The organism is Pseudomonas sp. MWU12-2029 (genome assembly GCF_023242425.1).
GTDB lineage: Bacteria > Pseudomonadota > Gammaproteobacteria > Pseudomonadales > Pseudomonadaceae > Aquipseudomonas > Aquipseudomonas kribbensis.
The window spans coordinates 850771-908441 of sequence record NZ_JALJDY010000001.1; the positions used below are offsets into that span (position 1 = coordinate 850771).

Consider the following 57671-nt stretch of genomic DNA (forward strand, 5'->3'; position numbering starts at 1 on the left):
GGCGACATGGGCATGATCACCCGTGACGACGTGATCCTGGCCTTGTCGAACTCCGGTTCCACCAACGAAATCGTCACCCTGCTGCCGCTGATCAAGCGCCTGGGCATCCAGTTGATCAGTGTGACCGGCAACCCGCAATCGCCGCTGGCAAAAGCGGCCGAGGTCAATCTCAACGTTCACGTCGAGCACGAAGCCTGCCCGCTGAACCTGGCGCCGACCTCCTCGACCACCGCCGCACTGGTCATGGGCGATGCCCTGGCCGTGGCGCTGCTGGAAGCCCGCGGTTTCACCGCCGAAGATTTCGCCTTTTCCCACCCGGGTGGCGCACTCGGCCGACGCCTGCTGCTGAAAGTAGAAAACGTCATGCACGCCGGACAGGAGCTGCCGCAGGTACAACGCGGCACCCTGCTCAAGGACGCACTGATGGAAATGACCCGCAAGGGTCTGGGTATGACCGTCATTCTCGAGGCCGACGGCAAGCTTGCCGGGATCTTCACCGACGGCGACCTGCGCCGCACACTGGATCGCAGCATTGATATCCACAGCGCGACCATCGATCAGGTGATGACCGTGCACGGCAAGACCGCCCGCGCCGAAATGCTGGCCGCCGAGGCCCTGAAAATCATGGAAGACCATCGAATCAACGCGCTTGTCGTCGTGGATGAGGACGATCGCCCGATCGGCGCCTTCAACCTCTCCGACCTGCTGCGCGCAGGAGTGATGTAAATGAGCACCGATCTGCTGCAACGCGGCAAAGCCATCAAACTGGCGGTTTTCGACGTCGACGGTGTCCTCACCGACGGACGCCTGTACTTCCTTGAAGACGGCAGCGAGTTCAAGACCTTCAATACACTCGACGGCCAGGGCATCAAGATGCTGATGAACGCGGGCGTACAGACCGCCATCATCAGCGGTCGCAAGACCCCGGTGGTCGAGCGTCGGGCAAAAAATCTCGGTATTCCGCACCTGTTTCAGGGCCGTGAAGACAAACTCGTCGTCCTCGACGACCTTCTCGAGCAACTGGGCCTAAGCTATGAACAGGTCGCCTACCTCGGTGACGACCTGCCCGACCTGCCGGTGATCCGCCGGGTGGGGCTTGGCATGGCGGTGGCCAACGCGGCCCCCTTTGTGCGCGAGCATGCCCATGGCGTTACTCAGGCCCGTGGTGGCGAGGGCGCCGCCCGTGAATTCTGCGAACTGATCCTGCGCGCCCAGGGCAGCCTCGATGCCGCCAACAATGCGTACCTGTGAGTCAAACCATGTTTAGCAAAAAGTTTCGCAACATCCTGCTGTTCGGTTGCATCGCCGCCATTTTCGGCGCGGTCGGCTACTGGAACATCAGCCCGGAACGGTTCCTCGACAAGCCTCCTGTCTCGGCAGAAGAGAGCCCGATCGACTGGTACGCGACCAACACCCACACCTTGCAATACCTGGAAGACGGCAAGGTGCAGTACGAAATGACCTCCGACAAGGCCGAGCACGTCAAGGCGACCGACATTACACTGGTCACCAAGCCCGACCTGAACATGTTTCGCGGCACCGAATTCCCGTGGCACGTGACCAGCGAGCGCGGTGAAGTGAATTCCGGCGGCACCGAGGTCGAACTGATCGACTCGGTTCGCGTCAAGCGCACCGATGAAAAGAACCGCGACACCCTGATCACCAGCACCCGAATGACGGTGTTCCCTCAGCAGCAATATGCGCAGACCCAGCAACCCGTTAGAATCGACGGCGCTGGCGGTGTATCGACCGGCGTGGGAATGAAAGCGTATTTGAAGGAAAGCAGGATACACCTGCTATCGAACGTAAGAGGACAGTATGAGGCTCGTTAAAACCCTCCCTATTTTGCTCAGTCTGGGCGCAGCACTGGGAAGCGTGAGCGCCTGGGCTCTGCCGAACGATCAGGAGCAGCCAATCCGCATTCAGGCCGACGATGCCCAGCTGGACGACAAGAATGGCGTTGCCACTTACAAGGGCGCCGTGATCATCACCCAGGGTTCAATGATCGTCAAAGGCGACACCGTAACGCTGACGCGCAACCCGGCCGGCGAGATCGACGTGGTGACTTCGGTAGGCAACCTGGCCTATTTCGAACAACTGCAAACCGCTGGCGACACCAAACCCGTCCAGGGTTGGGGCGTGACCATTCAGTACCACGCGCAGCAAAACCGCGTCGTACTGATCGACAAGGCCAAGGTCGTCGACAAGGACAACAACACCACTCAGGGCGAGAAGATCGTCTATGACACGGTGAAAAAACTCGCCAGCGCCGGTCGCGCTACCGGCAACAAGGTCACCGAAACGCGTCCGCGCATTGACATGGTGATCCAGCCGAAGAAGAAAACCGACGAGAAAACCCAGTAATGGCAACCCTGAAAGCTCAGCACCTGGCCAAGGCCTATAAAAGCCGCCAGGTCGTGCGTGACGTCAGCCTGTCGATCGACAGCGGTCAGATCGTCGGTCTGCTCGGCCCCAACGGCGCCGGCAAGACCACCTGCTTCTACATGATTGTCGGCCTGGTGCAGGCCGATCAGGGTCGCGTGCTGATCGACGACCTGGACGTCAGCCACCAGCCGATGCACGGTCGCGCCAAGGCCGGTATCGGCTATCTGCCGCAGGAAGCCTCGATCTTCCGCAAGCTGTCGGTGGCCGACAACATCATGGCCATCCTCGAGACCCGTCAGGAGCTCGACAAGGCCGGCCGTCGCAAGGAGCTGGAAAGCCTGCTGCAGGAATTCCACATCAGCCATATTCGCGACAACCTCGGCATGAGCCTGTCCGGTGGCGAGCGTCGCCGGGTGGAGATCGCCCGCGCACTGGCCACCGCACCGAAATTCATCCTGCTCGACGAACCGTTCGCCGGTGTCGACCCGATCTCCGTGGGCGACATCAAGCAGATCATTCATCACCTCAAGGCCAAGGGCATCGGTGTACTGATCACCGACCACAACGTCCGCGAGACGCTGGATATCTGCGAAACGGCGTACATCGTCAATGACGGCCAACTGATCGCCGAAGGCGACTCCGCGACCATCCTCGCCAACGATCTGGTGAAGGAAGTGTATCTGGGTCACGAGTTCCGCCTGTAAGCGCGACAGCATTCGACCAGCCGTCCGGGTGCTGTAACGTTGAAGCGCATTTTTATACGCTTTTATTGTTACAGCGCTCTAGGCAAACACGACAGTTTCAGGCATATAATTTGCTTAAGTTTGGCGCCTCGGCGCCCTGTAGTGGATGGCGCATAGCGCCGGCGAATAAGGTGTTAAGCCCCTGCCATGAAACCATCGCTAGTCTTGAGAATGGGCCAGCAGCTGACGATGACACCGCAGCTGCAACAGGCCATCCGCCTGCTCCAATTGTCGACCCTGGATCTGCAACAGGAAATCCAGGAGGCTCTGGAATCCAACCCGATGCTCGAACGCCAGGAAGACGGCGACGACTTCGACAATTCCGACCCGCTGGCCGACAACGCCGAACAGAAGCCCAATACCGAGATCCAGGAACCTTCCTACCAGGAAACCGCGCCGACGGTCGACAATCTCGAGGACGGCGAATGGAACGAGCGAATCCCCAACGAGCTGCCTGTCGACACCGCCTGGGAAGACGTCTACCAGACCAGCGCCAGCAGCCTGCCGAGCAGCGATGACGACGAGTGGGATTTCACCACCCGCACTTCCGCCGGCGAAAGCCTGCAAAGCCACCTGCTGTGGCAGTTGAACCTGGCGCCGATGTCCGACACCGATCGCCTGATCGCCGTGACCCTGATCGATTGCATCAACAATCAGGGCTACCTCGACGAAACCCTCGAAGAAATCCTCGACGCCTTTGATCCGGAGCTCGACATCGAGCTGGACGAGATCGAAGCCGTCCTGCACCGCATTCAGCAATTCGAACCCGCCGGCATTGGCGCACGCAATCTGGGCGAATGCCTGCTGCTGCAATTGCGCCAGCTCTCGGCCAAGACTCCTTGGCTGGCCGAAGCCAAGCGTCTGGTTACCGATTACATCGACCTGCTCGGCAGCCGCGACTACAGCCAGCTGATGCGCCGCATGAAGCTCAAGGAAGATGAACTGCGCCAGGTCATCGAACTGGTCCAGAGCCTCAACCCGCGCCCCGGCTCGCAGATCGAATCCACCGAAGCCGAATACGTGGTGCCTGACGTGATCGTGCGCAAGGACAACGAGCGCTGGCTGGTCGAGCTGAACCAGGAGTCGGTGCCGCGACTGCGGGTCAACGCCCAGTACGCCGGGTTCGTCCGCCGCGCCGACACCAGCGCCGACAATACCTTCATGCGCAATCAGTTGCAGGAAGCCCGCTGGTTCATCAAGAGCCTGCAGAGCCGCAACGAAACCCTGATGAAAGTGGCCACCCAGATCGTCGAGCATCAGCGCGGCTTTCTTGAATACGGCGACGAAGCCATGAAACCACTCGTGCTGCATGACATCGCCGAAGCGGTAGGCATGCACGAGTCGACGATTTCCCGGGTGACCACGCAGAAATTCATGCATACCCCCCGGGGCATATATGAACTGAAATACTTTTTCTCCAGCCACGTCAGCACCTCGGAAGGCGGCGAATGCTCGTCCACGGCGATCCGCGCGATCATCAAGAAACTGGTCGCCGCGGAAAATCAGAAAAAGCCGTTGAGTGACAGCAAGATCGCTGGTTTACTGGAGGCACAAGGCATTCAGGTGGCTCGCCGCACCGTCGCCAAGTACCGCGAATCCCTCGGGATCGCGCCTTCGAGCGAACGCAAGCGGTTGATGTAAGCCACGTTACAGCGTTCCAGTGGCAGGCTCTTCGGCCTGCCGCTTTATGCACTGGCAACGAAGGAGAAGCTGTATGCAAGTCAACATCAGTGGACACCAACTGGAAGTTACCCAACCTCTCCGTGAATACGTTGAGCAGAAGCTCAAGAGGCTTGAGGGACATTTCGACAAGATCACCAACGTGCAAGTCACGATGTGCGTCGAAAAGCTGAAGCAGAAAATCGAAGCCACGCTGCATATTCCCGGCAACGAGGTCGTCGCAAACGCGGAACATACCGACATGTACGCAGCGATCGACGCGCTGACCGACAAGCTTGATAAACAACTCAAAAAGCATAAGGAAAAGACCCAGAGCCTGCTTCAGGGCGCTACCGGTCGATAACCCCCACCCCCATGATCCGACTTGAAAGCATCCTGACCCCCGGCCGTTCCCTGGTGAACGTGCCGGGCGGCAGTAAAAAGAAAGCCCTCGAACAAATTGCCAACCTGATCGCCCGGGAAAAACCGGATCTGGAGATGCAAGATGTCTTCGAGGCGCTGATTGCCCGTGAAAAACTCGGTTCGACCGGTTTTGGCAACGGCATCGCCATTCCCCATTGCCGCCTCAAGGGTTGTGAATCCCCCATCAGTGCCTTGATGCACCTTGAAGCACCTATCGATTTCGATGCCATCGATGGCGCACCGGTGGACCTGCTGTTCGTGCTGTTGGTCCCGGAAGCTGCCACCGATGCACACCTGGAACTGCTGCGCCAGATCGCCAGCATGCTCGATCGCAAGGAAGTACGCGAAAAACTGCGTCGCGCCACCACCAACGAAGCCTTGTATCAGGTTGTCCTGGACGAGCAAAACGGGCACTAAACATGCGCTTGATCATCGTCAGTGGCCGCTCCGGCTCGGGCAAAAGCACAGCCCTGGATGTCCTTGAGGACAACGGCTACTACTGCATCGACAATCTGCCGGCGGGCCTGCTGCCGGAACTGGCAGAACGCGCCCTGATTCATACGGAACTGTCTCAGCCACTGGTCGCGGTATCGATCGACGCGCGCAACCTGCCAAGCCACCTTTCGCGTTTTCCGGAGTTGCTCGAGGAAGTCCGCAGCCGGCACATCCAGTGCGACGTTCTGTATCTGGATGCCGATGAAGAAACCCTGCTCAAGCGCTTCTCGGAAACCCGTCGCCGTCACCCGCTGAGCAGTGCCAACCGCTCGCTGGCTGAAGCCATCAACGATGAAACGGCCCTGCTGGGCCCGATTGCCGATCTGGCCGACCTGAAGGTCAACACCACCAATCTGAACCTGTACCAGTTGCGCGACACCATCAAGCTGCGGCTGCTGAACCAGCCGGAGCCGGGCACCGCGTTTTTGGTGGAGTCGTTCGGTTTCAAACGCGGCATGCCGGTGGATGCGGACCTGGTGTTCGATGTACGCTGCCTGCCCAATCCGTACTGGAAACCGGAATTACGTGCGCAATCCGGGCTCGATGAGCCGGTAGCCGAGTACCTGGCGGCACAGCCGGAAGTGGAAGAGATGTTTCAGGACATCTATGCGTATCTATTCAAATGGTTGCCGCGCTTCGCTGCGAGTAACCGTGCCTACGTGACCATTGCCATTGGCTGCACCGGCGGACATCACCGTTCCGTCTACCTGACCGAACGCCTGGGTCAGGCCCTGCAGAAAACCCTGAAGAACGTCCAGGTTCGCCACCGCGACCTCAGCTAAAGGATTCACACCGCGATGCCTGCTCTGGAAATCGAAATCATCAACAAGCTGGGCCTGCATGCCCGGGCGTCGGCAAAGTTCGTGGGCGTGGCGGGTCAGTATCCCGACTGCACGATCAGAGTGGGTCGCACCCCGGAAACCACGGTAGATGGCAAAAGCATCATGGCGATGATGATGCTCGCTGCCGGCAAGGGCACCAAAATCCACCTGAGCACCGAAGGCCATCAGGAACAGGAAGCCATGGATGCTCTGGTGGCACTGATCAACAACTACTTCGACGAAGGCGGTTGAAAATCCTTTGTGGCGAGAGATACGTCTCTCGCCACGCTTATCCCAGCGCCGTGTCCATCACCATCATCAGGCAGAAGCCGATCAACAATCCCAGGCTCGCCAGTTTTTCGTGACCATTGCGTCGCGACTCCGGGATCACTTCGTGGGTCACCACCAGCAACATTGCCCCGGCCGCCAGCGCCAATCCGAGGGGCAACAACAGTTCCGCCAGGCTGACCAGCCACGCACACAGCAGCGCGAACACCGGTTCGACCAGACCTGACGCCGCCCCGATCAGAAACGCCCTGACCCGCGACATCCCCGCCCCGGCCAGCACCAGCGCAATCACCAACCCTTCCGGCACGTCCTGCAAGGCGATGCCCATCGCCAGGCTGTCAGCGTCCGGCATGCCGCCACCCGCAGAGACGCCGACGGCCATGCCTTCCGGAATGTTATGGGCAATGATGGCAAACACGAACAGCCAGATCCGCGGGGGAATCACCGGATGCTCGACGGTGCCGATGAGCATTTCCGGTGAAGCGCCGGACAACCTGCGGTCGACAAGATACAGAGCGAAAGCACCGAGCATGATGCCGAAACAGATCAGGCCACTGGAGCCCCAAGGGCTCAGCCCAAGGCTTTCGGCAGCGGCAATCCCCGGCACGATCAGCGAAAATGCGGTCGCCGCCAGCATCACACCAGCACCAAACCCCAACAATGTGTCGCCCAGCGCCTGCGGCATGTTGCGGATCACCAGCACCGGAACGGCTCCAAGCGCGGTGCCGAGCGCGCAGATCGCACCGCCCTGCAATGCCCGAGACAGTTTCGGTTCCAGGTTCAGCCATTCCAGCCCGTGAGCCACCAGCAAGGTCATGCCCGCCAACAGCAGCAGCGACCCGAATGCGTAACGAAACATTCGTCCACTTCCGGTCACCAGTGTTTCAGTGCCCATAATCAGCCCTGGATTGTTTTTATAGGAGACTTAAACCAGTGCAGCCTGATAACGCGCAGCGACTTCAGGCCAGTTGATCACGTTGTAGAACGCGCTGATGTATTCCGGGCGGCGGTTCTGATAACGCAGGTAGTAGGCGTGTTCCCACACGTCGAGTCCAAGAATCGGCGTATTGCCGCCCATCAGCGGGCTGTCCTGGTTACCGCTGCTTTCCACCACCAGTTTCTTGTCCGGGGTGACACTGAGCCACGCCCAGCCGCTGCCGAAGCGGGTCAGCGCAGCCTTGGTGAAGGCCTCCTTGAAGCTGTCGAGGCCACCCAGTTGCTCATCGATCGCCCTGGCCAACGCACCCTCCGGTTTGCCGCCACCGTTGGGCACCATCACTTCCCAGAACAGCGAATGGTTGGCATGACCGCCGCCCTGATTGATCACCGCCGCACGCAGCTTTTCAGGCAGTAGCTGAACGCTGGCCACCAGTTTTTCCACCGGCCACTCGGCGTATTCCGTGCCCTCGACCGCGGCGTTCAGGTTGTTGATGTAGGTCTGGTGATGCTTGGTGTAGTGAATCTCCATGGTCTGCGCATCGATGTGCGGTTCCAGCGCATCGTAGGCGTAAGGCAGGGCTGGCAGGGTAAAAGCCATTTCAGTGGACTCCATGGTGATGTTGGGCTGGGGCGCGGCGCGCATTGCCGGTATCCGGGTGCAGCAAGCGCTGGGTGCGCGGGTATTCGCCGTGTTCGCTGATGAAATTGAGCAGTTCGACATAGGTCTTGCTGCTCTGGCGCAACGCCGCTTCACGCAGGGCCGGGCGCAGGCGCTCGTCCTGCATGGTCTGCAACAGGCGTTGATGGATCGCGCACAGGTATTCGGCGCTCTCCTCAGGCTGGTTCAGACGCAGATGCAGATCGGCCAGGTTGTGATGGGAGATGACGCAGGCCGCCACCGCTTCGTCGGCATCGGCCCAGCGCTCGAACAGCACTTGCGCCAAAGCGAGGGCTTGCAGATAAGCCTCGCGGGCGTCGATCAACTCGCCCAGCATGAAGCAGCGATTGGCCCGTTCGATCGTACGTTTCCAGTGCTCCATGATGAGCCTCCAAAGCGGTTGCGGTATTTACACGCCGCCGGCGGTAAGTTTCTCGGGATTGAGCAACGCTTCCAGCTGGCTGCGCGACAGGTCGGTGTGTTCCAGCGCGACGTCGATCACCGGACGGCCCTGTTTGTAGGCCTGCTTGGCGATTTCAGCGGCTTTCTGATAACCGATGATCGGGTTGAGTGCGGTGACCAGAATCGGGTTGCGCGACAGCGCCTCCTTGAGCCGCGACTCGTTGACCTTGAAGCTGGCGATGGCCTTGTCACCCAGCAGACGGCTGGAACTGGCCAGCAACTCGATGCTGCTCAACAGGTTCTGGGCGATGATCGGCAGCATCACGTTCAGTTCGAAATTGCCTGACTGACCGGCGATAGTGATCACCGAATCGTTGCCGATGACTTGCGCCGCCACCATCGCAGTGGCTTCCGGAATCACCGGATTGACCTTGCCCGGCATGATCGACGAACCCGGTTGCAGGCCTTCCAGTTCGATTTCACCGAGTCCGGCGAGCGGGCCGGAGTTCATCCAGCGCAGGTCGTTGGCGATTTTCATCAACGACACGGCGGTGGCCTTGAGCTGGCCGGAAACAGCCACAGCGGTATCCTGCGAACCGATCAGGGCGAACAGATTCTTGCCCGGCGTGAACTGAACGTTGGTCAACTGACTGAGCTGGCGGCTGAAACGCGCGGCGAATTCCGGATGCGCATTGATCCCGGTGCCGACCGCCGTACCGCCCTGGGCGAGAGATTGCAGGCTTGGCAACAAGTCCTGCAGATGACCGATATTGGCCTTGAGCTGCTGCGCCCAACCGTTGAGCACCTGGCTCATACGCACCGGCATGGCGTCCATCAAATGGGTGCGACCGGTCTTGACGTGATGATGCACCTGCTCGGACTTGCGCTCGATCACCTGCACTAGGTGCAGCAGCGCTGGCAGCAGTTGTTCGTGCAGGGCCAGCGCCGCGCTGACGTGGATGGTGGTCGGGATGATGTCGTTGCTGCTCTGCCCGCAGTTGACGTGATCGTTGGCATTCACCGGCTCGTCGAGCAGGCGGCTGGCCAGGGTGGCAATCACTTCGTTGGCGTTCATGTTGGAGCTGGTGCCGGAACCGGTCTGGAAGATATCCACCGGGAAATGCTGCATGAAATCGCCTTCAAGCAGCCCCTGGGCCGCGTCGCTGATGGCCTTGCCTTGCGCGGCGCTGAGCTGATTGAGTTCGACGTTGGCCCGGGCGGCAGCGGCTTTTGCCAGGATCAGCGCGCGGATGAACTGGGTCGGCATCGGTTTGCCGCTGATCGGGAAGTTATCCACTGCGCGCTGGGTTTGCGCGCCGTAGAGAGCGTCCACCGGCACCTGCAGTTCGCCCATGCTGTCGCGCTCAATACGTGTCTTGGTCATCGGTAAATCCTTGGACTAATTCAATGAGAGGAATGGAGGGTTGCAACTCGCAGGTGGCGAGCTGCCAGGTGTAGCTTTGCCAGCGTTTGAGCCGGCATTTGCACAGCGACAGGCGTTCCATCTCGCGCAGCGGGCGCCAGGCCTGATCGAGACAGAGACTGCGCCAGTGCCACGGCAACGCGATGTCGGTGGCCGTGTCGAGCAGCAGACGGAAAGAGGTTTCAGCGACAGTCCAGGGCGAGGTCGCCGTGCAGCAGGCCAGATACCGGCCTTCAGCCAGGTAGTGTTCGATCAGACGCGGTTCGTCGGGATCCATGGCGCAACGGATCTGGCGACTCATCCAGCGCCAGCTTTCGAGGTACGGCTGCTCGTGCAAGGCAGAACTCATGATCCTGGGCTCATCCGATAATGAGATTTATTATTAGATGATAATGAGAACCAAAACAAGAGTGGCTTTTTTAGCTGCCCCGACCAGCTCTAATAAACTCCGGAGACAAAAAAGGCGCGCCACCCAATCGGGTGGCGCGCCTTTTTTGTATTGGCCCGGGCTTAGCTGCCCGCGACAGTCATCCGCTCGATCAATACCGAACCGGTGCGAATGTTGCTGCGCAACTCCAGATCGTTACCCACTGCGACGATCTGCTTGAACATGTCACGCATGTTGCCGGCGATGGTCACTTCCTGCACCGCGAACTGAATTTCACCGTTCTCGACCCAGAAACCCGCCGCACCGCGCGAGTAATCACCGGTCACCATGTTCAGGCCATGGCCCATCAACTCGGTGACCAGCAGGCCACGGCCCATGCGCCGCAGCAGTGCGGCCTGATCTTCATCACCATGGGTGACGAACAGGTTGTGCACGCCGCCAGCATTGGCGGTACTCGGCATGCCGAGTTTGCGCCCGGAATAAGTGCCGAGGATGTACGACACCAACTCGCCCTTCTCGACGAACGGTTTGGCATAGGTCGCCAAACCGTCACCGTCGTACGACGCACTGCCCATGGCACGCATCAGGTGCGGACGCTCGTCGATGGTCAACCACTCCGGGAACAGCTTCTGCCCCAGCGTGCCCTCAAGGAACGACGACTTGCGATACAGGCTGCCGCCGGAAATCGCCGACAGGAAGCTGCCGAACAATCCGCCCGCCAGCTCCGCCGAAAACAGCACCGGCACTTCGCAGGTTGGCACCGGACGCGCGCCCAGACGGCTCGCGGCACGCTGTGCAGCACGCTGACCGATGCTCACCGGGTCGGCCAGCAAGCTGCCCTGGCGATTCACGTCATACCAATAATCGCGCTGCATCTGCCCATCGGCCTCGGCGATCATCACACAGCTCAGGCTATGCCGGGTCGACGCGTAACCACCGATGAAACCGTGGCTGTTGCCGTACACGCGGCAGCCCTGATGAGTGCTCAACGTGGTGCCATCGGCGTTCTTGATGCGGGCATCGGCGTCGAACGCCGCGGCCTCACAGAGCAACGCCTTCTCGATGGCCTGTTCCGGGGTGATGTCCCATTGGTGGAACAGGTCGAAATCCTGAATATCCCTGGCCATCAGCGCGGCATCGGCCAGTCCCGAGGCTTCGTCTTCGGAAGTGTGTTTGGCAATCGCCAGTGCGGCAGCGACGGTTTCGCGAATCGCATCCGGCCCGGTGGCGGAAGTGCTGGCAGAGCCCTTGCGCTGACCGACATACAAGGTGATGCCAAAGCCCTGATCGCGGTTGAACTCGACCGTTTCGACTTCACGCTGACGCACGGAGGTCGACAGGCCCTGCTCCAGCGACACCGCCACTTCGCACGCGCTGGCACCCTGGCGCCTGGCTTCGGCGATGATCTGCTCGACCTGTTCCTGCAGTGCCGGCAATGCCTGTGGGCCGACGCTTTCAACTGCACTCATGCTCATCTCCACTCAAATTCTGCTTTCGGCTGGGGCCTTCGAGCGACCGGGCCGGACAAGCGGCCCCCGACTGGTTATCATGGCGGCGTTTCTTTGCGGACTGCCACCATGGTTGATTCTTACGACGACTCCCTCGATACGGGAGAAAAAAGCAAATCCCAGGTCAAACGCGAGCTGCATGCTCTGGTTGACCTTGGCGAGCGCCTTACAACGCTCAAGCCTGACTTGCAGGCGAAACTGCCATTGACCGACGCTTTGCGCCGGGCCCTGGCCGATGCGCCCAAGCACACCGCGAACATCGCGCGTAAACGGCACTTGCAGTTCATCGGCAAACTGATGCGCGATCAGGACACTGACGCGATTCTCACCTTGCTCGATCAACTCGATGCCTCTACCCGTCAGTACAACGAGCGTTTCCACAACCTCGAACGCTGGCGCGACCGCTTGATCAGCGGTGACGATGCCGTGCTGGAGAAATTCGTCGTCGAGTACCCGGACGCCGACCGCCAGCAACTGCGTTCCCTGATCCGTCAGGCCCAGCACGAGGTTGCGCATAACAAGCCTCCTGCCTCGAGCCGTAAAATCTTCAAGTACATCCGTGAGCTGGACGAGACTCAACGCGGTCTGCGTTGATATTCGCCACCGGGTGGCCGCACCGCGCGCCACCCGAAGCTCCATCCTTTCTTACGCGCCCGTGCCACCCACGGTGATCGCATCGATTTTCAGCGTCGGCTGACCCACGCCCACCGGCACCGATTGCCCGTCCTTGCCACAAGTGCCCACACCGCTGTCCAGCGCCAGATCGTTACCGACCATCGACACCCGGCTCATCGCTTCCGGGCCGTTGCCGATCAACGTCGCGCCTTTGACCGGCGCGGTGATCTTGCCGTCTTCGATCAGGTAAGCCTCGCTGGTGGAGAACACAAACTTGCCGCTGGTGATGTCGACCTGACCGCCACCGAGGTTGGCGCAGTAGATGCCCTTCTTCACCGACGCGATGATTTCCGCCGGATCGCTCTGGCCACCCAGCATGTAGGTGTTGGTCATCCGTGGCATCGGCAGGTGTGCGTAGGATTCACGGCGACCGTTGCCGGTGCGGGCGACGCCCATCAGACGCGCATTGAGTTTGTCCTGCATGTAGCCCTTGAGCACACCGTTTTCGATCAGCGTGGTGCACTCGGTCGGCGTGCCTTCGTCGTCGACGCTCAGGGAACCGCGACGACCGGCCAGCGTGCCGTCATCGACGATGGTGCAGAGCTTGGATGCAACCATCTCACCCATGCGCCCGCTATAGGCCGAGCTGCCCTTGCGGTTGAAGTCACCCTCCAGACCGTGGCCGACCGCTTCGTGCAGCAGCACGCCGGACCAGCCCGAGCCCAGGACGACCGGCAAGGTGCCAGCCGGTGCCGGAATCGCTTCCAGGTTCACCAGCGCCTGACGCAACGCTTCACGGGCGTAGCCCATGGCACGGTCGTCGGCGAGGAAATAACGGTAGTCGGTACGCCCGCCGCCGCCATGGCCGCCACGTTCGCGACGACCGTTCTGCTCGACGATCACGCTGACATTGAAACGCACCAGCGGACGCACGTCGGCCGCCAGGCCGCCGTCGGTCGAGGCCACCAGAATCCGTTCCCAGACCCCGGCCATGCTCACGCTGACCTGCTGGATACGCGGGTCGAGGGCGCGGGTCGCGACGTCGATCCGTTTGAGCAGTTCGACTTTTTCGGCGCGGCTCAGCACTTCCAGCGGGTTGTCCGGCGCATACAACTGAGCAACGTCCTGGGTGCTGAACGCCTGCACGGTGCCGTTCTGCCCGGCGCGGGAAATCGAACGGGCCGCACGGGCCGCCGCGCCGAGGGCTTCGAGGGTGATCGCGTTGCTGTAGGCAAAACCGGTTTTCTCGCCGGATTGCGCACGCACGCCGACACCCTGGTCGAGGTTGAAACTGCCTTCTTTGACGATGCCGTCTTCCAGCGACCAGGACTCGGAAATCTGCCCCTGGAAATACAGGTCGGCCGCATCGATGCCTGGGCCCGCCAGATCACCGAGCACGCCTTGCAGGCTCTCGATCGTCACGCCACCGGGCGCCAACAGGTGATCACTGACTGAGGACAACAACTCGCTCATAGGTTTTACGCCTTAAATTCGTGTTCTGAAGCAGGTCGCTGTGCGCCCTGCGAAAAAAACCGCCGATGACCGGTCACCGGCATTCGCGCCCGGATGGACGCCTGTTCGTTGCTGTCGCGCTCGGCCAGCAACACGGCTTCGCCTTGCTCCTGCTGCGCCAGCACACGGCCCCACGGATCGATAATCGCCCCGTGGCCAAAGGTTTCCCGTGGACCCGGATGCGTCCCGCCCTGGGCCGCCGCCAGCACGTAGCACTGGGTTTCAATTGCCCGAGCCCGAATCAACACGTCCCAGTGCGCCGCTCCCGTCACCGCAGTGAAGGCCGACGGAGCGGTAATCAGTTCAGCACCGGCAGCACGCAATTCGCTGTACAGCTCCGGGAAACGCAGGTCGTAACACACCGTCAGCCCCAGTCGGCCGACCGGCGTGTCCGCCACCACCACATGACTGCCATAAGCATAGTCATCGGATTCGCGGTAACGCCCACGATTGTCCGCCACGTCCACATCGAACAGATGCAACTTGTCATAGCGGGCAACGATTTCGCCCTGATCGTCCACCAGCAACGAGCAGGCATTTGACTTCGCTTCAGGTTGCCCCGCCGGTGGCAACGGCAAGGTGCCGGCCACTATCCATAACTTGAGGTCGCGGGCGGTCTGTTTCAACCACGGAAGGATCGGGCCTTCACCAAGCGCTTCGGCACGGCCGATATCGGCGATGTCGCGACGCCCCATGGCGGCGAAGTTTTCCGGCAGCACCGCCAGCTTCGCGCCAGCGCTGGCCGCTTGTTCGAGCAAACGCCGGGCATCGCGCAGATTGGCCAGCACGTCGCTCTGGCTGACCATTTGAATCACCGCAAAAGACATGGCGAACTCCGCAAGAGGTAGGCAGCCATGCTACTCCATCGGTTTGTGGCCTGGCTGATCAAAAAGGCTTGTCGAAGGTGATTTTCGGCTCTTTCCACGGGCCTTTGACCGTGTATTTGACGCTGGCGAACCGCGCAACACGGTCACCGATCAGTTTGTCGATCAGGAACAGCGCGCCGCCGACCGCCGGTGCACCGACGATCAACGCGGCGATTGGCAGGTTGTTGGTCACCGGCAGGGTCACCAGCAATTTGGCGTCAACCTGATCGCCCACCAGATCCAGCGTGCCGTTCAGTTCAATGTTGCTCGACGGCCCGGTCAGTTTGATCGGCTCCTGCGTCACATACACGCCGTTGTTCGCCACCAACAAACCCTTGACCCGGTCATAGCTCAAGCCTTTACCGAACAGGTCGGAAAAGTCGAGGCGCAGGCGGCGGCCGATGGAGTTGAAGTTGAGCAGACCGAACACCCGCAGCGCCTGGGCGCCGCCCTCGACCTCGACGAACTGGCCCTTGTTCAGCGACGCATCGAGCGTGCCGGAGAAGCGCTTGGTCGCCAGCCACGCCGGCGAGCCCGGCCAGCGGCCATCGACATCCATGTGGAATTCTTCACTGGTCACGCTCGGCGCAAAGCCCCAGCCCTTGAGCACATCGGCGAGATTTTTGCCGCCAATCCGGCCCTTGTACCAACTGCTGGTGGCACCGGGCGTCCCCTCCCAGCCACCGCTGCCCTGCAACAGAATGCCTTTGAGGCCCATGTCCAGATTGTTCAGGGCGATACCTTTGGCAGTAGGCCGGACTTTCAGCGACCAGCCACCGACCAGGTCCTGGCCCTGGAACAGCTGATTGATGGTGATATCGAGCGCCGGGATCTTGGTCGGATCCACCGAGGCCAGAGGGTCAGGTGCGTTCTCGTCGGCCTGCACCGTCGGGTCCGGCGCCGGCAGGCGAACGTATTGCAAATTCACCACAATCGGCGCGGCCTTGGCGTCGGGAATGGCTGCGGTGCCTTTGGCCTGCTGACTGTCGAGGGCCAGAGCCCAGGTGCCGGGCTTGCGATCCAGTTGCAGCGCTGCCTGATCCAGCGTCGTGCCGAAGGCCGTCAGTTTGCCGACCTTGAAGTCCGCGTTGCTGAGCAGTTGCTTGGCGCTGCCGCCCGGATCCTGACCGGCGTACTTGTCCACCAGATCCTGCCAGGGTTTGACATCCAGCTCCGACAACACGCCGCGTATGCGCAAGCCTTTGTTGCCAGGCAATACCGCTTCGCCGGCGCCGAGGAACAACTCGCCACGGCCATCGGCGAAATTGCTCGGTGGCGCGGCAAACGTGAAGTTGGCCAGTTGATCGTAATTGACCCAGTAACGCCGCTCCTGCCCTTGCAGGGTCATGCGGAACACCGTGTCACGTCCTACATCGGCGGTCATACCGAAGGGTGCAGGCAGATCCACCGCCACGCCCTTCATACTGGAACTGACCATCAACTGGCTGTCGGCACCGTCCAGATTCACTTGCAACTGGTAAGGAATCGTCCCGGACACCGGCAATGGCTGAGTCACGCCGAGCCAGTCAGTGAGTTTCTTGACCTCGACCTGCCCCGAGGCCGCCACCCGGGTCTTGAGCTTGCCGGGGCCGCCATCGGCGAAAATCTGTGCGGTGACCGGCTTGTCGAAGGCCCGCGCACTGATGTTCTGCCCGCTCAAACCCTTGGCGCTGTCAAAACGGAAGTCGCCCTTGAGCTGGCTCAATTCCAACTTCGGCTCGGCCAATTTCAACCGCGCATTGGCGGTCTTGAAGTCCACGAGGATCTTCGGCTGATCGCCCTTGGCCAACGGCACATCCAGTTTGAGTTTGCCTTGCAGATCGCCCTCACCTTCCCAACCGGCGAAGGTGTCAGCAGTGCCGATCGGCGCCTCCTGAAGAATTTTCAAGCCATCGCCCAGACCGCCGGCAAACGCACCGTCGAGGAACATATGACTGTGCTCGCCACTCGGCACATGGGGAATATTGACGAAGACATCACTGACCTGGGTGTCGAGCAACTGCCCCTTGCTGGCGACAATCCGTACACCGCTGTCCTCGATGAACACATCGCCGCTGACCTTGCTCACGTGCGGCCAGCCTGGCTGGAACGCCAGTTCGGCGTCGTGCACCTTGAAGAACAGGCTGATGCTGCGGTCCGCATCTGCGGCGCCTTTGTTCAGCGACCCTTGATACTGGAAGAACCCTTGATCCACCGCCCCTTTGAGAATCGCCGTGCGCAGCCATTCGTCGAGGGCCGGGCTCAGGACTTCCGGCAGGTATTTGGCGGTGTAACGACCGTCGCCGTCCACCAGACCGACCCGCAGGTCCATGTAGTCTTCCTGGTCGTGATCGAAATGCAGGCGGATCAGGAAGTCGCCGGCAATCTTGCCCTCTTCGCCGAGCACCTTCAGGTACGGCGCGATCAGGGTGAAGCCCTCCTTGTCGAGCTTCCAGGTCAACCGGGCGTTGGCCTGAATGTATTGCCATGGTTTGGCGAAGATCGGATCGAGGTGCAGGACGAAGTCCTTGCTGTCCATGCGCAACTCACCGCCGCCGAGGTTGCCGGTCAGGCTGCCGCTGACATTCCGCGCTGCGGGTGCGCCGTGATAGGCGTCGAAACCGACCTGATCGAGGTTGGCGGCGAAACTGAATTTGCTGTCGTCGGTGGCGTTCGGGCGGAAATCCAGTAGCACGTTGCGCAAGCCACCGGTCACTTTCAAATGCTCGACTACGGTGGCAAAACCTTGTGGCAGCGGGCCCAGTGCATTGAGTAACGGAGTGATCGGCGTCAGATCGAGGCGATCGGCCTGCAGGTGCCAGAGCTCGTCAACCTTGTCGGTGGCGGCGGTCTGCTTGACCTGAACACGGGACTCCCAACGGGTCTCGCCAAAATTCATCGCCAGCGAATCTAGAGTGACGGTCGCGCCCTCGGCACTGCGCTGGAAGTAACCGTTGAGGGCCAGGTTGTTGATCTGGATCGGCTTGCGCTCGCCGTAGGCACCGTTGAGTTGTGGGGCGTTGAGGCGGATGGCGGCGCTTTGCAGCGCGCCCTCGCTCCAGTTGACCCACAGCTCGCCGCCGGCCTTGATCTCGGATAAATTCCATTGCTGGGTCAGGCGCTCGGGCAACCATTTCGCCCAGTCGCTTTGCGGCAGGCTGACATAGCCCTCGACCGCGCTGTCCTGCAACTGGCTGGCACGAATCCGCGTACGCAGGCTCAGTGCTACGGGTTGCCCGTCGGGCAAGGTCAACCGCGCGTCGAGGCGCTGGCGATTGAGGCCGGTCTTGAGGTTGAGTCCGACATAGGTAAGGGTCAGCGGCGCCTGTTCCAGCGGCTGCAAGGTCACCTGACTGTCGAGCACCGACAACTGCTGGACCATTTGCATGCGGTTGAACAGTTGCTCGGGATCCATGGGCTGATCATTCCGCACCGGCAAGCCTTCGAGCGCCCACTGGCCGTCTTCACCCTCTTTGAGGCTGATCTTCAGACCATTGAGTTCAAGATGCGCGATGCGAACTTCCCGAGCCAGCAGACTGGCCCACAGATCCGGCACCGCTCGCACCCGATCCAGGCGCAAGGCATTGGCGCCGTCGCCAACCATCACGTCGTGAGCCAGCAGGATCGGCGCGAAACCGCTCCAGTTGCCTTCCAGCTCACCGATCTGCAACGGCATGCCCAGGGCCGCGCTGGCCTTGTCTTCGATGTCGGTACGGTATTCGGCCACCAGTGGCGTGAGTTCCCGGCCGAGGCTGACGTACAACGCCATCAACACCAGAACCAACGCGCACAGGCCCAGACCCCAGCGAGTCAGTGCAGCCAAAATGCGTGTCAGACGTTCCATGTCAGTTGGCTCCCATGGCAAAAATACTGCAAAAAGCTGAGGCCAGCCGTTTCAGGAAAAAGGTGACGCAGGGGATCAGAGCAGCACCACGTCATATTGTTCCTGGGAATACATGGTTTCCACCTGGAAGCGTATGGTGCGCCCGATAAACCCTTCAAGCTCGGCAACGTTACCGGACTCTTCATCGAGCAGCCGGTCGACGACTTTCTGGTTCGCCAATACGCGATAACCCTCGGCCTGATAGGCCCGGGCCTCGCGCAGGATCTCGCGGAAAATCTCGTAGCAAATGGTTTCCGGCGTCTTCAGCTTGCCGCGCCCCTGACAGCTGCTGCAAGGCTCGCACAGCACCTGCTCCAGGCTTTCGCGAGTCCGTTTGCGGGTCATCTGCACCAGACCCAGTTCGGTGATGCCGATGATGTTGGTCTTGGCGTGATCGCGCTCCAGCTGTTTTTCCAGGGTACGCAGCACCTGGCGCTGGTGCTCTTCGTCTTCCATGTCGATGAAGTCGATGATGATGATCCCGCCCAGATTGCGCAGACGCATCTGCCGGGCAATCGCCGTGGCGGCTTCGAGGTTGGTCTTGAAGATGGTTTCTTCGAGGTTGCGATGCCCGACGAACGCCCCGGTGTTGACGTCGATGGTGGTCATGGCTTCCGCCGGGTCCACCACCAGGTAACCGCCGGACTTCAGCGGCACCTTGCGCTCCAGGGCTTTCTGGATTTCGTCTTCGACGCCGTACAGATCGAAGATTGGCCGTTCACCCGGGTAGTGTTCCAGACGATCGGCGATTTCCGGCATCAGTTCGGCGACGAACTGCGTGGTTTTCTGGAAGGTTTCCCGGGAATCGATGCGGATCTTCTCGATCTTCGGGCTGACCAGATCACGCAAGGTGCGCAGGGCCAGACCGAGGTCTTCGTAGATCACGCTGGGTGCGCCGATGGTCTTGATCTGTTCGTTGATCTGATCCCACAGGCGGCGCAGATAGCGGATGTCCATCAGGATTTCATCGGCCCCGGCCCCTTCGGCGGCGGTGCGCAGAATAAAACCGCCGGCCTCCTTGATGCCTTCTTTGGCCACACAATCGCTGACCACCTGTTTCAGGCGCTCGCGCTCGGCTTCGTCTTCGATCTTCAGGGAAATGCCGACGTGAGCGGTGCGCGGCATGTACACCAGATAACGCGAAGGGATCGACAGTTGAGTGGTCAGACGCGCCCCTTTGGAGCCGATCGGGTCCTTGGTGACTTGCACCACCAGGCTCTGGCCTTCATGCACCAGCGCGCTGATGCTTTCCACTGCCGGGCCTTCGCGCAGGGAAATTTCCGAAGCGTGGATGAACGCCGCACGGTCCAGGCCGATGTCGACGAATGCCGCCTGCATGCCCGGCAGTACCCGCACGACCTTGCCTTTATAGATGTTGCCGACGATCCCGCGTTTTTGCGTGCGCTCGACGTGCACTTCTTGCAGCACACCGTTTTCGACCACCGCCACGCGCGATTCCATCGGCGTGATGTTGATCAGAATCTCTTCACTCATGGCAGGGTCTCGTTCAGGCATGTTCACGATAATGGCCGCATCTTGTTCCGTTCGACGCTTACTGCGCACTCAGGTTTTGCCAACAGGGTATGCCGAAATGGCCGAGCAGTTCTGCGCTTTCGCACACCGGCAAGCCGACCACGGCTGAATAGCTGCCGTTGAGACCGGCGACGAACACCGCGCCAAGTCCCTGAATACCGTAACCGCCGGCCTTGTCCCGAGGCTCGCCGCTGGCCCAGTAGGCGGCGGCTTCTTCGCGACTGATCGCCCGGAACCGTACCAGACTGCGCACCACTTGCGACTCGCAGCGCTCACCGTCTAGCACGGCGATCGCCGTCAGCACTTCGTGCTCCTTGCCGGACAACATCATCAGCATGGCGCATGCGTCGGCTTCGTCCACCGGTTTACCGAGAATTTTGCCGTCCAGCACCACAGCGGTATCGGCGCCCAACACGCAAAACGGCTTTTCGCTGACGACAGAGCGCCGCCCGGCCTCAGCCTTGCCGCGCGCCAGGCGCTCGACATAGGCCGACGGGGATTCATTGGCGAAAGGGGTTTCATCGATATCCGCGCTGATGGCGGTGAACGGAACGCCGATCTGCGTGAGCAATTCACGTCGACGCGGCGATCCGGAGGCGAGGTAAAGCGGCTTCATCCAAACATCTCCCTGTTGAGTGCCCTGCCTCATGGCACCGGTGGGGCCCATGCCTGACCGAATCAGTTGATTTTGTAGCGCCGGCGCAATCCACGCAAAGCGAAGCTGACCCACGGCCAGAGCAAGGCGCTGACCAGTGCCGGCAGGACCAGCGCCAGGGTCGGCTGACGGTTGCCGGTCAGGGCGCTGAGCCACAATTGCACAAGCTGCGCGAGGCCGAAAATCACCAGGATCACCAGGCACTGCTGCCACATCGGGAACATCCGCAGGCGTTGCTGCAACGACAGCACCAGGAACGTGATCAACGTCAGGATCAAGGCGTTCTGTCCCAACAGCGTGCCGTACAGCACGTCTTCAGCCAGCCCGAGGCAAAATGCAGTGACCATGCCGACCTTTTGCGGCAGGGCCAATGCCCAGAATGCCAGGAGCAAGGCCAGCCAGAGTGGGCGCAGGATTTCCATGAATTGCGGCAACGGCGAAACGCTGAGCAGCATGCCGATCAGAAACGTCAGCCAGACGATCCAGCCGTTTCGGGAGGCTTTGACACCGACCATTATTCTCGTCCCCCGGTGGTGGCCGGCGCAGTGACAGGCGGTTTGGCGGCCGGCCGTGCGTTGGCAGGCTGAGCGGCTGGCGGTTTGGTGGCTGCCGGCGTCGCTGCGGGTGGTTTCGCTGGCGGCTTGCTCGCGGCGGGTTTGGCCGGCGTAGCAGCAGCGGGTGCAGTGGCTGGCGTACCCGACGCAGCAGGAGCCTGAGCCGGTGTATTCACCGTTTTCGGCACCGTGGCCGGAATGATCGGGCCACCACCAAACGCATCAAGATTTTCCTGAGCCTGCGCCGCATCGTTGGCACGCTCTTCAGCCGTACGGTTGTCGCTGAACACCAGCAACAGGTAGCGGCTGCGGTTCAGAGCGGCAGTCGGCACGGCGCGGACAATGGCGAATGGCTGGCCGGAATCGTGGATCACTTCCTTGACCGTCGCCACCGGATAACCGGCCGGGAAGCGCTGACCCAGGCCGGAGCTGACCAGCAGATCACCTTCCTTGACGTCGGCCGTATCGGCCACATGCCGCAGTTCCAGGCGTTCAGGGTTGCCGGTGCCGCTGGCAATCGCCCGCAGACCGTTACGGTTCACCTGCACAGGAATGCTGTGGGTCGAGTCGGTCAGCAACAAGACACGGGAGGTGTACGGCATCAGCTCGACCACCTGCCCCATCAGGCCCCGTGCATCGAGCACCGGCTGACCGAGCACCACGCCATCACGCTCACCTTTATTGATGATGATGCGATGGGTGAAGGGATTGGGGTCCATGCCGATCAGCTCGGCCACTTCGACCTTTTCATTGACCAGCGCGGAGGAATTGAGCAACTCGCGCAGACGGACGTTCTGCTCGGTGAGGGCGGCAAGCTTCTGCATGCGGCCCTGCAACAGCAGGTTCTCGGTCTTGAGTTTTTCGTTTTCGGCGACCAGCTCGGTGCGGCTGCCGAACTGACTGGCGACACCTTCCCACAGCCTGCCGGGCAGGTCGGTGATCCAGTAAGCGTCCATCAGCACCAGCGACATCTGGCTGCGGGCAGGCTTGAGCAGGCTGAAACGGGCATCGACCACCATCAGCGCGACCGACAGCACGGCCAGCACCAACAAGCGCACGCCCAGTGAGGGGCCCTTGGCGAAAAGCGGTTTAATAGGCCGCTCCTCCCAGGCAAATGTTCTGTTTATTCATACGGCATCAAACCGGCCTGGATGAAGACTGACAGAAGATAAACGCCAACAGGCAGCACTGCAAAGTGCTGCCTGCGCGCTCACCCACGTATTGCACCCGGCGACTTATTCGCTGGAGAGCAGGTCCATGGTGTGCTTGTCCATCATTTCCAGTGCACGGCCACCGCCGCGAGCAACACAGGTCAGCGGATCTTCGGCAACGATCACCGGCAGACCGGTTTCCTGGGCCAGCAACTTGTCGAGGTCACGCAGCAGCGCGCCACCACCGGTCAGCACCAGGCCACGCTCGGCGATGTCGGAAGCCAGTTCCGGCGGCGATTGCTCCAGGGCGCTTTTCACGGCCTGAACGATGGTGGCCAGGGACTCTTGCAGAGCTTCCAGCACTTCGTTGGAGTTCAGGGTGAATGCGCGTGGAACGCCTTCGGCCAGGTTGCGACCGCGAACGTCGACTTCGCGAACTTCGCCGCCCGGGTAGGCCGTGCCGATTTCCTGCTTGATGCGCTCTGCAGTCGACTCGCCGATCAGGCTGCCGTAGTTGCGGCGCACGTAGGTGATGATCGCTTCGTCGAAGCGGTCGCCGCCAACGCGGACGGATTCGGCATAGACCACACCGTTCAGGGAGATCAGCGCGATTTCGGTGGTACCACCACCGATATCCACGACCATCGAGCCGCGAGCTTCTTCAACCGGCAGGCCGGCACCGATCGCAGCAGCCATCGGCTCTTCGATCAGGAACACTTCACGGGCACCGGCGCCAAGGGCCGATTCACGGATGGCGCGACGCTCAACCTGGGTGGACTTGCATGGAACGCAGATCAGCACACGAGGGCTGGGCTGCAGGAAGCTGTTTTCGTGAACCTTGTTGATAAAGTATTGCAGCATCTTTTCGCAGACGCTGAAGTCGGCGATCACGCCGTCCTTCATCGGACGAATGGCAGCAATGTTGCCCGGCGTACGGCCAAGCATGCGCTTCGCTTCGGTGCCGACAGCAACGACACTTTTCTGGTTACCGTGTGTCCGAATGGCCACAACCGATGGCTCATTCAGGACGATACCGCGCTCGCGCACGTAAATAAGGGTGTTGGCAGTGCCCAGGTCAATGGAAAGATCGCTGGAAAACATGCCACGCAGTTTCTTGAACATGGGAAAGGGACCCTAGGCAACGCGTGGGTAAAAAAGTGCGGCAAACTCTAACAACGACAGGGATTTTGGGCAAGGCGCCAATATGTTAAATTGGCCGCTTTTCTGTGCACCAAGCCCCACAATCGCGGCCTTATGACCGTAGAAGTGCGGTAGTGTTCCGACAATCTAACACACGGACGCCGTCCGTCCTGTTTTCCACTGGAGAAACCCGATGGCGCTAGAACGCTCCGACGTGGAAAAAATCGCTCATCTGGCCAGCCTTGGCCTGAATGACGCCGATCTTCCACACATCACTTCGGCCCTCAACAGCATTCTCGGGCTGGTCGACGAAATGCAGGCGGTCAATACCGACGGTATCGAGCCGCTGGCCCACCCGCTGGAAGCCAGTCAGCGCCTGCGCGCCGACGTCGTGACCGAAAGCAATAACCGCGAGGCTTATCAGTCCATCGCACCAGCGGTCGAAAACGGCCTGTATCTGGTTCCGAAAGTCATCGACTAAAGGGAAAGAGCCTGCAATGCATCAAATGACTCTGGCCGAGATCGCCCGCGGTCTCGCCGATAAAAAGTTTTCTTCCGAAGAGCTGACCAAGGTCCTGCTGGCGCGCATTTCCCAGCTCGATCCGCAGCTCAACAGTTTCATCAGCCTCACCGAAGAACTGGCCCTCGAGCAGGCGAAAGCCGCCGACGCGCGCCGGGCCAACGGTGAGAGCGGCGCCCTGCTCGGCGCGCCGATCGCCCACAAAGACCTGTTCTGCACCCAGGGCATCCGCACCAGCTGCGGCTCGAAGATGCTCGACAACTTCAAGGCCCCGTACGACGCCACCGTGGTGTCGAAGCTGGCCGCCGCCGGCACCGTGACCCTGGGCAAGACCAACATGGACGAATTCGCCATGGGTTCGGCCAACGAGTCGAGCTGGTACGGCGCGGTGAAAAACCCGTGGAACCTGGAACACGTACCGGGCGGTTCGTCCGGTGGTTCGGCGGCGGCAGTTGCCGCTCGCCTGTTGCCAGCCGCCACGGCCACCGACACCGGCGGTTCGATCCGCCAGCCGGCCGCGTTCACCAACCTCACCGGCCTGAAACCGACCTACGGTCGTGTTTCGCGTTGGGGCATGATCGCCTACGCCTCCAGCCTCGATCAGGGCGGTCCTCTGGCTCGTACTGCCGAAGACTGCGCGATTTTATTGCAAGGCATGGCCGGCTTCGATCCGAACGACTCCACCAGCATCGATGAGCCGGTGCCGGACTACGCCGCCGGTCTGAATGGCTCGCTGCAAGGCCTGCGCATCGGCGTGCCGAAGGAATACTTCGGCGCCGGTCTCGACCCGCGCATCGCCGACCTGATCCAGAACAGCATCAAAGAGCTGCAGAAGCTCGGTGCCGTGATCAAGGAAATCAGCCTGCCGAACATGCAGCACGCGATTCCTGCGTACTACGTGATCGCTCCGGCAGAGGCGTCCTCCAACCTGTCGCGTTTCGACGGCGTGCGCTTCGGCCATCGCTGCGAAGACCCGAAGAACCTGGAAGACCTGTACAAGCGTTCCCGTGGCGAAGGCTTCGGCCCTGAAGTACAACGCCGGATCATGGTCGGCGCCTACGCGCTGTCCGCCGGTTACTACGACGCCTACTACCTGAAAGCGCAGAAGATCCGTCGCCTGGTGAAGAACGACTTCATGGCCGCCTTTAATGAAGTCGACATCATCCTCGGCCCGACCACGCCAAACCCGGCCTGGAAACTCGGCGCCAAGAACAGCGACCCGGTCGCTGCCTATCTGGAAGACGTCTACACCATCACCGCCAACCTCGCGGGCCTGCCGGGCCTGTCGATGCCGGCCGGTTTCGTCGACGGCCTGCCGGTCGGCGTGCAACTGCTCGCTCCGTATTTCCAGGAAGGTCGCCTGTTGAACGTTGCCCACCAGTATCAGTTGAACACTGACTGGCACACCCGCACCCCAACCGGCTTCTGAGGAGACACACATGCAATGGGAAGTCGTGATCGGGCTGGAGATTCACACCCAGCTCACCACCCGGTCGAAAATCTTTTCCGGTAGTTCCACCCAGTTCGGTTCCGAGCCGAACACCCAGGCCAGCCTGATCGACCTGGGCATGCCCGGCGTGCTGCCGGTGCTCAACCAGGAAGCGGTGCGCATGGCGGTGATGTTCGGTCTGGCGATTGACGCCGAGATCGGTCAGCACAACGTGTTCGCCCGCAAGAACTACTTCTACCCGGACCTGCCGAAGGGCTACCAGATCAGCCAGATGGAATTGCCGATCGTCGGCAAGGGCCACCTGGACATCGCCTTGGAAGACGGCACGGTCAAACGCGTCGGCATCACCCGTGCGCACCTGGAAGAAGACGCCGGCAAGAGCCTGCACGAAGAATTCAGCGGTGCCACCGGCATCGACCTGAACCGTGCCGGCACGCCGCTGCTGGAAATCGTTTCCGAGCCGGACATGCGCAGCGCCAAGGAAGCCGTGGCCTACGTCAAGGCGATCCACGCGCTGGTGCGCTACCTGGGCATCTGCGACGGCAACATGGCCGAAGGCTCGCTGCGTTGCGACTGCAACGTGTCGATCCGTCCGAAAGGCCAGGTTGAATTCGGCACGCGCTGCGAGATCAAGAACGTCAACTCGTTCCGTTTCATCGAGAAGGCGATCAACTCCGAGATCCAGCGTCAGATCGACCTGATCGAAGACGGCGGCAAAGTGATCCAGCAGACCCGTCTGTACGATCCGAACAAGGACGAAACCCGTCCGATGCGCAGCAAAGAGGAAGCCAACGACTACCGTTACTTCCCCGATCCGGACCTGCTGCCGGTGGTCATCGAGGATTCGTTCCTCAATGACGTGCGCGCCACCCTGCCGGAACTGCCACCGCAGAAGCGCGAGCGCTTCCAGAGTGCCTTCGGTCTGTCGGCCTACGACGCCAACGTGCTGGCCACCAGCCGTGAGCAGGCGGACTACTTCGAGAAAGTCGCGAGCATTGGCGGCGACGCCAAACTGGCGGCGAACTGGGTGATGGTCGAGTTGGGCAGCCTGCTCAACAAGCAGAACCTGGACATCGAGGATTCGCCGGTATCCGCCGAGCAACTGGGCGGCATGCTGCAGCGCATCAAGGACAACACCATCTCCGGCAAGATCGCCAAGGTGGTGTTCGAAGCGATGGCCAACGGCGAAGGCAGCGCAGACGAGATCATCGAAAAGCGCGGCCTGAAGCAGGTTACCGACACCGGCGCCATCTCGGCGGTGCTGGACGAAATGCTCGCGGCCAACGCCGAGCAGGTCGAGCAATACCGTGCGGCAGACGAAGCCAAGCGCGGCAAGATGTTCGGTTTCTTCGTCGGTCAGGCCATGAAAGCCTCCAAGGGCAAGGCCAACCCGCAGCAAGTGAACGAACTGCTGAAAAGCAAGCTCGAAGGCTGACCACAATGGAGCCAGCATTCATTTACTGGCTCAGATCCCCTGTGGCGAGGGAGCTTGCTCCCGCTGGTCTGCGAAGCAGACCCGAATCGGATACCGCACTCTTTGAAAAAGAATGCACTGACCGAATTGCGACCGCTTCACGGTCGAGCGGGAGCGAGCTCCCTCGCCACAATTATTTTTGGGAGCCTTTGAAATGAAACGCTTGCTCGGCGCCTGCGCCCTGCTCTCTCTGCTGGCCGGTTGCGCCAGCACCGACATCATCGACCCGCATGGTTACGACCAGACCGGCGTCGCCTCCTATTACGGAGCCAAACACCACGGTAAACGCACCGCCAGCGGCGAAGCGTTCAACCAGAATTCCCTGACCGCCGCCCATCGCCAGCTGCCCTTCGGCACACGGGTGAAGGTCACCAACCTGAAAAACGACAAATCCTGCGTGGTGCGTATCAACGACCGCGGGCCGCACACCCGTGGACGCATCATCGATGTGTCACGGGAAGCCGCCGAACGCCTCGGCATGATTGGCAGTGGCACGGCGCGGGTTCGCGTGCAGGCCCTCGACGACTGATGGAGCACCGCCCATTTTCGGACTGACCGATTTACCGCTGATCAACGTGATCGAACTGCTCTGTGGGCTGTTCCTGCTGATCGCCGGTGCCGAACTGATGGTGCGCGCCGCCGTGCGCCTGGCCGCGCGCCTGCATGTGCGGCCGCTGATCATCGGCCTGACCATCGTCGCCCTCGGCAGCAGCGCCCCGCAGATGGCGGTCAGCCTGCAGGCAACCCTGACGCACAACCCCGACATCGCGGTCGGCAGCGTGATCGGCAGCAGCATTTTCAACATCCTCGTGACCCTCGGCCTGTCGGCGCTGATCATCCCGCTGCGCGTCTCACGGCAACTGGTGCGCCTCGACATCCCGCTGATGATCGGCGCCAGCCTGCTGGTGTTCGTGTTGGCCTGGAACGAAGAAATCGGACGTTTCGACGGCCTCCTGCTGCTGGCGGCCCTAGGGCTTTATCTCGGCTTGCTGTTGCGCCAGTCGCGCCACTCGGCCCGGCCACATTCCGATCATCCTCAGACTCAGCCCGCCCCCTGGTTCACCAGCCTGCTGATGATCGTTGCCGGGCTGGCCATGCTGGTGTTCGCCGGGCATTTGCTGCTGGGTGCAGCGGTCGCAGTGGCCACCGATCTCGGGTTCTCCGAGCGGGTGATCGGCCTGACCGTGGTCGCGGTCGGCACTTCGCTGCCGGAACTCGCCACTTCGTTGATCGCCGCATTGCGCGGTCAGCGGGACATTGCCGTGGGCAACGTGATCGGCGCCAACCTGTTCAACCTGCTCGGGGTCCTGGGCATCACCGCGCTGATCGCCCCGACGCCACTGTCGGTGTCGCCCAACGCGCTGGATTTCGACCTGCCGGTGATGCTCGGCGTCGCCACGCTGTGCCTGCCTGTGTTCTATTCCGGCTACCGCGTGACCCGGGCCGAAGGCTTGCTGCTGCTCGGTTTGTACCTGGCGTACGGGCTGCATGTGGTGTCGTTCACCACCGGCATGCCGCTGGCCGGCAAGCTTGAACGGTTGATGTTGTTTTATGTTCTGCCGACGCTGCTGACGTTTCTGTTTTTCACGTCGGTGCGCGCCTGGCGCCGCCAACACCACAAGAGGGATGTGCCATGACCGAATCGAAGAAATCCGGGGTCGAAATCCGCCGCCAGGTAATGGGTGACGCGTTTGTCGACCGCGCCCTGGGTAACGCCACTGAATTCACGCAACCGCTGCAGGACTTCGTCAACGAACACGCCTGGGGCGGTGTGTGGAATCGCGAAGGTTTGCCGCTGAAGACCCGCAGCCTGATCACCCTCGCCGCGCTGACCGCGCTGAAGTGCCCGCAAGAGTTGAAGGGACATGTGCGCGGCGCGTTGAACAATGGCTGCACCGTCGATGAGATCCGTGAAGCGCTGCTGCATTGCGCGGTGTATGCCGGCGTACCGGCGGCGATCGATGCGTTTCGGGCGGCACAGGAAGTGATCGACAGTTACCAGAAGCCTGAGTAACCGCCAGCTCTCAGATCCACCCGCCCCACTGCAACAGAAAAATCCCGACGTTGGTGGTCACCGCCGCCATCAACGTGGTCAACACAATGATCGCCGCCGCCAGTTCATGATTGCCCTGGGCCGCCCGGGCCATGACAAAACTGGCGGCCGCCGTCGGGCTGCCGAAGTACAGAAACAGAATCCCCAGCTCCGCCCCGCGAAAGCCCCACAGCCATGCACCCAGCGTGGCCAACACCGGTAGGCCGATCATCTTCACCAGGCTGGAACTGAGCGCCATGCTCCCGCTCTTGCGCAGCGCCGCCAGCGACAGGGTGCCGCCGATGCAGATCAGCGCCAGTGGCAATGTGGTTTGCGCCAGATATTGGCCCGACGTCTCCAGCCAGCCCGGCAGACCGATCTTGAACCAGGCAAACGGCGCCGCCGCAATCACGCTGATGATCAGCGGATTGCTGAACACGCTTTTGCAGATGCTCCACGGATCGGACTTGATCACCGGGCTGTACACCGCCAGCACAATGGTCGACAGGGTGTTGTAGAACAGGATCACCAGCGCCGCGAGAATCGCCCCGAGGGAAATCCCGTAGTCACCATACATGCTCGCCGCCAGCGCCAGACCGATCACCCCGTTGTTGCCGCGAAACGCGCCTTGGGTGTAGATGCCACGATCTTCACGCGGACAACGGAAAATCGCCCAGCCCCAGGCCAGGGCAAAACTGGCCAGCGTGGCGACGGCGAAGTAGATCAGCAGCGCCGGTTGCAGCGCGGCGTGCAGGTCGGCATGGAGGATGCCGAGAAACAGCAGCGCCGGCATGCTGACGTTGAACACCAGCGACGACGCCGTGTGGATGAAGTTGTCGTTGATCCAGTCGATGCGCTTGAGCAGCACCCCGAGAAACAGCATGGCAAACACCGGCGCGGTGATGTTCAGGGTTTCGAGGAAGATTGCCAGCATGCCGGGGAGCCTTGGAGGTGAGCGTCGTTAGGGGGCTAATGATAAGCCACTTTCACCCCGATCGTTCCCACGCAGCGCGTGGGAACCCTCAACCATCAAGTAATCGGCGCCGGATTGAACAACGTAATGTCGTTATGCAGCTTGTGCTTCTCGGCCCACGTCTGCTGCTTGCCGCTCGCCACATCCAGATAGTAGTGGAACAACTCCCAGCCCAACTCCTCGATGCTCGCACGACCGGTAGCAATCCGCCCGGCATCGATGTCGATCAGGTCCGGCCAGCGCTGCGCCAGCTCGGTCCGGGTCGACACCTTCACCACCGGCGCCATGGCCAGACCATACGGCGTGCCACGCCCGGTGGTAAACACATGCAGGTTCATCCCCGCCGCCAGTTGCAAGGTGCCGCAGACAAAGTCACTCGCCGGCGTCGCACAGAAAATCAAACCCTTCTGCTTGAAGCGTTCCCCCGGGCCGAGCACGCCGCTGATCGCGCTGCTGCCGGATTTAACGATCGAGCCCAGCGACTTCTCGACAATGTTCGACAACCCGCCCTTCTTGTTGCCCGGCGTGGTATTGGCGCTGCGATCCGCTTCACCCTTGGCCAGGTAACGGTCGTACCAGTCCATTTCACGCACCAGTTCCTCGGCAACGGTTTTGCTCTGGGCCCGGGAGGTCAGCAGGTAAATCGCGTCGCGCACTTCGGTGACTTCGGAAAACATCACCGTCGCCCCTGCTCGCAACAGCAAGTCCGAGGCATAACCCAGCGCCGGGTTGGCGGTGATCCCGGAAAACGCATCACTGCCGCCGCACTGCATGCCGAGGATCAGCTCGGACGCCGGCACGGTTTCCCGGCGGCGCTGGTCGAGTTTCTTCAGGCGGGTTTCGGCCAGTTCCATGATCTGCTCGATCATCTCGGTGAAACCGTGACTGGAATCCTGCAAGCGATACAGCCATGGCTCGCTCAGATCCACCGACGCGTCGTCCTCATGCATCACCTGCCCGGCCTGCAATTTCTCGCAGCCCAGACTGATCACCAGCGCCTCGCCGCCGAGGTTCGGATTGCGCGCCAGATTTCGCACAGTGCGGATCGGGATGTAGGCGTCGGTGGCCGTGATGGCCACGCCACAACCATAACTGTGGGTCAGCGCCACCACGTCATCGACATGTGGATACTTCGGCAACAGTTCATCCTTGATGCGTTTGACCGCGTGATCCAGCACCCCGGTGACGCACTGCACGGTGGTGGTGATCCCGAGGATATTGCGCGTGCCGACGGTGCCATCGGCATTGCGATAACCCTCGAACGTGAAGCCTTCCAGCGGTGCCTGGGCGGCCGGCACGTCGGTGGACAACGGCAGGCTGTCCAGCGGTGGCGCGGTCGGCATGCGCAGTTGATCTTCCTTGACCCAACTGCCACGGGGAATCGGCTGCAACGCATAGCCGATGATCTGGCCGTAACGAATCACCGTGCCGCCCTCGGGGATGTCCACGAGGCTGACCTTGTGGCTCTGCGGCACGAAATCCACCGTCACCAGGCCATCGGCGAACGCGGTGCCGGCCGGAACGCCCTGGTCATTGACCACGACCACTACGTTGTCCCGCTCGTGCAGGCGGATGTAGCGCGGCGAGTCGGAATGTTCAATCAACTGCATGGCGCCGCTCCTCAGGAATGCGCTTGAGACAATTTACCGGTGGCTTCGGAACCGCCATTGGTTGGCGGCTCTTTCAGTACCACACGCTTGATCGGGCCGACGATCACCAGGTAGCTGAACACTGCCACCAGCGCGTTGGCACCAACGAACACCAGCGCCCACTTGAACGAGCCGGTGGAGCTGATGATGTAGCCGATGACGATCGGCGTAGTGATCGAGGCAATGTTGCCGAAGGTGTTGAACAGCCCACCGCTCAGACCGGCGATCTGCTTCGGCGAGGTGTCGGAGACCACCGCCCAGCCCAGCGCACCCACGCCTTTGCCGAAGAAGGCCAGGGCCATGAAGCCGACCACCATCCATTCCACTTCAACATAGTTGCACGCGACGATGCTGCTGGAGACCAGCAAGCCGGCGATGATTGGTGCCTTGCGGGCGAAGGTCAGCGAATGGCCCTTGCGCAGCAGGTAATCGGAAATCACCCCGCCGAGGACGCCGCCGATAAAGCCGCAGATCGCCGGCAACGAGGCGATGAAACCCGCCTTGAGAATGGTCATGCCGCGCTCCTGCACCAGGTACACCGGGAACCAGGTCAGGAAGAAATAGGTGATGCCGTTGATGCAGTACTGGCCCAGGTACACGCCGAGCATCATGCGGTTGGTCAGCAACTGGCGGATGTAGTCCCATTTCGGGCCGTCAGCCTTTTTGCCTTGCTTCTGGTCCATGTCGACCATGCCGCCGTTGTCGGCGATGAACTTCACTTCCGCTTCGTTGGCCATCGGGTGCTGGCGCGGGCTGTGGATAACCTTCAGCCAGATCAGCGAGAACAGGATGCCGAACACGCCCATGACAATGAACACGTGTTCCCAGCCGAAGGCATAGACGATCCAGCCCATCAGCGGCGCGAACAGCACGGTGGCGAAGTATTGCGCCGAGTTGAAAATCGCCGAAGCAGTGCCGCGTTCGGCGGTCGGGAACCAGGCCGCGACGATGCGTGCATTGCCGGGGAATGATGGCGCTTCGGCCAGGCCCACGAGGAAGCGCAGCATGAACAGCGCAACGATAGCCGTGGACATGCCGAACTCACCGACGAAGCCTTGCAGCACGGTGAACAGCGACCAGGTGAAAATGCTCAGGGCATAGACTTTTTTCGAGCCGAAACGATCGAGCAGCCAGCCGCCGGGAATTTGCCCGGCCACGTAGGCCCAACCGAATGCAGAGAAGATGTAGCCGAGGGTGACCGCGTCGATGCCGAGGTCTTTTTGCAAACTGGAACCGGCGATCGCGATGGTGGCGCGGTCGGCGTAGTTGATCGTGGTCACCAGGAACAGCATGAGCAGAATCAAATAGCGGACGTGAGTCGGCTTGGACGATTGCATGTAGATGTACTCCCACTGATTATTTTTATGCGGGTAAAACATTCTTTGGTCTTGTGCCGCGCAGGGCCTTGGCAATAACCCTGCGCGGGTGCAGCGACTTACGAACCGATGTAGGCGGTTTTCACCACGGTGTAGAACTCTTGCGCATAGCGGCCTTGCTCACGTGAGCCATAGGATGAACCCTTACGGCCCCCGAACGGAACGTGGTAATCGACGCCGGCGGTCGGCAGGTTGACCATCACCATCCCGGCCTGGGAATGACGCTTGAAGTGGTTGGCGTACTTCAGCGACGTGGTGGCGATACCCGCCGACAGACCGAATTCGGTGTCGTTGGCCATGGCCAGTGCTGCCTCGTAGTCCGCCACGCGGACGATGTTGGCCACCGGGCCGAAGATCTCTTCGCGGCTGATACGCATCGACGCTTCGCTGTCGGCAAACAGAGTCGGCGCGAGGAAATAACCCTCGGTGTCGCAGGTCACCAGACTACCGCCGCTGACTACGCGAGCACCTTCGGACTGGCCGATGTCGATGTATTTCAGGTCCTGTTCAAGCTGCGCCTGCGAAACCACCGGACCGATGTCGGTGCCGGCCTTCAGCGCGTGGCCGACCTTGATCGACTTCATGCGCTCGGCCATGGCTTCAACGAATTTGTCGTGAATCCCGGCAGTGACGATCAAGCGGCTCGACGCGGTGCAACGCTGGCCGGTGGAGTAGAACGCGCTCTGCACCGACAGCTCCACCGCTTGCTTGAGGTCGGCGTCGTCGAGAATGATCTGCGGGTTTTTGCCGCCCATTTCCAGCTGAACTTTGGCCTGGCGCGACACGCAGTTGACGGCGATCTGACGGCCCACACCGACGGAGCCAGTGAAACTGATGCCGTCGACTTTCGAGCTGTTGACCAGCGCTTCACCGACCACGCGACCGCTGCCCATCACCAGGTTGAACACGCCAGCCGGGAAGCCTGCGCGGGAGATGATTTCGGCCAGCGCCCAGGCGCAACCCGGCACCAGATCCGCCGGTTTCAACACCACGCAGTTGCCGTAGGCCAGGGCCGGGGCGATTTTCCATGCAGGAATCGCGATCGGGAAGTTCCACGGGGTGATCAGGCCAACCACGCCAAGGGCTTCGCGGGTGACTTCAACGTTGACGCCCGGGCGCACCGACGGCACGTAGTCGCCGGACAGACGCAGGCACTCGCCGGCGAAGAACTTGAAGATGTTGCCGGCGCGGGTTACTTCGCCGATGGCTTCCGGCAGGGTCTTGCCCTCCTCCCGGGCCAGCAGGGTGCCGAGTTCTTCGCGACGGGCGAGGATCTCGGTGCCGACTTTGTCCAGCGAGTCGTGACGGGCCTGAATGCCCGAAGTCGACCACGCCGGGAACGCGGCGCGAGCGGCGTCGATGGCGGCGTTGACCTGAGCCAGATCGGCCTTGGCGTAGTCGCCGATGGTGTCGCTCAGCTCGGACGGGTTGATGTTGACCGAGTAATCGTTGCCGGCGACCCATTCACCGTTGATGTAGTTGTCATAGCGCTTGGTCACGAATCATTCTCCTGACGCAAAAGGCCGCTGATTGCTCAGCGGCCTTGTTTATAGGGTTGTGTTACTGCGCACCTTGCTTGTCGATCAGCGCGGCGAGCATTTCGTACTCTTCGCGGGTCAGGTCGGTCAGCGGCGCCCGCACCGGGCCTGCGTCATAGCCGGCGATCTTGGCACCTGCCTTGACGATGCTCACGGCGTAACCGGCCTTGCGGTTGCGGATGTCCAGGTACGGCAGGAAGAAGTCGTCGATGATCTTGCCGACGGTGGCGTGATCTTCGCGGGCAATCGCGTGGTAGAAGTCCATCGCGGTTTTCGGGATGAAGTTGAACACCGCCGAGGAGTAGACCGGCACACCCAGTGCCTTGTAGGCCGCGGCATAGACTTCAGCGGTCGGCAGGCCACCGAGGTAGCTGAAGCGATCACCGAGGCGACGACGGATCGACACCATCAGCTCGATATCGCCCAGACCATCCTTGTAGCCGATCAGGTTCGGGCAGCGCTCGGCCAGACGTTCCAGCAGCGGCGCGGTCAGACGGCAGACGTTACGGTTGTAGACCACCACACCGATGTTCACCGATTTGCACACCGCTTCAACGTGGGCGGCAACGCCGTCCTGGCTGGCTTCGGTCAGGTAGTGCGGCAGCAACAACAGGCCTTTGGCGCCCAGACGCTCGGCTTCCTGAGCGTATTCGATGGCCTGGCGGGTCGAGCCGCCGACACCGGCGAGGATCGGCACGCTGCTGGCGCAGGTGTCGACGGCGGTCTTGATGATTTCCGAATATTCGCTGGCCGCCAGGGAGAAGAACTCACCGGTGCCACCAGCGGCGAACAGGGCCGAAGCACCGTACGGGGCCAGCCATTCCAGGCGTTTGATGTAGCCCGCGCGGTTGAAATCGCCCTGGGCATTGAAATCGGTGACCGGGAACGACAACAGACCGGCGGAGAGGATGGACTTCAGTTCTTGTGGATTCATTATTCGAACACCCTGGTAGCAACGTTTTTTGTGAGTGGACCGTTCAGCCTTCGCCGAAGTTGTAGGTCATCGTACAACTTAAAAGATAACCGTCAACTGCATTTCATCGCTGGGGGGCATTTTTTGTCGGACAAGATTTCTTTTTGACGTAGGCGTTTTCTCGACTAGGCTCGATTTAACTGTATATACATACAGTTAAATAAGAACCCACCGACGGCATATCAAGGAGAAAGAAATGTCCGGTCTACAACCAAAATGCCTTGAACAACCCACACCGGTCATCGCCCGTTTCGATGATCTTTTTACCCGCGGCGGCATCGCCTTCAGTGCTGAAAATCCGCATCTGGTGCTGCACATTGCCGACTCGCACAGCGATGTCGAACCCGTCGCCTCCCGGCCCGGCAAAGCCATGAAAGTCAAACCGCCGCTGCGCTTCGAAGGCGCGGAACACACGGCGATCGGCGATAACACCTGGCTGCGCTTCGTTGAAAATGCCGAGCCGGTACCCGGGCAAAACGTGCCGCTGCATCTGCCGAACGGATTGGCGCTGACCTACGGCCAGGTGCTGGCACTGGGCGGTGATTTCTACGGAATCGTCGACCGGCCGATCAATGAAGGTGCGACTCCGGCGGATCGTCTTCAGCGCTTTTCAGCGGCGTTCGACACCCTCGCCACGCTGCCGGCCTCGAAGACCGAGGCAACGCAAATACTCGCGATCATGCAAAAGGAAATCGACGCCGTTAAACAGGCGATCAAGGACGGTAAGCAACCTCATGAGGCTTACGACGCTTTGGGAGATACGTTGTCGGAAGAGTGGAACAAGATCACCGGCGGCGGCAGTTTTGTCTCTTCCCTGTTCCCGCTCGGGCGCTATCTGAAACTGGCGGCGAACAACGCCGACCACTTCGGCGAATGGGCTCGCCTGGCCTACATCGCCGGGCACACCGCCGCCCTGCAAACCGCCGCTGCCGCTCACGCCAGTCAAGACGAACTGCAACTGGAACGGGCCTACGCGATGAACGCGTTCGCCGACCACTACCTCACCGACCTGTTCTCCTCCGGGCATTTGCGAGTGCCACGCAAGGCTATGGCCGCCGCGGTGACGCCGAGCGATCTGGGCTCGTTGATTACCCGCTTCATGCACGACGAAGACAGCAAATTCGGGCTCAAGGTGCGCAACGGGCATGGCGAGCAATGGCGGGCGTTCGGTGACAAGCGCTACTTCGAGGCGACCGACGCTGACAATCGCAATCAGGTGAATCACGCGGTGCAGGATTCGGCGGACGAGGTGTATGCCGCGTATTCAAGCGGCAACGTGCCGACCACCTTCAACGCGCTGCAACGGCTGCCGGACCTGACTGCCGTGATGAACCTGGCCAACAACTTCTCGCCTCTGTTCCGCCTTCAGGGCAACAAAGTCCTGCGGCGCAAGGACGTCAACAACCTCAACGACACCGCCACCGTCGACGACTGGTGGGGCTGGAGCACTTACCTGCTGCTCAAGGACTATCACCCAACCGGCAACACGAATTAAGGAGCGATTCGATGAGCATCAAATTGAAACTGGAGCTGGCCTCGGGCCAATCGTTGAAAGGTGCGCCGCTGCAATTGCTGCGCGACGGCGTGGCCATCGCCCGGGCGTCGGTGGACGCTCAGGGGCACGCAACATTCGACGTCAAGCCCGGCCCGGGCAAACTCGCCGTCAGGGTGGATCGTTCGATTCTGCCCCGCAGCTGAAATGCCCGGACAAGATTGCCCCGGCGCACAACACTGATTCGCCGGGTAAAGTGCGACAACTGCCGCGAAGGATCGCGGCAGATCTTTCAAGGAGAACGAAGCATGACGTTTGCCGCTGCACACCTTCCGCAATTCCCCGATCACGCCAGCGATTCGATCATCCTGCGGTTATCGAACCTGGATGATGACCTGATCGTCCGCATCCCCGATGGACAGGACACACCGCCGAACTGGGATGTATATCCGATCCTCGGTGATGATCCGGAAGAGCCTGAATGGCTGGGTCTGTCGGAGCCGACCGGCGTCTGGGATGACGCACTGGACGACATGGTCGGCCTGACCGGGATCGAACTGAGCATCCCAAGATTCGAGCTGGAAAAGTACCTGAACAGCACCGTCGAACTGCGTTACAAGTTTGCTGATGAGGCCAGTCTGGAACCGTGTTCGGAGCCGCTGAAGCTCTACGTCGAAGCCTGATTCCTCAACCCTGCGCCTGCGCCTCTTCATGGGCCTGACGCAGCCGTTCGCGGCTGTTGGTCAGGTGCAGGCGCATGGCCGCGCGGGCAGCATCGGCATCCTGGCGGGCGATGGCCTCGTAGATTTCCTCGTGCTCGCGGCTCAGGCGATTCATGTAGTGCTGCTGATCATCATGGGCCAGACGCGCCGAGTTCAGGCGGGTACGCGGAATGATGCTGGTGCCCAGGTGGGTCATGATGTCGGTGAAGTAGCGGTTGCCGGTGGACAGCGCGATTTGCAGGTGGAACTGGAAATCCGATGCCACCGCATCGCTGGCATGGGCCACGCTTTCGTTCAGTGCATCGAGGGCGGCGCGCATGGCGGCCAGTTGCTCGGCGCTGCGGCGTTGTGCGGCGAGGCCGGCGGATTCGACTTCCAGGCTGATACGGAACTCGAGAATCGCCAGCACGTCACGCAGGGTGACCACGGTGGCCGGGTCGATCCGGAAACCGCTCGGGCTCGGGGTGTCGAGGACGAAGGTGCCGATGCCGTGGCGGGTTTCGACCTGCCCTGCAGCCTGCAGCCGGGAAATCGCCTCACGCACCACGGTGCGGCTGACGCCATGGGCTTCCATGATCGCCGACTCGGTGGGCAACTTGTCGCCACGCTTGAGCAGACCGTCGCGGATCTGCTCGGTCAGCACCGTCACCAGTTCCTGAGCCAGGCTGCGGCGCTTGCGAGGGAGGCGCGGGGTGTCGATCGGGTTTTCCATGGTCTGCGTTTGTCTCGAAAATTCGGTAAGAGGGGCATCATAGCCCAAGGGAGTTGTACGATCACCGTCCTCTGTGGGAGCAGGCTCCCACAGATTCGGTACATATCAGGCCGTGACGGTCTGCTCGACCAGATGGCCGCTGTCGATCCGCACATGCCGTGGATGGAAGCGCTTGAGGCTGCTGCGATGGCCGACGCTGACGATGCTCAGGCCCGGCAACTGATCAATCAGCGCCTGATACAGCGTGGCTTCGTCTTCTTCATCCATCGCTGACGTCGCTTCGTCCATGTACAGCCAGTGCGGTGCGTAGAGCAGCGCACGGGCGAAGGCCAGACGTTGCTGCTCACCGGGCGAGAGCATGCGTTGCCAGTGGTTGGCTTCGTCCAATCGCGCCACCAGATGCGGCAGACGGCAGGTTTCCAGCACTTGTGCATAACGCTCTGGTGCGTAGGTGTCGCCCGGTTGTGGATAACTCAAGGCATCGCGCAGGGTGCCGATCGGCAGATACGGTTTCTGTGGCAGGAACAGATAACGGGCGGACGGCAAGCGGATACTGCCGTGACCCGACGGCCACAGATGCCCCATTGCCCGGAACAGCGTGGACTTGCCGCTGCCGGAGCGGCCACTGAGCATCACCCGGTCGCCCGGTTCTACGGTCATCGTGGCACTGGTCAGCAGATGACGACCATCGGCCAGATCGAGCCCGAGGTTGTGTACCTTCAATTCGCTGCCCTGATTCTGCACGTCGATGGCCGGTGCACGCTCTTCGTTGCTGGTCATGGCCTGATGGAAGCTCAGCAGACGATCGCACGTGGCGCGCCAGGAAGCGAGGTTCTGGTAAGCACTGATGAACCAGCTGAAACTCTCCTGAACGTTGCCGAATGCCGAGCTGATCTGCATGAGTTCACCGAGCTCGATCTTGCCGGCGAGGTAACGCGGCGAGGCGACGATGAATGGAAAAATGATCGCGGCCTGGCTGTAACCGGCCGTGAAAAACGTCAGGCGCTTGGAGACTTTCATGATGTCCCAGAAGTTGTGCCAGACATTGCCGAAGCGGCCGCTCAAGCGACGATTTTCGTTCGGTTCGCCGTTGTAAAGCGCAATGCTTTCAGCATTCTCACGAATCCGCACCATGGAAAAACGCAGGTCTGCTTCGAAGCGTTGTTGTTGGTTATTCAGACCGATCAATCGTCGACCGATTAAATGCGTCAACCAGCTACCGACCACTGCATAAACCAGAACGCACCAGAACATGTAGCCGGGAATAGTGATGCCGTAAACTTCAATACTGCCCGACACACCCCACAAAATAATCGAAAACGACACCAGGCTGACGATATTGCGCAGCAGCCCGATACCCAGTTCAAGGGTATTGGAGGTGAAATTGTTGAGGTCTTCGGAAATCCGCTGGTCCGGGTTATCGGTGTAACCACCCTGCTCCAGCTGGTAGTAATTCTTGTCGGCAAGCCAACGGGAAAAATGCTTTTCAGTAAGCCAGGCCCGCCAGCGGATCGTCAGCATCTGAGTCAGGTAGAGCCGATACACCGCACCGACAATCGCGACCGCAGCAATCGCGCAGAAGTACAGGATCAGATGCCAGAACGCCGCTTCATCTTTCTTTTGCAGCGCATTGTAGAAATCCTTGTACCAAGTGTTGAACCACACCGAGATGCCCACGCTGAGCAGCGAGAGTGCAATCACGGCAATCAGCAACGTCCAGGCCTTGCCCTTCTCTTCGCTGCGCCAGTAAGGCGTGGTCATGGCCCACACCTTGCGAAAAAACTGCCCGCGCACAGCATCGTTGACCGCGGAATATTCAGCGTTCTGATTCATGGAAAAGGCTCGATAAAGAAAAGAACAGACACGCACCGATCATAGTTGATCGGTGCGCTTTATCGCGAGGACTGGCGATGGCCGTTCAGCGCAGGTTCAGCGACGAACCGGGCGCTTCTGCAGCTTGCGCTGCAAGGTACGGCGGTGCATGCCCAGGGCGCGGGCAGTGGCGGAGATGTTGCCTTCGTGCTCGGTCAACACGCGCTGGATGTGTTCCCACTGCAGGCGATCCACCGACATCGGGTTTTCCGGCACCAGGCTGTCGAGGTCGGCGTGCTCGGACAGCAGCGCTGCCAGCACGTCGTCGGCGTCCGCCGGTTTGCACAGGTAATTGCAGGCGCCGCGCTTGATCGCTTCGACCGCCGTGGCAATGCTCGAGTAACCGGTGAGGATCACCACGCGCATTTCCGGGTCCAGTTCCAGCAGCTTGGGCAGCAGGACCAGACCGGAATCGCCGTCCATTTTCAGGTCCAGCGCGGCGTAGTCCGGCAGATCGGCCTGGGCGATTGTCAGGCCTTCTTCGGCGGAACCGGCGGTGCTGACGCGAAAGCCACGGCGAGCCATGGCACGAGCCATCACCCGGGTAAAGGTCGCGTCGTCATCGACCAGCAGCAAATGCGGCAGTTCTTCGCCTTCGACTTGGATTTCGTCACTCATGTTGCTCTCCTCGGGCGCCGTGGGGCAGGCGCAGCTCGGTGAGCGTGCCGCCTTCCTCATGACTATAGAGTTTCACTGAGCCGCCGGCGCGTGTCACGCTGGCCTTGCTCAAAAACAGGCCCAGGCCGAAACCTTTGCCCTTGGTGGTAAAAAACGGTTTGCCGATCTGCTCGGCGATGGCCAGCGGCACACCGGCGCCATGATCGCGGATGCTGATGGTCAGGTCTTCGGCGGTCCAGTCCAGGGTCACCTGAAGGTTTTCCGGGCAGGCATCGGCGGCGTTGTTCAGCAGATTCAACAAGGCCTGGGTCAGATCCGGCGGCGGCGCCACGCGCGGCAGCGGGCCCTGGCCCAGACGCTGGAAGCGGTAACTGGCTTCGGGGCGCATCAGGTGCCAGCGATTGAGCGCCTCGTCGAGCCACTCGGTGACATCCTGCATCTCCACCGCCATCCGGCGATTGGCTTCGGCGGCGCGCACCAGTTGCTGCAGGGTCTCCTTGCAGAGCTTCACCTGATCTTTCAACACCTTCAGGTCTTCCTGAAGCATTGGATCGTGATGATCCTGCTGCATTTCGTTGAGCAACACGCTCATAGTCGCCAGCGGTGTGCCCAGTTCATGAGCGGCACCGGCGGCCTGAGTCGCCACGGCCAGCAATTGCTGATCGCGCAGGCCTTCTTCACGGCGGATCGCACGCAACTCTTCCTGACGGCGCAGCTCTTCGGCCATGCGCGCGGCGAAGAAGGTAATCACCGCCGCCGCGAGGGCGAAGCTCAGCCACATGCCGTAGATCTGCAGGTTCTCCCGGGCGACCGGCAGGGTTTCCAGCGGATAGAAATGCGTCAGCATCAACGTGTACAAGGCCAGCGCAATACCGGACAGCACCACCGAATAACGCCACGGCAGCGTCACCGCTGCGATGGTCAACGGCACCAGATAATAAGAAACGAACGGGTTGGTCGACCCACCGGAGAAGTACAGCAAGGCACTGTGGATAACCAGGTCGCAGGCCAGTTGCAGCGCGTATTCGAGCTCGGTGACCGGCCACGAAGTGCGCAGGCGCACGGCGGTGAACACACACAGCAGAATCGAACAGCCGAGGGTCATCACCAGTTGCACCCACGGCAACGGCAACAGCTCCAGCCAGTAGGCCAGGCCCACGGAACCGGCCTGCGCGGCGAGCACCAGGGTGCGGATGAAAGTCAGCCGCCAGAGGTTCTGGCGAGTGGCGGAAGTCAGTTGTACGGGGGCGAGCATGAGCTCTCCTGATGAGCGCTCCAGGCGGATCGCACGGAGTATAACCAAGGCGCGGGCTTGAGAGGCGAAAGTGCGGCAAACGACCACACCAATAAGCAGTTGCAAGTTGTGAGCTTCAAGCTACAAGCAAAAGCTTGAAGCTCGTCGCTGGCCTTGTTGTCATCTGTATAGAAGTTGTAACTGGGCGAACCGGATCACAGAAGCTAGAGTCTGATGGTTTCACGCAGGCCCCCGAACCATCACCTGCGCCCTCATCAAGGAGCTTTCATGCACACATTTCGCCGCAGCGCCGCCCTTCTCGCCCTGACCGTCGGCAGCGTCGCCAGCCTTCCGGCCCTGGCCGCCGATGAGCTGCACTACAACCAGATTTCCCTGCGCGCCGAAGTCAGCCAGGAAGTGGCCCGCGACCTGATGATCGTGACCCTCTACACCGAAGAACAGAACACTGACCCGGCCAAACTCGCCGCCGACGTCAGCACCACCATGAACAAGGCCCTGGCCCAGGCCAAGCAGGTCAAAGAAATCACCCTGCGCCAAGGCAGCCGCAACAGCTACCCGATCTACGACACCAAGGGCCAGAAAATCACCGGCTGGCGCGAACGTGCCGAACTGCGCCTGGAAAGCACCGACTTCGCCGCCCTGTCCAAACTCACCGGCGAGTTGCTGACCGAGCTGAAAATGGGCGGCATGGACTTCGCCATCGCCGACCCGACCCGCAAGGCCAGCGAAGACAAACTGCTGAAAGAAGCCGTCACCGCCTTCAAGGCCCGCGCCCAACTGGCCACCGACGCCCTGGGCGGCAAGGGTTACAAAATCGTCAGCCTGAACCTCAACAGCAATGGCTACCCGCAACCGTACATGCGCGCCCCGATGATGATGAAAGCCGCCGCGGGCATGGACGCTGCGCCGGTCACGCCTGAAGTCGAAGCAGGCACCAGCCAGGTCAGCCTGACCGCCGACGGCTCGATTGAAGTGTTGATGCAGTGATTGAATGACGGCTGAATGAAAAACCGGCGATCAGTGAATGATCGCCGGTTTTTTTGTGCCTGGGATTTGGGTTGTCAGGCTCGAGGATCAACCCGATCCAGCGCCCGGTTCACCGCAAGCTCGGCCAGCATGATGATCTGCTGGATCCCGAGCGCAGTACTGCGTTGCGGGCCGCTGAGTTCGTTGGCGAAATTGCTGGCGATGGTACTGGCCGAGGCCAGCGATTCGCAGGCATTGGCCAGCAGGCTTTCGGTGTCGACGTTGGGAGTGACCATGTACATCGTGCTCGGGCGCGGTTTGGAAGGGTTGGGACACAGGTAATAGTCGAGGGCGCGTTTGATGGCTTCGCGGTTGCGGGCGAGGTCTTCGGCGCACATGGCTTCTTCGAGGGGTGTGGGTGATTCGAGGGGTGGGTCGGGTATCAGCTTATCCATGTAGCATTTTCTCCAAGTTATGGAGCCACTTTTCCCGATCTCACTCGAAGAAGAGGTGGCAGCTATGTACGGGGTGAGATCACCGGTATGGATACCCGGCAGGACATTCGTCCACCCGTACACAGCCGCCATAGAGAATCGCTGACAGTCTAAGCTGGCGGCGATTATGAAGGGGCTCGCACAAGTATCCAAATGAATAGCCGGGATCTCACTCCCGGTCGCTGAATTGGCAGCGACAACCAAAGACTAGGGATCGTGCTTCCGACGGACAACCTGAAAACTTTGTGGGAAGGTTCGGTGAATCCCACACCTCTTTAAACATCCGAAAATGGAACGCGGAGCGTCCCGGGCTGCATTCCCACGCGGAGCGTGGGAACGATCAAGCAGTCCGCAGTTGCTTTCCGCTTTTCGCTTCCCACCACTCAACACGATGAGCGTTAGCTCGAGTAAAGCTCTTGATCTTCTGGCCCCTTCGGCAGGCTGAGTGGAGGGATTCATCCGGGGGTGGGAGCGCAGCGACCGTGCGGCGCAGCCGCATGCATCGAGAGGAGGTGCAGCGAAGCAAACCGTAGGCGATGCCCCCGGATGAATCCCGGAACGAAGGAACACCGAGCCCCAGCGAGGTGCCGTACGCCGGGGCCCAGCCTTTTGGTTACTTTTTGGCGTTTGAAAAAGTGACCCGCTGTAAGAGCGGAACCATAAGAAGCCGTTACCGCAGCAACGGATATGTACCCAACCACCCCAGATATACCGAGATAGACACCTAACCTAGAAAAACGATATTTCCGCGCCCACCAAAACCCCAGCTAACCTCCCCCGCCACAACCACCTCCAGACAAGCGGGCCAGACATGCATAGATCCACCCTGAAACCACTCCTGATCACCCTGGCCCTGACCGCCATAACCCCAATCGCCAACGCAGCAACAACCCTGGTCTACTGCTCCGAAGCCAGCCCCGCAGGCTTCGACCCCAGCCAATACACCAGCGGCACCGACTTCGACGCCTCCGCCGAAACCGTCTTCAACCGCCTCACCCAATTCAAACGCGGCGGCACCGAAGTCGAACCCGGTCTGGCCACAAGCTGGGACGTAACCCCGGACGGCCTCCAGTACACCTTCCACCTGCGCCAGAACGTAAAATTCCACACCACCGACTACTTCACCCCGACCCGAACCTTCAACGCCGACGACGTCCTGTTCAACTTCCAGCGTCTGCTCGACCCGGACAGCGCCTTCCGCAAGGCCTACCCCGCCGAGTCTCCGTACTTCACCGACATGGACCTGAACACCACGATCAAGTCCGTGGAAAAACTCGACGAAAACACCGTGCGCTTCAACCTGAACAACGTCGACGCCGCGTTCGTGCAAAACCTCGCCATGAGCTTCGCCTCGGTGCAATCGGCCGAATACGCCGCGCAGTTGCTGAAGGAAGGCAAAGCAGCAGACATCAACCAGAAACCGGTCGGCACCGGCCCCTTCGTGTTCAAGCGCTACCAGAAGGATTCGCAGATCCGCTACGCGGCGAACAAGGACTACTGGAAACCCGAAGATGTGAAAATCGACAACCTTGTGTTCTCGATCACCCCGGACGCCGCCGTCCGCTTGCAGAAGCTCAAGACCGGCGAATGCCAGGTCAGCGGCTACCCGCGCCCGGCCGACATCGAAGTGATGGAAAAAGATCCGAACCTGCGAGTCTTGAAGCAGGCCGGCTTCAACCTCGGCTTCCTCGCCTACAACACCACCCATCCGCCGCTGGACCAATTAAAGGTCCGTCAGGCGCTGGACATGGCCATCGACAAACCGGCGATCATCAAGGCGGTTTACCAGAGTGCCGGGCAGCTGGCACAGAACGCCTTGCCACCCGCGCAATGGTCCTATGACCCGAATATCAAGGACGCACCGTACGACCCCGTAAAAGCCAAGGCGCTACTCAAGGAAGCCGGGGTTGCACCGGGTACAACCATCAACCTCTGGGCGATGACCGTGCAGCGTGCGTCCAACCCGAATGCGCGGATGTCGGCGCAGATGATCCAGCAGGATTGGGAGAAGGTCGGCATCAAGGCCAACATCGTCAGCTATGAATGGGGCGAGTACATCAAGCGCGCCAAGAATGGCGAACACGACGCGATGATCTACGGCTGGACCGGTGACAACGGCGACCCGGACAACTGGCTGGGCGTGCTTTACAGCTGCGCGGCGGTGAAAGGCAGCAACTACGCCAAATGGTGCGATCCGGCCTACGACAAACTGGTGCAGCAGGCCAAGGTGTCCACGGATAAATCGCAACGGGTAAAACTGTATCAACAGGCGCAACTGATCCTGAAACAGCAAGTGCCGATCACGCCGATCGCCAACTCCACGGTGTTCCAGCCGCTGCGCAAGGAAGTCACCGACTTCAAGATCAGCCCGTTCGGTCTAACCCCGTTCTATGGCGTGGGTATAAATAAGTAACACCCGGCCCCAAGGCGGCGCGCAAATCGTGACCAATGCACCGTTTTGGGGCTTCATTTGCACCGTAAAAACCGACCGCAAACGGTCAAATGCGTCAGAAGTTATACAGATGCGACATTAAGGTACGTTCGTGCCACCGTTTGATGCCGCCGGGCGCTCTGGATCTTGCATTGGGTATGGGCCCTGCATAAGTATCCGCAGGCACGACTCACGAGGTCGTACCTCACTATTAAAAAATGACAACAAATCATGAGGCCAACATGCTTAAACACGCGGTCATTCCGTTTTTAGTCGGCGCAGGCTTGTTAGCCTCCGCACCTTTCGCTTCCGCTGCGACTAACCTGGTGTTCTGCTCCGAAGGCAGCCCGGCCGGTTTCGACCCAGGCCAATACACCACCGGAACCGACTTCGACGCCTCAGCCGAAACCATGTTCAACCGTCTGACCCAGTTCGAGCGTGGCGGCACCGCCGTTGTTCCTGGGCTGGCGACCAGCTGGGACATCTCCCCGGACGGCCTGACCTACACCTTCCACCTGCGTGAAGGCGTGAAGTTCCACACCACCCCGTATTTCAAGCCGACTCGTGAGTTCAACGCCGACGACGTGCTGTTCACCTTCAATCGCATGATTAACAAGGATGACCCGTTCCGTAAGGCGTACCCGACCGAATTCCCGTACTTCACCGACATGGGGATGGATACCAACATCACCAAGATCGATAAAGTCGACGACCACACCGTCAAGTTCACTCTGAAAGAAGTCGACGCCGCGTTCATCCAGAACATGGCCATGAGCTTCGCTTCGGTTCAGTCCGCCGAGTACGCAGCGCAGCTGCTGAAGGAAGGCAAGGCTGCCGACATCAACCAGAAGCCGATCGGCACTGGTCCGTTCGTGTTCAAGAGCTACCAGAAAGATTCCAACATCCGTTACACCGGCAACAAGGATTACTGGAAGCCTGAAGACGTGAAGATCGACAACCTGATCTTCGCCATCACCACCGACCCGTCGGTACGTATCCAGAAGCTGAAGAAGAACGAGTGCCAGGTCACGCTGTTCCCGCGTCCGGCCGACCTCGCGGCACTGAAAGCAGATCCTGCGTTGAAGATGCCTGACCAGGCCGGCTTCAACCTGGGCTACATCGCTTACAACGTGATGGACAAGGTCAAGGGCAGCAACGAGCCGAACCCGCTGGCCGACCTGCGCGTTCGCCAGGCGCTGGACATGGCCGTGAACAAGCCACAGATCATCGACTCGGTTTATCAGGGCGCGGGTCAACTGGCCGTCAACGCCATGCCGCCGACCCAGTGGTCCTACGACACCACCATCAAGGACGCCAAGTACGATCCTGAGAAAGCCAAGCAGCTGCTCAAGGAAGCCGGTGTCAAGGAAGGTACCGAGATCGTCCTGTGGGCGATGCCGGTTCAGCGTCCGTACAACCCGAACGCCAAACTGATGGCCGAAATGCTCCAGTCCGACTGGAAGAAGATCGGTCTGAACGTGAAGATCACCAGCTACGAGTGGGGCGAGTACATCAAGCGCTCCAAGGGTGGCGAGAACCAGGCCATGATCATTGGCTGGAGCGGTGACAATGGTGACCCGGACAACTGGCTCAACGTGTTGTTTGGTTGCGACTCGCTGAGCGGCAACAACTTCTCCAAATGGTGCGACAAGAAATTCGACGGCCTCGTGAAAGAAGCCAAGCGCACCACTGACCAGGCCAAGCGCACCGAACTCTACAAAGAGGCGCAACACGTCCTCAAAGATGCAGTCCCTATGACACCTATCGCTCACTCGACGGTGTATCAACCCATGCGCGCCAACGTGCAGGACTTCAAGATCAGCCCATTCGGCTTGAACTCCTTCTACGGCGTCAGCATCAAGTAAAAAAGCCGGCGGCGACGTTTTCAGCGTCGCCGCTGTTTTTTTCTGCCGAATAGTTAGGAATTTGCCTACATCCCTTTCCAATTGGTCTTACCAGGTTGGTTTAGGACGTGTCGCCTTTTCCTACGAGTCTTTAGGACTCAGCGCATTTACTGCCAGACCTGCGGCCCCTACCGTCGGGTTCTGACCAGTGACTGCGTGGGCTATCGGTTTGCTGCTGGATTGAGCTCAATGCGGCCACAACTTCCCTGGAAGGGATCGCGGCGCATTGAAAAACACTGAGACAAGAGGGAGCGTCATGCGCCACACCTTGGTTTTTTCCGCATTGCTGGGCGCCGGCCTGTTGGCCGCCACGTCCGCGAGTTTTGCCGCCAGCGACAGTCTGGTGTTCTGCTCCGAAGGCAGCCCGGCCGGTTTCGATACCGCGCAATACACGACCGCGACCGATAACGACGCCGCCGAACCGCTGTACAACCGTCTGGCCGAGTTCGAAAAAGGCGCGACCAATGTCGTACCGGGCCTGGCAACGAGCTGGGATATTTCCGAGGATGGCCTCAAGTACACCTTTCACCTGCGTGAAGGGGTGAAATTTCATACAACGGCGTACTTCAAACCTACCCGCGATTTCAACGCCGACGACGTGCTGTTCACGTTTAACCGCATGCTCGATCCGCAACAGCCTTTCCGTAAGGCTTATCCGACCGAGTTCCCGTATTTCAACGGGATGAGCCTCAACAAGAACATCGCCAAGGTCGAAAAGACCGGGCCGCTGACCGTGGAGTTCACGCTCAACAGCGTCGACGCCGCGTTCATCCAGAACATCGCCATGAGCTTTGCCGCCATTCTGTCCGCCGAATACGCCGACAAGCTGCTGGCCGAAGGCAAGCCGAGCGACATCAACCAGAAGCCGGTCGGCACTGGCCCGTTCGTGTTCAAGAGCTATCAGAAAGACTCGAACATCCGCTACACCGGCAACCCGCATTACTGGGATCAGAGCCGGGTGAAGCTGAAGAACCTGATTTTCGCGATCAATACCGACGCATCCGTGCGTGTGCAGAAGCTCAAGGCCGGCGAATGCCAGGTCACGCTGCATCCACGCCCGGCCGATGTGCCGGCACTGAAAAACGACCCGAAACTGCAACTGATCGAAAAACCGGGTTTCAACCTTGGCTACATCGCCTACAACGTGCGCCACAAACCGTTCGACCAGCTCGAAGTGCGTCAGGCGCTGGACATGGCGGTGAATAAACAGGGGATTCTCAACGCTGTTTATCAGGGTGCCGGTCAACTGGCGGTCAACGCCATGCCGCCGACCCAATGGTCCTACGACACCACGATCAAGGACGCCGCCTACAACCCGGAAAAAGCCAAGGAACTGCTCAAGGCTGCCGGCGTCAAGGAAGGCACCGAGATCACCCTGTGGGCCATGCCGGTGCAGCGCCCGTACAACCCGAACGCCAAGCTGATGGCCGAAATGCTCCAGGCTGACTGGGCCAAGATCGGTCTGAAAGTGAAGATCGTCAGCTATGAATGGGGCGAGTACATCAAGCGCACCAAGAATGGCGAACACGACGTCAGCCTGATCGGCTGGACCGGCGACAACGGGGACCCGGACAACTGGCTCGGCACGCTGTACAGCTGCGACGCCATTGGCGGCAACAACTATTCCATGTGGTGCGACCCGGCTTACGACAAGCTGATCAAAGAGGCCAAGGTCGTCACCGACCGCGACCAGCGCACCGTGCTCTACAAACAGGCCCAGCAATTGCTCAAGCAGCAAGTGCCGATCACGCCTGTCGCCCACTCGACGGTCAACCAGCCGCTGAGCGCCAGGGTTGAAGGATTCAAGGTCAGTCCCTTCGGCCGCAACGTGTTTTCGGGTGTCAGCATCGATTAAACCCATAACCGATTAGCCGCAATGCTGAGGAGGCTGTCTACCTCCTCACGCAAGCGCTTTGCCGAAATTTGCCGATCAGGCCTTTTGCAAACGTTTGCGATGTGTGAATGAGTTCTAAAACCAAAAACCGGCCCAACAAAAAAAGCCGGCATAAAAAGAAAGTAAAGGAGCTTCACCCATGAAACTGAGCAGCACCGCGATACTGGCCTTGGCCATCAGCAGCATCACCGCCACGGCGTTTGCCGAGGAGCAGAGCCAGGCGTTCACCCCGGTGACCGTCAACGAGAAAAGCGCCCAGGCTGACGCCACCGGCTTCCTCGAAGGCTCCAAAGTCAGCGGCACGACCCGTAACTGGTACGCCAACGAGCAACTGAAGCGCGGCGGCAAGTTCACTTACCGCAAAGACGGCGTTGCCACCCCGACCGATCGTCGTATCAACTGGGTACAGGGCACCATCGTCAACTTCACCTCCGGCTTCACTCAGGGCACCGTGGGTGTCAGCACCGAAGTAGCCGCCTACAACGCCGTGGCCCTGGAGCGTGATCGCAAGGCCCTGGCCTCCAACAACGGTGGTGCACCGGGTTCGCGTCCAGGCGCGGGCAACAACCGTACCCTGACCAAGGAAGGCGGTGACGCTGAAGGTCAGTGGAGCAAACTGGGCCTGGCCAACGTCAAGTTCCGCGTTTCCAACACCACCCTGACCGCCGGTCGCCAGAACTTCAGCACGCCAATCGTCGACACCATCGGCAACCGTGCGCTGCCTTCGAGCTTTGAAGGTGTGAGCCTGCACAGCGAAGAGCTGAACAACCTGTCGTTCGACGCCGGCAGCTTCGACCGCGTATCGCCGCGTACCGAAGAGAGCCTGTCGAAATTCCGCACCGAGTACAGCGCCAACGGCGCCGAAACCGATCGCGTGAGCATCGTCGGCCTGAACTACCAGCCGCTGCAGAGCCTGAAGACCAGCCTGTACGCCTCCAAGGCTGAAGACTTCTGGAACCAGTACTACTTCGGCGCCACCCACGAACTGGGTGACAGCAACGTCGTGAGCCTGACCACCGGCCTGAACTACTACAAGACCGTCGATACCGGCAAGAAAGAGATGGGCAACATCGACAACGACACCTACTCGCTGTCGTTCGGCCTGACTCACCAGGCCCACAGCCTGACCTTCTCGTACCAGGCGATCAACGGTGACGAGTACTTCGACTACCTGCACGAAACCAACGGCATCTACCTGGCCAACTCCCTGCTGTCCGACTTCAACGGCCCGAACGAGAAATCCTTCCAGGTCGCCTACGGTCTGAACATGGCCGAATACGGCGTGCCAGGCCTGAAGTTCAACATCTACCAGGCCCGCGGCTGGGGCATCGACGGTACTCACTACACCGGCACTGCGTATGACGTACGCAACATGGACGGCGAGCACCACTACGAATACGGCATCGGTGCCACCTACGCGGTACAGAGCGGCCCGCTCAAGGCGACCACCGTGCGTGCCACCTACACTGCTCACCGCGCCAGCGAAAACCAGGCTGACGGCAGCATCAACGAGTTCCGTCTCGTGACCACCGTACCGTTCAACATTCTGTAAAAACGCGTGCCGACGGCTGACTCAGTGACGAGTCGGCCGTTCGGCTTTTTGTCTTCAACCGATTGCAGAGGGTTATCGATGAAAATGCTTCCCCTACGTGCGGCCGTCGCTGCCGCCCTGTTGAGCGCCGCCATCGGCGTCTCGGCCAAACCCTTGGTGGTCTGCACCGAAGCCAGTCCGGAAGGCTTCGATATGGTCCAGTACACGACTGCAGTCACTGCCGACGCGGTGGCCGAAACCATCTTCAACCGCCTGGCCGACTTCAAGCCCGGCACCACTGAAGTGATCCCGGCGCTCGCCGAGTCCTGGGACATCAGCGACGACGGCCTGACCTACACGTTCCACCTGCGCAAAGGCGTCAAGTTTCACACCACCGAATACTTCAAGCCGACCCGCGACCTGAACGCCGACGACGTGGTCTGGAGCTTCCAGCGTCAGCTGGACCCGAATCACCCGTGGCACAAGCTGTCGAGCGTGGGCTTCCCGTACTTTGAAAGCATGGGCTTCAAGGAACTGCTCAAAAGCGTCGAGAAAGTCGACGACAACACCGTAAAGTTCACCCTGACCCGCCGCGAAGCGCCGTTCCTGGCCGACATCGCCATGGCATTCTCCTCGATCTACCCGGCCGAATACGCCGACCAGTTGCTCAAGTCCGGCAAGACCGGCGACCTGAACAACAAGCCGGTCGGCACTGGCCCGTTCGTCTTCCAGCGCTACAACAAGGACGCCCAGGTTCGCTTCAAGGCCAACCCGGACTACTTCCGTGGCAAGCCGCCGGCCGATGCGTTGATCCTGGCCATCGCCACCGACAACAATGTGCGCCTGCAGAAACTCAAGGCCAACGAGTGCCAGGTCGCGCTGTATCCGAAGCCGGATGACATCCCGAGCATCAAGAAAGACGACAAGCTGAAAGTCGATGAAATGGACGCGATGACCGTTTCCTACATCGCCATGAACACCCAGCACAAATACATCAGCGACGTGCGCGTGCGTAAAGCGATCGACATCGCCTTCGACAAGGAAGCCTACGTCAACGCGCTGTTCGGCAAGGGCAACGCGACCGTCGCGGTCAACCCGTACCCGCCGACCCTGCTGGGCTACAACCACGAGCTGAAAAACCCGCCACGTGACCTCGACGCAGCGCGCAAACTGCTCAAGGAAGCCGGCGTGCCGGAAGGCACCGTGTTTACCCTGTTTACCCGCAACGGCGGCGGCCCGACCAACCCCAACCCGATGCTCGGCGCGCAAATGATGCAGGCTGACCTGGCGAAAGTCGGGATCAAGATCGACATCCGCGTGATGGAATGGGGCGAAATGCTCAAGCGCGCCAAGGCCGGCGAACACGATATGGTGTCGGCCGGATGGGCGGGCGACAACGGCGACCCGGATAACTTCCTGACGCCTATGCTCAGTTGCGAGGCCGCCAAGAACGGCGAAAACTACGCTCGCTGGTGCAACGAGAAATTCCAGACCCTGCTCGACGAAGCACGGGCTAAAGTAGATCCGGCCGAACGCGCCAAACTGTACGAAGAAGCCCAGGCCATCTTCAATCAGGACCAACCGTGGATCAGCATGGCCCACACCCGGATGTTCACCGCAATGCGCAACAACGTAGAGGGTTATCACATCAGCCCTCTGACAACCAATAACTTCGCCACCACCCAGGTGAAGTAGATAAGAAACTCCCGGCCTCCCTGACCCCAGGGTCGCCGGGCACGCCTAACCGGCTGATGAGGTACCACAAAAGATGTTTAGTTTTATTGCCCGCCGACTGGGGTTGTTGATCCCCACGTTTTTCGGCATCACCTTGCTGACTTTCGCGTTGATTCGCATGATTCCCGGCGACCCCGTGGAAGTGATGATGGGCGAACGTCGGGTCGACCCCGAAATGCACGCTCAGGCAATGGAACGCCTCGGTCTGAACAAACCGCTGTACGCCCAGTACCTGGACTACATCGGCAAACTGGCCCACGGCGATCTCGGCGAATCCCTGCGCACCCGTGAGAGCGTATGGACCGAGTTCACCTCCCTCTTCCCGGCGACCCTGGAACTGTCCATGGCCGCCCTGCTGTTCGCCGGCGTCCTGGGCCTCCTGGCCGGGGTGATCGCGGCCCTCAAGCGAGGATCCCTGTTCGACCACGGGGTGATGGGCATCTCCCTGGCGGGGTATTCGATGCCGATCTTCTGGTGGGGCCTGATTCTCATCATGTTCTTCTCGGTGAGCCTGGGCTGGACCCCGGTGTCAGGGCGGATCGACCTGCTCTACGACATCGAGCCACGCACCGGCTTCATGCTGATCGACACCCTGCTGGCCAATGACACCGGCGCGTTCCTGGATGCGCTGCATCACCTGATCCTGCCGGCCATCGTCCTCGGCACCATTCCGCTGGCGGTGATCGCGCGGATGACCCGTTCGTCGATGCTCGAAGTGCTGCGTGAAGACTACATCCGTACCGCCAAGGCCAAAGGCCTGTCGCCGTCGCGCGTGGTGTTCGTGCACGGTCTGCGCAACGCGCTGATCCCGGTGCTGACCGTGGTCGGTCTGCAAGTCGGCACCCTGCTGGCCGGTGCGGTACTGACCGAGACCATCTTCTCGTGGCCCGGCATCGGCAAGTGGCTGATCGAAGCCATCGGCGCCCGGGACTATCCGGTCGTGCAGAACGGCATCCTGTTGATCGCCTGCCTGGTGATCCTGGTCAACTTCGTGGTGGACATCCTCTACGGCTTTGCCAACCCACGCATCCGTCATCAGCGCTGAGGTCAATACCCATGAGCACTCCAACATCCTCAGTAGTCACCGCTGCACCTGGCGCGGATCAAAGTCTGCTGTACCCGTCGCCGTACAAAGAATTCTGGCAAGCCTTCGCCAAGAACAAGGGCGCCGTTGCCGGCCTGCTGTTCATGCTGCTGGTGATTTTCTGCGCGATCTTCGCGCCGTGGGTCGCCCCGCATAACCCGAGCGAGCAATACCGTGACTTCCTGCTGACGCCGCCGGCGTGGCTCGAAGGCGGGCAGATGCAGTTCCTGCTCGGCACCGATGAACTGGGGCGGGACCTGCTGTCGCGTCTGATCCAGGGTTCGCGCCTGTCGCTGCTGATCGGTCTGTCGTCGGTGGTGATGTCGCTGATTCCGGGGATCCTGCTGGGTCTGTTCGCCGGTTTCTTCCCGAAAGTGGTCGGCCCGACCATCATGCGTCTGATGGACATCATGCTGGCCCTGCCATCGCTGCTGCTGGCTGTGGCGATCGTCGCCATCCTCGGCCCTGGCCTGATCAACACCGTGATCGCGATTGCCGTGGTTTCGTTGCCGTCCTACGTGCGTCTGACCCGTGCTGCGGTGATGGGCGAACTGAACCGCGACTACGTGACCGCTGCGCGCCTGGCCGGTGCCGGCCTGCCGCGCCTGATGTTCATCACTGTGCTGCCGAACTGCATGGCACCGCTGATCGTTCAGGCCACCCTGAGCTTCTCTTCGGCGATCCTCGACGCCGCCGCCCTGGGCTTCCTCGGCCTCGGCGTCCAGCCGCCAACCCCTGAGTGGGGCACCATGCTGGCCTCGGCCCGCGACTACATCGAACGCGCCTGGTGGGTCGTGAGTCTGCCTGGTCTGACCATTTTGCTCAGCGTGCTGGCAATCAACTTGATGGGCGACGGTTTGCGCGATGCGCTGGACCCGAAACTCAAGAACGCCGCCTGAGGAGATTCCCATGTCACTGCTAGAAATCAAGAATCTCAACGTTCGCTTCGGCGACAAGAACGCCACACCGGTGGTCGACGGCCTCGACCTGAAAGTCGACAAGGGCGAAGTCCTGGCGATCGTGGGCGAGTCGGGTTCCGGCAAGTCCGTGACCATGATGGCGCTGATGGGCCTGATCGAGCACCCGGGGATCGTCACTGCCGACTCTCTGAGCTTCGACGGTAAAGACATGCTCAAACTGAGCAATCGCCAGCGTCGGCAGATCGTCGGTAAAGATCTGTCCATGGTGTTCCAGGATCCGATGACCGCGCTGAACCCGAGCTACACCGTCGGTTTCCAGATCGAGGAAGTGCTGCGCCTGCACCTGAAAATGTCCGGCAAGGCCGCCCGCAAGCGCGCCATCGAACTGCTGGAAAAGGTTGAAATTCCCGGCGCTTCGAGCCGTATGGACGCCTATCCGCACCAACTGTCCGGCGGCATGAGCCAGCGTGTGGCAATTGCCATGGCGATTGCCGGCGAGCCAAAACTGCTGATCGCCGACGAGCCGACCACCGCACTCGACGTAACGATCCAGGCGCAGATCATGGACCTGCTGCTGGCCCTGCAGAAAGAGCAGAACATGGGCCTGGTGCTGATCACCCACGACCTCGCCGTGGTGGCTGAAACCGCCCAGCGCGTGTGCGTGATGTACGCCGGTCAAGCCGTTGAAGTCGGTCAGGTGCCGCAACTGTTCGACATCCCGGCCCACCCGTACAGCGAAGCGCTGCTCAAGGCGATTCCGGAACACAGCCAGGGTGCCGAGCGTCTGGCCACACTGCCGGGCATCGTCCCCGGCCGTTACGACCGTCCGCAAGGCTGCCTGCTGTCGCCGCGCTGCCCGTACGTGCAGGACAGCTGCCGCGCGCAACGTCCGACCCTCGATCCGAAAAGCCACAGCCTCGCCCGCTGCTTCTACCCGCTGAACCAGGAGGTGGCGTAATGGCCGTCGTACTTACCGCCCGCGACCTGACCCGTCACTACGAAGTCTCCCGTGGCCTGTTCAAGGGCCATGCGACCGTACGCGCCCTCAACGGTGTGTCGTTCGAGCTGGAAGCCGGCAAGACCCTCGCCGTTGTGGGCGAATCGGGCTGCGGCAAATCCACCCTGGCCCGTGCCCTGACCCTGATCGAGGAGCCGTCGTCCGGTTCCCTGAAAATCGCAGGGCAAGAAGTGGCCGGCGCCGACAAGGCCCAGCGCAAGCAGCTGCGCAAAGACGTGCAGATGGTGTTCCAGAGCCCATACGCCTCGTTGAACCCCCGGCAGAAAATCGGTGATCAACTGGCCGAACCGCTGCTGATCAACACCAACCTGTCGGCTGCCGAACGTCGCGAACGAGTCCAGGCGATGATGAAGCAGGTCGGCTTGCGTCCCGAGCACTACCAGCGTTATCCGCACATGTTCTCCGGCGGTCAGCGTCAGCGTATCGCGTTGGCTCGCGCCATGATGCTGCAACCGAAAGTGCTGGTGGCGGACGAACCGACTTCGGCACTGGACGTGTCGATCCAGGCGCAGGTGCTGAACCTGTTCATGGACATGCAGCAGGAGTTCAACACCGGTTACGTGTTCATCTCGCACAACCTGGCGGTGGTGCAGCACGTGGCCGATGACGTGATGGTGATGTACCTCGGGCGTCCGGTGGAAATCGGTCCGAAGCACGACATCTATGCCCGCCCTCTGCACCCGTACACCCAGGCGCTGCTGTCGGCGACTCCGACCATCCACCCGGATCCGGACAAGCCGAAGATCAAGATCGTCGGCGAGCTGCCCAACCCGCTGAACCCGCCACCGGGCTGCGCGTTCCACAAGCGCTGCCCGTACGCGACCGAACGTTGCAGCGCGGAAGAGCCGGCCCTGCGCCAGCTCGATACGCGTCAGGTAGCGTGCCACTACGCCGAGCAGTTCCTCGACGGCGCGGCATAAAAAACCCGCCCTGTTGCCGGGGCGGGTCGTTAAAGCGTTGACCAAACCTCTTCTTTCTCGATTGCGCATCAGTCGGGGAAGAAGAGGTTTTCTTTTGTC

General features: G+C 60.8%; 54 protein-coding genes (1 of these 54 running past the window's edge). 30 read left to right on the forward strand and 24 right to left on the reverse strand.

All coding sequences use genetic code 11. The features are described 5' to 3' along the window. The 10 genes from M5B44_RS04090 to M5B44_RS04135 all read left to right on the forward strand — a co-directional run. Nucleotides 1–726, forward strand: partial view of a KpsF/GutQ family sugar-phosphate isomerase gene (locus M5B44_RS04090; protein ID WP_085711780.1) — the 3' portion only. Its footprint begins 249 nt before the window's first position; 726 of the gene's 975 nt are visible here — the last part of the coding sequence; the start codon falls outside the window, past its left edge; it ends in the stop codon at nt 724–726. After that, entirely contained in the window at nt 727–1251 is a 525-nt protein-coding gene (locus tag M5B44_RS04095) for a KdsC family phosphatase (protein WP_248738305.1), read from the forward strand. Nucleotides 1252–1259: 8 nt separating this feature from the next. Continuing rightward, nucleotides 1260–1832 (forward strand): LPS export ABC transporter periplasmic protein LptC, encoded by a 573-nt coding sequence (gene lptC / locus M5B44_RS04100; RefSeq protein ID WP_134825502.1) that lies wholly within the window; start codon nt 1260–1262, stop codon nt 1830–1832. Further along, nucleotides 1819–2364: a lipopolysaccharide transport periplasmic protein LptA gene (gene lptA, locus M5B44_RS04105; protein ID WP_248738306.1), complete on the forward strand. Its 546-nt coding sequence runs from the start codon at nt 1819–1821 to the stop codon at nt 2362–2364. The genes lptC and lptA overlap by 14 nt, the downstream gene beginning before the upstream one ends. Then, complete coding sequence (gene lptB / locus M5B44_RS04110; protein ID WP_007953572.1) at nt 2364–3089, forward strand: LPS export ABC transporter ATP-binding protein; 726 nt, start codon at nt 2364–2366, stop codon at nt 3087–3089. The genes lptA and lptB overlap by 1 nt, the downstream gene beginning before the upstream one ends. 186 nt (nt 3090–3275) lie before the next feature. Further along, entirely contained in the window at nt 3276–4769 is a 1494-nt protein-coding gene (locus tag M5B44_RS04115) for an RNA polymerase factor sigma-54 (RefSeq protein WP_085711783.1), read from the forward strand. 73 nt (nt 4770–4842) lie between these two features. Beyond that, a complete protein-coding gene (hpf, locus tag M5B44_RS04120) occupies nt 4843–5151 on the forward strand; it encodes a ribosome hibernation-promoting factor, HPF/YfiA family (RefSeq protein WP_007953578.1) in 309 nt (102 codons plus the stop codon). An 11-nt stretch (nt 5152–5162) separates the two neighbouring features. After that, the gene (gene ptsN / locus M5B44_RS04125; RefSeq protein ID WP_085711784.1) at nt 5163–5627 is read left to right on the forward strand and encodes a PTS IIA-like nitrogen regulatory protein PtsN; all 465 of its coding nucleotides are present in this window, start codon (nt 5163–5165) and stop codon (nt 5625–5627) included. Nucleotides 5628–5629: 2 nt separating this feature from the next. Further along, nucleotides 5630–6487: an RNase adapter RapZ gene (gene rapZ, locus M5B44_RS04130; protein WP_096818961.1), complete on the forward strand. Its 858-nt coding sequence runs from the start codon at nt 5630–5632 to the stop codon at nt 6485–6487. A 15-nt stretch (nt 6488–6502) separates the two neighbouring features. Continuing rightward, entirely contained in the window at nt 6503–6778 is a 276-nt protein-coding gene (locus tag M5B44_RS04135) for an HPr family phosphocarrier protein (protein ID WP_085711786.1), read from the forward strand. Nucleotides 6779–6815: 37 nt separating this feature from the next. Here the strand turns inward: M5B44_RS04135 and M5B44_RS04140 are convergent, their stop codons facing one another. From M5B44_RS04140 to pmbA, 6 genes are all read right to left on the reverse strand, one after another. Continuing rightward, nucleotides 6816–7709: a ZIP family metal transporter gene (locus M5B44_RS04140; RefSeq protein ID WP_248738307.1), complete on the reverse strand. Its 894-nt coding sequence runs from the start codon at nt 7707–7709 to the stop codon at nt 6816–6818. Nucleotides 7710–7739: 30 nt separating this feature from the next. Continuing rightward, nucleotides 7740–8351, reverse strand: coding sequence for a superoxide dismutase (locus M5B44_RS04145; RefSeq protein ID WP_248738412.1), 612 nt, complete (start codon nt 8349–8351; stop codon nt 7740–7742). A 1-nt stretch (nt 8352) separates the two neighbouring features. Continuing rightward, the gene (locus M5B44_RS04150; RefSeq protein WP_114881426.1) at nt 8353–8793 is read right to left on the reverse strand and encodes a hypothetical protein; all 441 of its coding nucleotides are present in this window, start codon (nt 8791–8793) and stop codon (nt 8353–8355) included. A 27-nt stretch (nt 8794–8820) separates the two neighbouring features. Beyond that, complete coding sequence (locus tag M5B44_RS04155) at nt 8821–10197, reverse strand: class II fumarate hydratase (RefSeq protein WP_248738308.1); 1377 nt, start codon at nt 10195–10197, stop codon at nt 8821–8823. Continuing rightward, nucleotides 10178–10585, reverse strand: a complete 408-nt coding sequence (locus tag M5B44_RS04160; RefSeq protein WP_085608076.1) for a FagA protein — start codon at nt 10583–10585, stop codon at nt 10178–10180. The genes M5B44_RS04155 and M5B44_RS04160 overlap by 20 nt, the downstream gene beginning before the upstream one ends. Nucleotides 10586–10746: 161 nt before the next feature. Beyond that, complete coding sequence (gene pmbA, locus M5B44_RS04165) at nt 10747–12093, reverse strand: metalloprotease PmbA (protein WP_011332464.1); 1347 nt, start codon at nt 12091–12093, stop codon at nt 10747–10749. Between the two features lie 108 nt (nt 12094–12201). On the opposite strand from pmbA, the gene yjgA reads away from it, so the two are divergent. Further along, nucleotides 12202–12726, forward strand: a complete 525-nt coding sequence (gene yjgA, locus M5B44_RS04170) for a ribosome biogenesis factor YjgA (protein ID WP_085711793.1) — start codon at nt 12202–12204, stop codon at nt 12724–12726. A gap of 51 nt (nt 12727–12777) precedes the next feature. Here yjgA and tldD read toward each other — a convergent pair whose 3' ends face one another. From tldD to mreB, 8 genes are all read right to left on the reverse strand, one after another. Then, nucleotides 12778–14220 (reverse strand): metalloprotease TldD, encoded by a 1443-nt coding sequence (gene tldD / locus M5B44_RS04175; RefSeq protein ID WP_248738309.1) that lies wholly within the window; start codon nt 14218–14220, stop codon nt 12778–12780. Between the two features lie 5 nt (nt 14221–14225). Then, nucleotides 14226–15086, reverse strand: a complete 861-nt coding sequence (locus M5B44_RS04180) for a carbon-nitrogen hydrolase family protein (RefSeq protein ID WP_248738310.1) — start codon at nt 15084–15086, stop codon at nt 14226–14228. Between the two features lie 58 nt (nt 15087–15144). Continuing rightward, nucleotides 15145–18948, reverse strand: a complete 3804-nt coding sequence (locus M5B44_RS04185) for a YhdP family protein (RefSeq protein WP_248738311.1) — start codon at nt 18946–18948, stop codon at nt 15145–15147. Nucleotides 18949–19023: 75 nt separating this feature from the next. Next, complete coding sequence (gene rng / locus M5B44_RS04190; protein WP_065260839.1) at nt 19024–20481, reverse strand: ribonuclease G; 1458 nt, start codon at nt 20479–20481, stop codon at nt 19024–19026. Nucleotides 20482–20539: 58 nt separating this feature from the next. Further along, entirely contained in the window at nt 20540–21136 is a 597-nt protein-coding gene (locus M5B44_RS04195; protein ID WP_248738312.1) for a Maf family protein, read from the reverse strand. Nucleotides 21137–21198: 62 nt separating this feature from the next. Continuing rightward, nucleotides 21199–21690 carry a rod shape-determining protein MreD gene (gene mreD, locus M5B44_RS04200; protein ID WP_085711798.1) on the reverse strand — a complete coding sequence of 164 codons (492 nt, stop codon included), beginning with the start codon at nt 21688–21690 and terminating at the stop codon, nt 21199–21201. Next, nucleotides 21690–22823 (reverse strand): rod shape-determining protein MreC, encoded by a 1134-nt coding sequence (mreC, locus tag M5B44_RS04205; RefSeq protein WP_318653917.1) that lies wholly within the window; start codon nt 22821–22823, stop codon nt 21690–21692. Before mreC ends, mreD begins: the two co-directional genes overlap by 1 nt. Nucleotides 22824–22964: 141 nt before the next feature. Continuing rightward, entirely contained in the window at nt 22965–24002 is a 1038-nt protein-coding gene (mreB, locus tag M5B44_RS04210) for a rod shape-determining protein MreB (RefSeq protein ID WP_002555108.1), read from the reverse strand. A gap of 211 nt (nt 24003–24213) precedes the next feature. Here mreB and gatC point away from each other — a divergent pair, with 211 nt between their 5' ends. The 6 genes from gatC (at nt 24214) to M5B44_RS04240 (ending at nt 29478) form a co-directional block, all read left to right on the forward strand. Then, complete coding sequence (gatC, locus tag M5B44_RS04215; protein WP_007953612.1) at nt 24214–24501, forward strand: Asp-tRNA(Asn)/Glu-tRNA(Gln) amidotransferase subunit GatC; 288 nt, start codon at nt 24214–24216, stop codon at nt 24499–24501. Nucleotides 24502–24517: 16 nt separating this feature from the next. Beyond that, complete coding sequence (gene gatA, locus M5B44_RS04220; RefSeq protein WP_248738314.1) at nt 24518–25969, forward strand: Asp-tRNA(Asn)/Glu-tRNA(Gln) amidotransferase subunit GatA; 1452 nt, start codon at nt 24518–24520, stop codon at nt 25967–25969. Nucleotides 25970–25979: 10 nt separating this feature from the next. Next, a complete protein-coding gene (gene gatB, locus M5B44_RS04225) occupies nt 25980–27425 on the forward strand; it encodes an Asp-tRNA(Asn)/Glu-tRNA(Gln) amidotransferase subunit GatB (protein ID WP_192552896.1) in 1446 nt (481 codons plus the stop codon). 193 nt (nt 27426–27618) lie between these two features. Next, nucleotides 27619–27993, forward strand: coding sequence for a septal ring lytic transglycosylase RlpA family protein (locus tag M5B44_RS04230; protein WP_248738315.1), 375 nt, complete (start codon nt 27619–27621; stop codon nt 27991–27993). Between the two features lie 46 nt (nt 27994–28039). Beyond that, nucleotides 28040–29101: a calcium/sodium antiporter gene (locus tag M5B44_RS04235; RefSeq protein WP_248738316.1), complete on the forward strand. Its 1062-nt coding sequence runs from the start codon at nt 28040–28042 to the stop codon at nt 29099–29101. Next, nucleotides 29098–29478, forward strand: coding sequence for a carboxymuconolactone decarboxylase family protein (locus M5B44_RS04240; protein ID WP_085685699.1), 381 nt, complete (start codon nt 29098–29100; stop codon nt 29476–29478). The genes M5B44_RS04235 and M5B44_RS04240 overlap by 4 nt, the downstream gene beginning before the upstream one ends. Nucleotides 29479–29488: 10 nt before the next feature. Here the strand turns inward: M5B44_RS04240 and M5B44_RS04245 are convergent, their stop codons facing one another. The 5 genes from M5B44_RS04245 to kdgD all read right to left on the reverse strand — a co-directional run bounded on the left by M5B44_RS04245 (nt 29489) and on the right by kdgD (nt 35966). Next, a complete protein-coding gene (locus tag M5B44_RS04245) occupies nt 29489–30430 on the reverse strand; it encodes an AEC family transporter (protein ID WP_248738317.1) in 942 nt (313 codons plus the stop codon). A gap of 95 nt (nt 30431–30525) precedes the next feature. Further along, on the reverse strand, nt 30526–32079 hold the full coding sequence (gene garD, locus M5B44_RS04250) for a galactarate dehydratase (protein ID WP_119426689.1): 1554 nt from the start codon (nt 32077–32079) through the stop codon (nt 30526–30528). Nucleotides 32080–32090: 11 nt separating this feature from the next. Beyond that, nucleotides 32091–33455, reverse strand: coding sequence for an MFS transporter (locus M5B44_RS04255; protein WP_085711879.1), 1365 nt, complete (start codon nt 33453–33455; stop codon nt 32091–32093). 98 nt (nt 33456–33553) lie between these two features. Then, a complete protein-coding gene (locus M5B44_RS04260) occupies nt 33554–34993 on the reverse strand; it encodes an aldehyde dehydrogenase family protein (protein ID WP_248738318.1) in 1440 nt (479 codons plus the stop codon). Between the two features lie 61 nt (nt 34994–35054). Then, the gene (kdgD, locus tag M5B44_RS04265) at nt 35055–35966 is read right to left on the reverse strand and encodes a 5-dehydro-4-deoxyglucarate dehydratase (RefSeq protein ID WP_007953624.1); all 912 of its coding nucleotides are present in this window, start codon (nt 35964–35966) and stop codon (nt 35055–35057) included. A gap of 235 nt (nt 35967–36201) precedes the next feature. Between kdgD and M5B44_RS04270 the strand changes: the two genes are divergently transcribed. The 3 genes from M5B44_RS04270 to M5B44_RS04280 all read left to right on the forward strand — a co-directional run bounded on the left by M5B44_RS04270 (nt 36202) and on the right by M5B44_RS04280 (nt 38180). After that, nucleotides 36202–37500: a phospholipase gene (locus M5B44_RS04270; protein WP_248738319.1), complete on the forward strand. Its 1299-nt coding sequence runs from the start codon at nt 36202–36204 to the stop codon at nt 37498–37500. Between the two features lie 11 nt (nt 37501–37511). Then, nucleotides 37512–37703, forward strand: coding sequence for a hypothetical protein (locus tag M5B44_RS04275; RefSeq protein ID WP_248738320.1), 192 nt, complete (start codon nt 37512–37514; stop codon nt 37701–37703). 102 nt (nt 37704–37805) lie between these two features. After that, nucleotides 37806–38180 carry a hypothetical protein gene (locus M5B44_RS04280; RefSeq protein ID WP_248738321.1) on the forward strand — a complete coding sequence of 125 codons (375 nt, stop codon included), beginning with the start codon at nt 37806–37808 and terminating at the stop codon, nt 38178–38180. Nucleotides 38181–38184: 4 nt separating this feature from the next. Here M5B44_RS04280 and M5B44_RS04285 read toward each other — a convergent pair whose 3' ends face one another. The 4 genes from M5B44_RS04285 to M5B44_RS04300 form a co-directional block, all read right to left on the reverse strand. Then, nucleotides 38185–38931 carry a FadR/GntR family transcriptional regulator gene (locus M5B44_RS04285; RefSeq protein ID WP_248738322.1) on the reverse strand — a complete coding sequence of 249 codons (747 nt, stop codon included), beginning with the start codon at nt 38929–38931 and terminating at the stop codon, nt 38185–38187. 105 nt (nt 38932–39036) lie between these two features. Then, nucleotides 39037–40764, reverse strand: coding sequence for an ABC transporter ATP-binding protein/permease (locus M5B44_RS04290; RefSeq protein WP_085711809.1), 1728 nt, complete (start codon nt 40762–40764; stop codon nt 39037–39039). A gap of 96 nt (nt 40765–40860) precedes the next feature. Further along, complete coding sequence (locus M5B44_RS04295) at nt 40861–41421, reverse strand: response regulator transcription factor (protein ID WP_003221630.1); 561 nt, start codon at nt 41419–41421, stop codon at nt 40861–40863. Further along, complete coding sequence (locus tag M5B44_RS04300) at nt 41414–42676, reverse strand: ATP-binding protein (RefSeq protein ID WP_007953651.1); 1263 nt, start codon at nt 42674–42676, stop codon at nt 41414–41416. The genes M5B44_RS04295 and M5B44_RS04300 overlap by 8 nt, the downstream gene beginning before the upstream one ends. 267 nt (nt 42677–42943) lie before the next feature. Between M5B44_RS04300 and M5B44_RS04305 the strand changes: the two genes are divergently transcribed. Then, on the forward strand, nt 42944–43663 hold the full coding sequence (locus M5B44_RS04305) for an SIMPL domain-containing protein (protein WP_248738323.1): 720 nt from the start codon (nt 42944–42946) through the stop codon (nt 43661–43663). 74 nt (nt 43664–43737) lie between these two features. Here the strand turns inward: M5B44_RS04305 and M5B44_RS04310 are convergent, their stop codons facing one another. Further along, complete coding sequence (locus M5B44_RS04310) at nt 43738–44097, reverse strand: DUF6124 family protein (protein WP_248738324.1); 360 nt, start codon at nt 44095–44097, stop codon at nt 43738–43740. 850 nt (nt 44098–44947) lie between these two features. On the opposite strand from M5B44_RS04310, the gene M5B44_RS04315 reads away from it, so the two are divergent. The 9 genes from M5B44_RS04315 to M5B44_RS04355 all read left to right on the forward strand — a co-directional run bounded on the left by M5B44_RS04315 (nt 44948) and on the right by M5B44_RS04355 (nt 57572). Beyond that, nucleotides 44948–46549: an ABC transporter substrate-binding protein gene (locus M5B44_RS04315; RefSeq protein WP_248738325.1), complete on the forward strand. Its 1602-nt coding sequence runs from the start codon at nt 44948–44950 to the stop codon at nt 46547–46549. A gap of 260 nt (nt 46550–46809) precedes the next feature. Beyond that, complete coding sequence (locus M5B44_RS04320; RefSeq protein ID WP_248738326.1) at nt 46810–48432, forward strand: ABC transporter substrate-binding protein; 1623 nt, start codon at nt 46810–46812, stop codon at nt 48430–48432. 295 nt (nt 48433–48727) lie between these two features. Continuing rightward, entirely contained in the window at nt 48728–50326 is a 1599-nt protein-coding gene (locus tag M5B44_RS04325; RefSeq protein ID WP_248738327.1) for an ABC transporter substrate-binding protein, read from the forward strand. A 178-nt stretch (nt 50327–50504) separates the two neighbouring features. After that, nucleotides 50505–51917 (forward strand): OprD family porin, encoded by a 1413-nt coding sequence (locus M5B44_RS04330; RefSeq protein ID WP_248738328.1) that lies wholly within the window; start codon nt 50505–50507, stop codon nt 51915–51917. A gap of 78 nt (nt 51918–51995) precedes the next feature. After that, nucleotides 51996–53591, forward strand: a complete 1596-nt coding sequence (locus tag M5B44_RS04335) for an ABC transporter substrate-binding protein (protein WP_248738329.1) — start codon at nt 51996–51998, stop codon at nt 53589–53591. Nucleotides 53592–53664: 73 nt separating this feature from the next. Further along, nucleotides 53665–54675 (forward strand): ABC transporter permease subunit, encoded by a 1011-nt coding sequence (locus M5B44_RS04340; protein ID WP_119426677.1) that lies wholly within the window; start codon nt 53665–53667, stop codon nt 54673–54675. An 11-nt stretch (nt 54676–54686) separates the two neighbouring features. Beyond that, nucleotides 54687–55613: an ABC transporter permease subunit gene (locus M5B44_RS04345; RefSeq protein WP_085711819.1), complete on the forward strand. Its 927-nt coding sequence runs from the start codon at nt 54687–54689 to the stop codon at nt 55611–55613. A 10-nt stretch (nt 55614–55623) separates the two neighbouring features. Next, nucleotides 55624–56592 (forward strand): ABC transporter ATP-binding protein, encoded by a 969-nt coding sequence (locus M5B44_RS04350; protein ID WP_085711820.1) that lies wholly within the window; start codon nt 55624–55626, stop codon nt 56590–56592. Then, entirely contained in the window at nt 56592–57572 is a 981-nt protein-coding gene (locus M5B44_RS04355; RefSeq protein ID WP_114881404.1) for a peptide ABC transporter ATP-binding protein, read from the forward strand. Before M5B44_RS04350 ends, M5B44_RS04355 begins: the two co-directional genes overlap by 1 nt. The last annotated feature ends 99 nt before the right edge of the window (nt 57573–57671 follow it).

Coding starts and splice junctions, on each gene's coding strand:
- M5B44_RS04095 (WP_248738305.1), top strand. CDS start 727: ATGAGCACCGATCTGCTGCAACGCGGCAAAGCCATCAAACTGGCGGTT.
- lptC (WP_134825502.1), top strand. CDS start 1,260: ATGTTTAGCAAAAAGTTTCGCAACATCCTGCTGTTCGGTTGCATCGCC.
- lptA (WP_248738306.1), top strand. CDS start 1,819: ATGAGGCTCGTTAAAACCCTCCCTATTTTGCTCAGTCTGGGCGCAGCA.
- lptB (WP_007953572.1), top strand. CDS start 2,364: ATGGCAACCCTGAAAGCTCAGCACCTGGCCAAGGCCTATAAAAGCCGC.
- M5B44_RS04115 (WP_085711783.1), top strand. CDS start 3,276: ATGAAACCATCGCTAGTCTTGAGAATGGGCCAGCAGCTGACGATGACA.
- hpf (WP_007953578.1), top strand. CDS start 4,843: ATGCAAGTCAACATCAGTGGACACCAACTGGAAGTTACCCAACCTCTC.
- ptsN (WP_085711784.1), top strand. CDS start 5,163: ATGATCCGACTTGAAAGCATCCTGACCCCCGGCCGTTCCCTGGTGAAC.
- rapZ (WP_096818961.1), top strand. CDS start 5,630: ATGCGCTTGATCATCGTCAGTGGCCGCTCCGGCTCGGGCAAAAGCACA.
- M5B44_RS04135 (WP_085711786.1), top strand. CDS start 6,503: ATGCCTGCTCTGGAAATCGAAATCATCAACAAGCTGGGCCTGCATGCC.
- M5B44_RS04140 (WP_248738307.1), bottom strand. CDS start 7,709: ATGGGCACTGAAACACTGGTGACCGGAAGTGGACGAATGTTTCGTTAC.
- M5B44_RS04145 (WP_248738412.1), bottom strand. CDS start 8,351: ATGGCTTTTACCCTGCCAGCCCTGCCTTACGCCTACGATGCGCTGGAA.
- M5B44_RS04150 (WP_114881426.1), bottom strand. CDS start 8,793: ATGGAGCACTGGAAACGTACGATCGAACGGGCCAATCGCTGCTTCATG.
- M5B44_RS04155 (WP_248738308.1), bottom strand. CDS start 10,197: ATGACCAAGACACGTATTGAGCGCGACAGCATGGGCGAACTGCAGGTG.
- M5B44_RS04160 (WP_085608076.1), bottom strand. CDS start 10,585: ATGAGTTCTGCCTTGCACGAGCAGCCGTACCTCGAAAGCTGGCGCTGG.
- pmbA (WP_011332464.1), bottom strand. CDS start 12,093: ATGAGTGCAGTTGAAAGCGTCGGCCCACAGGCATTGCCGGCACTGCAG.
- yjgA (WP_085711793.1), top strand. CDS start 12,202: ATGGTTGATTCTTACGACGACTCCCTCGATACGGGAGAAAAAAGCAAA.
- tldD (WP_248738309.1), bottom strand. CDS start 14,220: ATGAGCGAGTTGTTGTCCTCAGTCAGTGATCACCTGTTGGCGCCCGGT.
- M5B44_RS04180 (WP_248738310.1), bottom strand. CDS start 15,086: ATGTCTTTTGCGGTGATTCAAATGGTCAGCCAGAGCGACGTGCTGGCC.
- M5B44_RS04185 (WP_248738311.1), bottom strand. CDS start 18,948: ATGGAACGTCTGACACGCATTTTGGCTGCACTGACTCGCTGGGGTCTG.
- rng (WP_065260839.1), bottom strand. CDS start 20,481: ATGAGTGAAGAGATTCTGATCAACATCACGCCGATGGAATCGCGCGTG.
- M5B44_RS04195 (WP_248738312.1), bottom strand. CDS start 21,136: ATGAAGCCGCTTTACCTCGCCTCCGGATCGCCGCGTCGACGTGAATTG.
- mreD (WP_085711798.1), bottom strand. CDS start 21,690: ATGGTCGGTGTCAAAGCCTCCCGAAACGGCTGGATCGTCTGGCTGACG.
- mreB (WP_002555108.1), bottom strand. CDS start 24,002: ATGTTCAAGAAACTGCGTGGCATGTTTTCCAGCGATCTTTCCATTGAC.
- gatC (WP_007953612.1), top strand. CDS start 24,214: ATGGCGCTAGAACGCTCCGACGTGGAAAAAATCGCTCATCTGGCCAGC.
- gatA (WP_248738314.1), top strand. CDS start 24,518: ATGCATCAAATGACTCTGGCCGAGATCGCCCGCGGTCTCGCCGATAAA.
- gatB (WP_192552896.1), top strand. CDS start 25,980: ATGCAATGGGAAGTCGTGATCGGGCTGGAGATTCACACCCAGCTCACC.
- M5B44_RS04230 (WP_248738315.1), top strand. CDS start 27,619: ATGAAACGCTTGCTCGGCGCCTGCGCCCTGCTCTCTCTGCTGGCCGGT.
- M5B44_RS04240 (WP_085685699.1), top strand. CDS start 29,098: ATGACCGAATCGAAGAAATCCGGGGTCGAAATCCGCCGCCAGGTAATG.
- M5B44_RS04245 (WP_248738317.1), bottom strand. CDS start 30,430: ATGCTGGCAATCTTCCTCGAAACCCTGAACATCACCGCGCCGGTGTTT.
- garD (WP_119426689.1), bottom strand. CDS start 32,079: ATGCAGTTGATTGAACATTCCGACTCGCCGCGCTACATCCGCCTGCAC.
- M5B44_RS04255 (WP_085711879.1), bottom strand. CDS start 33,455: ATGCAATCGTCCAAGCCGACTCACGTCCGCTATTTGATTCTGCTCATG.
- kdgD (WP_007953624.1), bottom strand. CDS start 35,966: ATGAATCCACAAGAACTGAAGTCCATCCTCTCCGCCGGTCTGTTGTCG.
- M5B44_RS04270 (WP_248738319.1), top strand. CDS start 36,202: ATGTCCGGTCTACAACCAAAATGCCTTGAACAACCCACACCGGTCATC.
- M5B44_RS04275 (WP_248738320.1), top strand. CDS start 37,512: ATGAGCATCAAATTGAAACTGGAGCTGGCCTCGGGCCAATCGTTGAAA.
- M5B44_RS04280 (WP_248738321.1), top strand. CDS start 37,806: ATGACGTTTGCCGCTGCACACCTTCCGCAATTCCCCGATCACGCCAGC.
- M5B44_RS04285 (WP_248738322.1), bottom strand. CDS start 38,931: ATGGAAAACCCGATCGACACCCCGCGCCTCCCTCGCAAGCGCCGCAGC.
- M5B44_RS04290 (WP_085711809.1), bottom strand. CDS start 40,764: ATGAATCAGAACGCTGAATATTCCGCGGTCAACGATGCTGTGCGCGGG.
- M5B44_RS04295 (WP_003221630.1), bottom strand. CDS start 41,421: ATGAGTGACGAAATCCAAGTCGAAGGCGAAGAACTGCCGCATTTGCTG.
- M5B44_RS04300 (WP_007953651.1), bottom strand. CDS start 42,676: ATGCTCGCCCCCGTACAACTGACTTCCGCCACTCGCCAGAACCTCTGG.
- M5B44_RS04305 (WP_248738323.1), top strand. CDS start 42,944: ATGCACACATTTCGCCGCAGCGCCGCCCTTCTCGCCCTGACCGTCGGC.
- M5B44_RS04310 (WP_248738324.1), bottom strand. CDS start 44,097: ATGGATAAGCTGATACCCGACCCACCCCTCGAATCACCCACACCCCTC.
- M5B44_RS04315 (WP_248738325.1), top strand. CDS start 44,948: ATGCATAGATCCACCCTGAAACCACTCCTGATCACCCTGGCCCTGACC.
- M5B44_RS04320 (WP_248738326.1), top strand. CDS start 46,810: ATGCTTAAACACGCGGTCATTCCGTTTTTAGTCGGCGCAGGCTTGTTA.
- M5B44_RS04325 (WP_248738327.1), top strand. CDS start 48,728: ATGCGCCACACCTTGGTTTTTTCCGCATTGCTGGGCGCCGGCCTGTTG.
- M5B44_RS04330 (WP_248738328.1), top strand. CDS start 50,505: ATGAAACTGAGCAGCACCGCGATACTGGCCTTGGCCATCAGCAGCATC.
- M5B44_RS04335 (WP_248738329.1), top strand. CDS start 51,996: ATGAAAATGCTTCCCCTACGTGCGGCCGTCGCTGCCGCCCTGTTGAGC.
- M5B44_RS04340 (WP_119426677.1), top strand. CDS start 53,665: ATGTTTAGTTTTATTGCCCGCCGACTGGGGTTGTTGATCCCCACGTTT.
- M5B44_RS04345 (WP_085711819.1), top strand. CDS start 54,687: ATGAGCACTCCAACATCCTCAGTAGTCACCGCTGCACCTGGCGCGGAT.
- M5B44_RS04350 (WP_085711820.1), top strand. CDS start 55,624: ATGTCACTGCTAGAAATCAAGAATCTCAACGTTCGCTTCGGCGACAAG.
- M5B44_RS04355 (WP_114881404.1), top strand. CDS start 56,592: ATGGCCGTCGTACTTACCGCCCGCGACCTGACCCGTCACTACGAAGTC.